General features: G+C 69.7%; 53 protein-coding genes, 2 pseudogenes and 1 riboswitch (1 of these 56 running past the window's edge). Of the genes and pseudogenes, 16 read left to right on the forward strand and 39 right to left on the reverse strand.

Annotation, left to right across the window (positions count from 1 at the left end):
• The 7 genes and pseudogenes from OP79_RS54405 to OP79_RS35685 all read right to left on the reverse strand — a co-directional run.
• A pseudogene (locus tag OP79_RS54405) lies at positions 1-123 on the reverse strand (sulfate adenylyltransferase subunit CysD); the annotation flags it as partial.
• Between the two features lie 14 nt (positions 124-137).
• Positions 138-689: an adenylyl-sulfate kinase gene (gene cysC, locus OP79_RS35660; protein WP_033326200.1), complete on the reverse strand. Its 552-nt coding sequence runs from the start codon at positions 687-689 to the stop codon at positions 138-140.
• Positions 686-1951 carry a glycosyltransferase family 4 protein gene (locus tag OP79_RS35665; RefSeq protein WP_051745163.1) on the reverse strand — a complete coding sequence of 422 codons (1266 nt, stop codon included), beginning with the start codon at positions 1949-1951 and terminating at the stop codon, positions 686-688. Before OP79_RS35665 ends, cysC begins: the two co-directional genes overlap by 4 nt.
• Positions 1948-2394, reverse strand: a complete 447-nt coding sequence (locus OP79_RS35670; RefSeq protein ID WP_033326201.1) for a hypothetical protein — start codon at positions 2392-2394, stop codon at positions 1948-1950. The genes OP79_RS35665 and OP79_RS35670 overlap by 4 nt, the downstream gene beginning before the upstream one ends.
• The gene (locus OP79_RS35675) at positions 2391-3290 is read right to left on the reverse strand and encodes a sulfotransferase family protein (protein WP_033326203.1); all 900 of its coding nucleotides are present in this window, start codon (positions 3288-3290) and stop codon (positions 2391-2393) included. Before OP79_RS35675 ends, OP79_RS35670 begins: the two co-directional genes overlap by 4 nt.
• A gap of 104 nt (positions 3291-3394) precedes the next feature.
• Positions 3395-4249 carry a PaaX family transcriptional regulator gene (locus OP79_RS35680; protein WP_051745164.1) on the reverse strand — a complete coding sequence of 285 codons (855 nt, stop codon included), beginning with the start codon at positions 4247-4249 and terminating at the stop codon, positions 3395-3397.
• Between the two features lie 15 nt (positions 4250-4264).
• Positions 4265-5983: an AMP-binding protein gene (locus OP79_RS35685; RefSeq protein ID WP_051745165.1), complete on the reverse strand. Its 1719-nt coding sequence runs from the start codon at positions 5981-5983 to the stop codon at positions 4265-4267.
• Between the two features lie 118 nt (positions 5984-6101).
• On the opposite strand from OP79_RS35685, the gene OP79_RS35690 reads away from it, so the two are divergent.
• Together OP79_RS35690 and OP79_RS35695 are read left to right on the forward strand one after the other, a co-directional pair.
• Positions 6102-7325, forward strand: a complete 1224-nt coding sequence (locus OP79_RS35690; protein ID WP_078492208.1) for an acyl-CoA dehydrogenase family protein — start codon at positions 6102-6104, stop codon at positions 7323-7325.
• On the forward strand, positions 7322-7720 hold the full coding sequence (locus tag OP79_RS35695; RefSeq protein WP_033326205.1) for a RidA family protein: 399 nt from the start codon (positions 7322-7324) through the stop codon (positions 7718-7720). The genes OP79_RS35690 and OP79_RS35695 overlap by 4 nt, the downstream gene beginning before the upstream one ends.
• A gap of 128 nt (positions 7721-7848) precedes the next feature.
• On the opposite strand, the gene OP79_RS35700 is transcribed toward OP79_RS35695, so the two are convergent.
• Positions 7849-8061, reverse strand: coding sequence for a DUF5999 family protein (locus tag OP79_RS35700; protein WP_033326206.1), 213 nt, complete (start codon positions 8059-8061; stop codon positions 7849-7851).
• Between the two features lie 243 nt (positions 8062-8304).
• On the opposite strand from OP79_RS35700, the gene OP79_RS35705 reads away from it, so the two are divergent.
• From OP79_RS35705 to OP79_RS35725, 5 genes are all read left to right on the forward strand, one after another.
• The gene (locus tag OP79_RS35705) at positions 8305-8784 is read left to right on the forward strand and encodes a DUF6299 family protein (RefSeq protein ID WP_033326208.1); all 480 of its coding nucleotides are present in this window, start codon (positions 8305-8307) and stop codon (positions 8782-8784) included.
• Positions 8785-8879: 95 nt separating this feature from the next.
• A complete protein-coding gene (locus OP79_RS35710) occupies positions 8880-9836 on the forward strand; it encodes a glycosyltransferase family 2 protein (protein ID WP_033326210.1) in 957 nt (318 codons plus the stop codon).
• Positions 9833-10195 carry a GtrA family protein gene (locus OP79_RS35715; RefSeq protein WP_033326212.1) on the forward strand — a complete coding sequence of 121 codons (363 nt, stop codon included), beginning with the start codon at positions 9833-9835 and terminating at the stop codon, positions 10193-10195. The genes OP79_RS35710 and OP79_RS35715 overlap by 4 nt, the downstream gene beginning before the upstream one ends.
• Positions 10192-12678, forward strand: a complete 2487-nt coding sequence (locus OP79_RS35720; protein WP_033326214.1) for a YfhO family protein — start codon at positions 10192-10194, stop codon at positions 12676-12678. The genes OP79_RS35715 and OP79_RS35720 overlap by 4 nt, the downstream gene beginning before the upstream one ends.
• Positions 12679-12788: 110 nt before the next feature.
• Positions 12789-14279, forward strand: coding sequence for a gamma-aminobutyraldehyde dehydrogenase (locus OP79_RS35725; RefSeq protein WP_051745166.1), 1491 nt, complete (start codon positions 12789-12791; stop codon positions 14277-14279).
• 89 nt (positions 14280-14368) lie between these two features.
• On the opposite strand, the gene OP79_RS35730 is transcribed toward OP79_RS35725, so the two are convergent.
• The 3 genes from OP79_RS35730 to OP79_RS35740 all read right to left on the reverse strand — a co-directional run bounded on the left by OP79_RS35730 (position 14369) and on the right by OP79_RS35740 (position 17024).
• Positions 14369-15316 (reverse strand): nuclear transport factor 2 family protein, encoded by a 948-nt coding sequence (locus tag OP79_RS35730; RefSeq protein ID WP_033326218.1) that lies wholly within the window; start codon positions 15314-15316, stop codon positions 14369-14371.
• 51 nt (positions 15317-15367) lie between these two features.
• Complete coding sequence (locus OP79_RS35735) at positions 15368-16093, reverse strand: YceI family protein (RefSeq protein WP_051745167.1); 726 nt, start codon at positions 16091-16093, stop codon at positions 15368-15370.
• 115 nt (positions 16094-16208) lie between these two features.
• On the reverse strand, positions 16209-17024 hold the full coding sequence (locus tag OP79_RS35740; RefSeq protein ID WP_033326220.1) for an SDR family oxidoreductase: 816 nt from the start codon (positions 17022-17024) through the stop codon (positions 16209-16211).
• Between the two features lie 145 nt (positions 17025-17169).
• Between OP79_RS35740 and OP79_RS35745 the strand changes: the two genes are divergently transcribed.
• A complete protein-coding gene (locus OP79_RS35745) occupies positions 17170-17742 on the forward strand; it encodes a TetR/AcrR family transcriptional regulator (RefSeq protein WP_425428653.1) in 573 nt (190 codons plus the stop codon).
• Between the two features lie 12 nt (positions 17743-17754).
• Positions 17755-18630, forward strand: coding sequence for an LLM class F420-dependent oxidoreductase (locus OP79_RS35750; protein WP_033326222.1), 876 nt, complete (start codon positions 17755-17757; stop codon positions 18628-18630).
• Between the two features lie 7 nt (positions 18631-18637).
• Here OP79_RS35750 and OP79_RS35755 read toward each other — a convergent pair whose 3' ends face one another.
• From OP79_RS35755 to OP79_RS35790, 8 genes are all read right to left on the reverse strand, one after another.
• Positions 18638-19477 carry a class III extradiol dioxygenase subunit beta gene (locus OP79_RS35755; RefSeq protein WP_211270928.1) on the reverse strand — a complete coding sequence of 280 codons (840 nt, stop codon included), beginning with the start codon at positions 19475-19477 and terminating at the stop codon, positions 18638-18640.
• Position 19478: 1 nt separating this feature from the next.
• Positions 19479-19835, reverse strand: a complete 357-nt coding sequence (gene ligA, locus OP79_RS35760; protein ID WP_033326225.1) for a protocatechuate 4,5-dioxygenase subunit alpha — start codon at positions 19833-19835, stop codon at positions 19479-19481.
• Positions 19836-19863: 28 nt separating this feature from the next.
• The gene (locus OP79_RS35765; protein ID WP_033326227.1) at positions 19864-20145 is read right to left on the reverse strand and encodes a muconolactone Delta-isomerase family protein; all 282 of its coding nucleotides are present in this window, start codon (positions 20143-20145) and stop codon (positions 19864-19866) included.
• A 35-nt stretch (positions 20146-20180) separates the two neighbouring features.
• Positions 20181-20888 carry an alpha/beta fold hydrolase gene (locus OP79_RS35770; RefSeq protein WP_033326229.1) on the reverse strand — a complete coding sequence of 236 codons (708 nt, stop codon included), beginning with the start codon at positions 20886-20888 and terminating at the stop codon, positions 20181-20183.
• A gap of 50 nt (positions 20889-20938) precedes the next feature.
• Positions 20939-22015: an aromatic ring-hydroxylating oxygenase subunit alpha gene (locus OP79_RS35775; protein WP_245685561.1), complete on the reverse strand. Its 1077-nt coding sequence runs from the start codon at positions 22013-22015 to the stop codon at positions 20939-20941.
• Between the two features lie 133 nt (positions 22016-22148).
• Complete coding sequence (locus OP79_RS35780) at positions 22149-23213, reverse strand: PDR/VanB family oxidoreductase (protein WP_078492212.1); 1065 nt, start codon at positions 23211-23213, stop codon at positions 22149-22151.
• Between the two features lie 142 nt (positions 23214-23355).
• A complete protein-coding gene (locus OP79_RS35785) occupies positions 23356-23712 on the reverse strand; it encodes a hypothetical protein (protein WP_063742062.1) in 357 nt (118 codons plus the stop codon).
• Positions 23709-25349, reverse strand: coding sequence for an AMP-binding protein (locus OP79_RS35790; RefSeq protein ID WP_033326230.1), 1641 nt, complete (start codon positions 25347-25349; stop codon positions 23709-23711). The genes OP79_RS35785 and OP79_RS35790 overlap by 4 nt, the downstream gene beginning before the upstream one ends.
• Before the next feature lie 371 nt (positions 25350-25720).
• Here OP79_RS35790 and OP79_RS35795 point away from each other — a divergent pair, with 371 nt between their 5' ends.
• Together OP79_RS35795 and OP79_RS35800 are read left to right on the forward strand one after the other, a co-directional pair.
• Positions 25721-27388 carry a sensor histidine kinase gene (locus OP79_RS35795; RefSeq protein WP_033326232.1) on the forward strand — a complete coding sequence of 556 codons (1668 nt, stop codon included), beginning with the start codon at positions 25721-25723 and terminating at the stop codon, positions 27386-27388.
• Entirely contained in the window at positions 27376-28023 is a 648-nt protein-coding gene (locus OP79_RS35800; protein ID WP_033326296.1) for a response regulator, read from the forward strand. The genes OP79_RS35795 and OP79_RS35800 overlap by 13 nt, the downstream gene beginning before the upstream one ends.
• A 14-nt stretch (positions 28024-28037) precedes the next feature.
• Here OP79_RS35800 and OP79_RS35805 read toward each other — a convergent pair whose 3' ends face one another.
• A complete protein-coding gene (locus OP79_RS35805) occupies positions 28038-28748 on the reverse strand; it encodes a FadR/GntR family transcriptional regulator (protein ID WP_033326233.1) in 711 nt (236 codons plus the stop codon).
• A 127-nt stretch (positions 28749-28875) separates the two neighbouring features.
• Here OP79_RS35805 and OP79_RS35810 point away from each other — a divergent pair, with 127 nt between their 5' ends.
• Complete coding sequence (locus tag OP79_RS35810; RefSeq protein ID WP_033326235.1) at positions 28876-31092, forward strand: alpha-L-fucosidase; 2217 nt, start codon at positions 28876-28878, stop codon at positions 31090-31092.
• A 251-nt stretch (positions 31093-31343) separates the two neighbouring features.
• On the opposite strand, the gene OP79_RS57355 is transcribed toward OP79_RS35810, so the two are convergent.
• Positions 31344-31844 (reverse strand): IclR family transcriptional regulator domain-containing protein, encoded by a 501-nt coding sequence (locus OP79_RS57355; RefSeq protein WP_245685562.1) that lies wholly within the window; start codon positions 31842-31844, stop codon positions 31344-31346.
• A gap of 427 nt (positions 31845-32271) precedes the next feature.
• Between OP79_RS57355 and OP79_RS35820 the strand changes: the two genes are divergently transcribed.
• Positions 32272-33756 carry an aldehyde dehydrogenase family protein gene (locus OP79_RS35820; RefSeq protein ID WP_051745168.1) on the forward strand — a complete coding sequence of 495 codons (1485 nt, stop codon included), beginning with the start codon at positions 32272-32274 and terminating at the stop codon, positions 33754-33756.
• 224 nt (positions 33757-33980) lie between these two features.
• Here OP79_RS35820 and OP79_RS35825 read toward each other — a convergent pair whose 3' ends face one another.
• Positions 33981-34673, reverse strand: coding sequence for a PepSY domain-containing protein (locus tag OP79_RS35825; RefSeq protein ID WP_033326237.1), 693 nt, complete (start codon positions 34671-34673; stop codon positions 33981-33983).
• A gap of 172 nt (positions 34674-34845) precedes the next feature.
• Between OP79_RS35825 and OP79_RS35830 the strand changes: the two genes are divergently transcribed.
• Positions 34846-35514, forward strand: coding sequence for a response regulator transcription factor (locus OP79_RS35830; protein ID WP_033326239.1), 669 nt, complete (start codon positions 34846-34848; stop codon positions 35512-35514).
• Positions 35511-36959 carry a sensor histidine kinase gene (locus OP79_RS35835; RefSeq protein ID WP_033326241.1) on the forward strand — a complete coding sequence of 483 codons (1449 nt, stop codon included), beginning with the start codon at positions 35511-35513 and terminating at the stop codon, positions 36957-36959. Before OP79_RS35830 ends, OP79_RS35835 begins: the two co-directional genes overlap by 4 nt.
• A 7-nt stretch (positions 36960-36966) precedes the next feature.
• Here the strand turns inward: OP79_RS35835 and OP79_RS35840 are convergent, their stop codons facing one another.
• The 13 genes and pseudogenes from OP79_RS35840 to OP79_RS35895 form a co-directional block, all read right to left on the reverse strand.
• The gene (locus tag OP79_RS35840; RefSeq protein ID WP_033326243.1) at positions 36967-38496 is read right to left on the reverse strand and encodes a helix-turn-helix domain-containing protein; all 1530 of its coding nucleotides are present in this window, start codon (positions 38494-38496) and stop codon (positions 36967-36969) included.
• A 73-nt stretch (positions 38497-38569) separates the two neighbouring features.
• Complete coding sequence (locus tag OP79_RS35845) at positions 38570-38809, reverse strand: DUF4236 domain-containing protein (protein WP_033326245.1); 240 nt, start codon at positions 38807-38809, stop codon at positions 38570-38572.
• A gap of 240 nt (positions 38810-39049) precedes the next feature.
• Entirely contained in the window at positions 39050-39994 is a 945-nt protein-coding gene (locus tag OP79_RS35850) for an ABC transporter permease (RefSeq protein WP_245685563.1), read from the reverse strand.
• Positions 39991-40911, reverse strand: a complete 921-nt coding sequence (locus OP79_RS35855) for an ABC transporter ATP-binding protein (protein WP_033326247.1) — start codon at positions 40909-40911, stop codon at positions 39991-39993. The genes OP79_RS35850 and OP79_RS35855 overlap by 4 nt, the downstream gene beginning before the upstream one ends.
• Positions 40908-41297: a transcriptional regulator gene (locus OP79_RS35860; protein WP_033326249.1), complete on the reverse strand. Its 390-nt coding sequence runs from the start codon at positions 41295-41297 to the stop codon at positions 40908-40910. Before OP79_RS35860 ends, OP79_RS35855 begins: the two co-directional genes overlap by 4 nt.
• Positions 41294-41806 carry a hypothetical protein gene (locus OP79_RS35865; RefSeq protein ID WP_245685565.1) on the reverse strand — a complete coding sequence of 171 codons (513 nt, stop codon included), beginning with the start codon at positions 41804-41806 and terminating at the stop codon, positions 41294-41296. Before OP79_RS35865 ends, OP79_RS35860 begins: the two co-directional genes overlap by 4 nt.
• 195 nt (positions 41807-42001) lie before the next feature.
• Positions 42002-42184: pseudogene (locus OP79_RS58645) on the reverse strand (hypothetical protein); the annotation flags it as partial.
• A 46-nt stretch (positions 42185-42230) separates the two neighbouring features.
• The gene (locus tag OP79_RS35870; RefSeq protein WP_033326251.1) at positions 42231-42665 is read right to left on the reverse strand and encodes a VOC family protein; all 435 of its coding nucleotides are present in this window, start codon (positions 42663-42665) and stop codon (positions 42231-42233) included.
• 377 nt (positions 42666-43042) lie between these two features.
• Positions 43043-44200, reverse strand: a complete 1158-nt coding sequence (locus OP79_RS35875) for a phosphoribosylaminoimidazolecarboxamide formyltransferase (RefSeq protein ID WP_033326253.1) — start codon at positions 44198-44200, stop codon at positions 43043-43045.
• 30 nt (positions 44201-44230) lie between these two features.
• Positions 44231-44316: riboswitch (ZMP/ZTP riboswitch) on the reverse strand.
• A 162-nt stretch (positions 44317-44478) separates the two neighbouring features.
• On the reverse strand, positions 44479-45495 hold the full coding sequence (locus OP79_RS35880) for an NADP-dependent oxidoreductase (RefSeq protein WP_033326254.1): 1017 nt from the start codon (positions 45493-45495) through the stop codon (positions 44479-44481).
• A gap of 153 nt (positions 45496-45648) precedes the next feature.
• A complete protein-coding gene (locus tag OP79_RS35885; RefSeq protein ID WP_033326256.1) occupies positions 45649-46479 on the reverse strand; it encodes an enoyl-CoA hydratase/isomerase family protein in 831 nt (276 codons plus the stop codon).
• A gap of 209 nt (positions 46480-46688) precedes the next feature.
• Entirely contained in the window at positions 46689-48134 is a 1446-nt protein-coding gene (locus OP79_RS35890; protein ID WP_033326257.1) for a DHA2 family efflux MFS transporter permease subunit, read from the reverse strand.
• 435 nt (positions 48135-48569) lie between these two features.
• Complete coding sequence (locus OP79_RS35895; RefSeq protein ID WP_033326259.1) at positions 48570-49349, reverse strand: MBL fold metallo-hydrolase; 780 nt, start codon at positions 49347-49349, stop codon at positions 48570-48572.
• 569 nt (positions 49350-49918) lie between these two features.
• Here OP79_RS35895 and OP79_RS35900 point away from each other — a divergent pair.
• Positions 49919-52687, forward strand: coding sequence for a helix-turn-helix transcriptional regulator (locus OP79_RS35900; RefSeq protein WP_051745169.1), 2769 nt, complete (start codon positions 49919-49921; stop codon positions 52685-52687).
• A gap of 64 nt (positions 52688-52751) precedes the next feature.
• Here the strand turns inward: OP79_RS35900 and OP79_RS35905 are convergent, their stop codons facing one another.
• The 4 genes from OP79_RS35905 to OP79_RS35930 form a co-directional block, all read right to left on the reverse strand.
• Complete coding sequence (locus OP79_RS35905; protein WP_033326261.1) at positions 52752-53366, reverse strand: TetR/AcrR family transcriptional regulator; 615 nt, start codon at positions 53364-53366, stop codon at positions 52752-52754.
• A 1143-nt stretch (positions 53367-54509) separates the two neighbouring features.
• On the reverse strand, positions 54510-55493 hold the full coding sequence (locus OP79_RS50685) for a TniQ family protein (protein ID WP_051745170.1): 984 nt from the start codon (positions 55491-55493) through the stop codon (positions 54510-54512).
• Entirely contained in the window at positions 55493-56080 is a 588-nt protein-coding gene (locus OP79_RS35925) for a TniQ family protein (protein ID WP_033326263.1), read from the reverse strand. Before OP79_RS35925 ends, OP79_RS50685 begins: the two co-directional genes overlap by 1 nt.
• Positions 56077-56153: the end of a TniB family NTP-binding protein gene (locus OP79_RS35930; RefSeq protein WP_078492210.1), read on the reverse strand. The gene runs 973 nt beyond the window's last position; only the last 77 of its 1050 coding nucleotides appear in the window; the start codon falls outside the window, past its right edge — the gene reads right to left on this strand; its stop codon occupies positions 56077-56079. Before OP79_RS35930 ends, OP79_RS35925 begins: the two co-directional genes overlap by 4 nt.

The raw sequence follows: 56153 nt of genomic DNA on the forward strand, positions 1-56153 counted from the left end.
GATGGAGTCCTTGCCGCCGGAGAACAGGATCACCGGCCGCTCGAACTCGCCCGCCACCTCACGGAAGATGTGCACACCCTCCGACTCCAAAGCGTCCAGATGGGACAGGGTGTACGTACGCTCGGCGCTCACGGAGGTCACACAAGCCCCCTCTCCGCCAGCACCGCGTACACCGCGTTCGCCGACTCCTCGGGCGTCTCCCCCTGGGTCTTCAGCGCGATGGCCGGGTCCAGCGGCGGCTCGTACGGGTCGTCGACGCCGGTGAGGCCGGTCAGCTGACCCGCGGCCTGACGGGCGTACAGGCCCTTGACGTCGCGCTCGGCGCACACCTCGACCGGAGTGGCGACATGCACCTCGATGTACGGCGTCCCGCTCGCCTCGTGGCGTTTGCGCACGGCCTCGCGGCTGTCGGCGTACGGCGCGATGACCGGCACCACCGCCAACACGCCGTTGCGGGCGAGGACTTCGGCGACCAGGCCGATGCGCTGCACGTTGGTGTTGCGGTCCTCGCGGGAGAAGCCGAGGCCCGCGGAGAGGAAGCGGCGGATCTCGTCACCGTCGAGCACCTCCACGCGGTGGTTCTCGGACCGCAGCCGGCCGGCGAGAATGCGGCCGATCGTGGTCTTGCCCGCGCTCGGCAGCCCGGTGAGCCAGATCGTGGCTCCCTGAGCCCTTGCCGTGTGGGTCATACGTGCTGTCCTTTCGCGGCGCCGGCGGTGCCGAGCCGTTGTTCGTGGAGTTCGGTGAACAGGGCTTCCCAGCGCGGGTGTACGGCGTCCGGGCCGTACGAGGCGGCCGTCAGCACGGCCGCGACGCCCATCTCCGAACGCAGCGACTCGTCGGCCATCAGCTTGCCCATGGACTGGGCGAGCGCGTCCGGGTCCTCCGGCGGAACCAGCAGCCCGTCCACTCCGTGCGTGAGCACATCGGAGGGCCCGGTCGGGCAGTCGAAGCTCACCACGGGCAGCGCGTGGCTCATCGCCTCGATCATCACCATGGGCAGGCCCTCGAAGCGTGAACTGAGCACGTAGAACGATGCCTTGGCGAGTTCGTCGTCCAGCCGGTCGGTGTGGCCCATCAGGAACACATGGTTGTAGAGGTGGTGCTCCTCTATGAGGGCCCGCAGCTCGGCCTTCTTCTCGCCGCTGCCGTAGATTCTCAACTGCCATTCGGGGTACGTCTCGACGAGCTTCGACCATGCCTCGATGAGCATGTCGAAGCCCTTCTGCGGGAAGAGCCGCCCGGCCGCCACGGCGATCTTCGCGTGATGGTCGGAGGAGACCTGGTCGAGCGAGTGCACGGCGTTGGGGATGCGTACGACCCTGGTGCCGGGCAGCAGTTGCTCGTACTCCTGGCGGTCCCGTTCGGTCAGGACGGCGACAGCGTCGAAGCGCTGATAGGTCTCCCGGATGCGCTGTTGCACATCACGCTTGTGCGTGCCGTGGTTCATGTGCTCCTGCGCGACACGGACCACGCCGCCCGTCGCGTGCTCGGCGGCCAGGAAGTTGAGCGCGGGCCGCGTGGTCACCAGGACGCCGTCCCGCAGCGTGGACAGATACGCGATGAGCTGCTCCTCGACATACCGGTTGAAGTACCGGTAGCCGAACTCGCCCGCGGGTATGTGCTTCCCCGGCTGCTCGAGCAGCCTGCCCCGGCGCCAGTCGTGCCAGCGGCCCGCGACACCGGACGGCGGGGTGTACTCGCCCTCGCGCAGGTCGACGACCGTGGAGACCGTCACCCGCGGATCGAGCGGGAACTGGACGTCCTCGCGGCGGCGCAGCGCACTCACCAGTTCGACGTCCCAGCCCGCCCGCACAAGGGAGTTGGCCTGGTTCATCACGGTGCGGATCGTGCCGCCGCGCCCGTACGCGTGCAAGAGCAGATAGCGGACCTTGGGACGCTTCGGGGCCTCATGCGCCGTAAGCCGAGGCGCCTGATTCCGGGCTGTCATATCGCCTCTTCCGCACGGCTTTCCGGGCGGCATTCCAGCGACAGGTTGTCCTTGACCGTGTAGTACGGACGGACACTGAGGCCGCCGGTCCGCTGCTCCGGGAACACCATGATCTTCTTCTTGCCGCGGATGTCGTCGAGCTGCCGCCCGACGCGCAACTCCGCCTCGCCGTCGGTGAGATGGATGTCCCACTCCTCAACCCCGGCGGCGCCGCCTGCGTCGCGGCCTGCGTCACGGCCGGCGAGGTCGGCGATGGGCAGCTCGCTCTCGAAGCGGTCGCCCTTCACGCGTGCGTCGTAGCGCAGCCGTCGGTCGGTCCCGCGCAGGACGAGCAGCAGCCGCCAGCCGTCGGCGCTCTCGGCGGCCCGGCCGTGGATGCGGCCCACGAGGCGGATACGTCCGTCGCGCGGCCAGACCTCCTCTACCTCGGCGTGCGGTCTCATGACACATAACCCCAGGCCGTACACATGGGGCGCAGCAGCTCGGGGATCTCGTCGTCCTTCGGCAGCGCACGTCCGGCCTGCACCTGACCGGACTTGATCTTGTCGCGCCAGTCGCCGAGCCCCTTGACCACCTGCGTGTCGTCCTTCTTGCCGTAGTCGAGCATCGACGGCTCGAACTCGATCTCGAGGAACTCGCACAGGCTCCGCATCTCCTTCTCCGGGGCGGCGGTGATGTCCTCGTAGCGCACGGTGTGGCCGCCGTCGATGCCGTTGCGTGCCTTCTCGACAGCCTTCATGTAGCGCAGCGCGTCGGCCGCCGCCTCGTCGTAGGTGCGCTTTTCGGGGTCGCCCTCGTGCCAGGACCGGGCGATGGACACCGGGTGGCGGAGCAGGAAGACGAAGCGGGCGTCGGGCCAGCAGTCCTGGATGCGCTGGTACACGAACGCGTTGCTCGGCGTCTTCTCGACCAGGAAGTCCTTGCCGGATTTGACCAGTTCACGGTGGAGCACCCGGTCCCACAGCAGATGCTCCAGGTCACCGCGCTCCAGGTCGAGGGCGCTCATGGCGCGCTGCGAGAGCTTGCTGCCGTAGTCGACCTCGAGGCGGCGGATGTGCGTCTCGTGCGGGGAGTGCAGCCGAGAGTGCGCGTTCAGGAGCATCCGCAGGAGGGTCGAGCCGGAGCGCACGGGCGACATGATGAAGACGGGCTGCCGCAGCAGTCGATCCGTCGTCAGGTCCTCGGCCGGGGGGCGGCGGTACACCGGCGTGGGCCGCTTGGCGGATTTCGCCGGCGCGGCCTTCGGCTGCTTGGGCACGACGGGGGCGGCGGGAGCCCTGTGCACCTGAAGGCCGGTGGTGGCGGTGAGCGCCCGGTTGAGATTGCGCATCAGACTCATGCGTCGCAAGCCTAGGTAAGGATTATGAGAAGAGGCTAGGAGCGGACTGGGCGTTGCCCAAGCTGAGCAAAATGTGACACAACTCACTCCACTCTAGGTTTCGTTCAGATTTCTGACTCCCTGTCGGAGATTTCGGATACCTCTGCCGGTGCTCCCGCAAAGACGGCTCCCGCGTCCCGCAACCGCTCGTGCAGCGCCCGGAAGACCGCCACCGAGCGGGCCCCCGGCCAGTCCGGCGGCAGCAGCGCGGGCGGCAGTCCGGGGTCGGCGTACGGGAGGTGGCGCCAGGAGTCCAGGGCGAGCAGATAGTCCCGGTACGCCGCCTCCGGCGGGGTGTCCGGCCGCGCCTCCCAGTCGTGCAGCACGCGCGCGTGGCGGTCCAGAAACTCCTCGTGCTGTTTGGCGATCGCGGCCAGGTCCCACCAGCGCGCGACCGCCTCGGCCGTCGCCGTGAAGCCCAGGTGCGCACCGCGGAACAGCTCCACATATCCGTCGAGACGCAGCCGTTCCAACGTGTGGCGGGTCTCTTCGTAGAGGCGGGCCGGCGCGAGCCACACCCCGGGGGCGGCCGTTCCGAAGCCGAGACCCACGAGCCGGGAGCGCAGCACATGCCGCTTCTGCCGCTCGGACTCCGGTACGGAGAACACCGCGAGCACCCAGCCGTCGTCCTCAGGGGGCGCCGCCGCGTAGACCCGCCGATCGCCGTCGTCGAGCAACTGCCGTGCGTCCGGCGACAGTTCGTACCCGGCCGCACCCGTCGCCGTACGCGCCGACAGGAGCAGCCCGCGGCGTTTGAGCCGGGACACGGACGACCGTACGGAGGGCGCGTCCACGCCGACCGCGGCCAGCAGCCGGATCAGCTCGGCGACCGGTACGGGACCGGGGGCGAAGCGGCCGTACGCGCCGTAGAAGGTGACGATGAGGGACCGGGGGGCGTGCTGCTCGGACACGTTGATCATTCTAGGTCGTCGGCGTCATGCGAGATCACCTTGCGTGGACTGGAGATCGCTTTCCGTACCCGCGGAACCGGCTTGCGTATGGCCCGGGTTGACGCCCGTACGCAATCGGTAGCGCTGAAGCTTCCCCGTCGCCGTACGCGGCAGCGCGTCCAGGAAGACGATCTCGCGCGGGCATTTGTACGGCGCCAGCTCGGACTTGACGAAGGCGCGCAGCGCCTCGGGGTACCGGCGCGCGCCGGCCCGCAGCACCGCGTACGCCACCACGACCTGGCCGCGTGTCTCGTCGGGCAGTCCGACGACCGCTGTCTCCACCACGTCCGGGTGACGCAGGAGCGCGTCCTCGACCTCCGGGCCCGCGATGTTGTACCCGGCGGAAATGATCATGTCGTCCGCGCGCGCGACATAGCGGAAGTAGCCGTCGGCCTCCCGGACATACGTGTCGCCGGTGATGTTCCAGCCGTCGCGTACGTACTCCGACTGCCGCGGGTCGGCGAGATAGCGGCAGCCGACCGGTCCGCGCACGGCGAGCAGTCCGGGCTCGCCGTCGGGCACGGGCTCGCCGTTCTCGTCCTGCACGCGCGCGTGCCACCCCGGTACGGGAACTCCCGTCGTCCCCGGGCGTATGCGCTCGTCGGCCGCGGAGATGAAGATGTGCAGCAGCTCGGTGGCGCCTATGCCGTTGATGGTGCGCAGGCCGGTGCGCTCGTGCCAGGCCTGCCAGGTGGCGGCGGGCAGGTTCTCGCCCGCGGACACGCAGCGCCTGAGCGAGGAGATGTCGTACGAGTCCAGCTCCTCCAGCATCGCGCGGTACGCGGTCGGCGCGGTGAACAGCACGGACACGCGGTGTTCGGCGATCGCGGGCAACAGCTGCTTGGGGCTCGCCTGTTCGAGCAGCAGGGCGCTGGCGCCCGCGCGCATCGGGAAGATCACCAGGCCGCCGAGTCCGAAGGTGAAGCCGAGCGGGGGGCTGCCGGCGAAGACGTCGTCGGCGTGCGGTCGCAGGACGTGCTTCGAGAAGGTGTCCGCTATCGCCAGGACGTCGCGGTGGAAGTGCATACAGCCCTTGGGGCGGCCGGTGGTGCCGGACGTGAACGCGATGAGGGCGACGTCGTCGGCGGCGGTGGCCACGGCGGGGTACGGCTCATCCGGGGTTCCGGGGTTCGCCCGGCGGCTTATTCGGTTCAGGAGGTCGTCGGGGGCGTCGCCGCCGTACGTCGTGATCCGCAGCCCGGGGATCTCCGCCTTCGCGAGGTCGTCCACGGACCGGATGTCGCACAGCGCGTGCCCGACCCGCGCGATCTCGCACATGGTGGCCAGCTCGTGGGGGCGCTGCTGGGCGAGCACGGTGACGGCGACCGCGCCCGCCTTCAGGACGGCCAGCCAGCACGCGGCCAGCCAGGGTGTGGTGGGCCCGCGCAGCAGGACGCGGTTGCCGGGCACCACGCCGAGGTCACCGGTCAGCACGTGCGCGATCCGGTCGACACGGGTGCGGAGATCGCCGTACGTCCATGGGGCGCCGGACGGCGTACGGAAGACGGGGCGGTCCGGGTCGGCGCGGTCGAGGAGCTCGGCGGCGCAGTTCAGCCGTTCGGGGTAGTGGAGCTCGGGGAGGTCGAAGCGGAGCTCGGGCCACTGGCCGGGGGGTGGCAGGTGATCGCGGGTGAAGGTGTCCACGTGGGCCGAGGTCGTCGGCCGCCCGGTGTCGATGGCTTCCCTGGAGTGCGTGGGTTCCATGGCGGTTCGCCCCCTGTGTCGTGGTGGGCTCGCGCATCGAGCGTATCGTGTTGATGACGACAGTCAACGGCCCGCGATAGCCTTGTGGTATGGCCCGACAGGGGAGAGGGGACCGGTAGTGACCGCATTCTCGCTCGATCCGGAACAGACCGCCTGGTGCACGAAGCTACGAGCCGTTGCCGCCGACGTCCTGCGCCCCCTGGCCGAGAAGGGTGAACCGGGCCATGTCAACCGCCCGCTCCTCGCGGAACTGGCCCAACTCGGCCTTCTGAAGCGCCTGTTCACCTCCGGCGCCCTCGACCTGTGCCTGATGCGTGAGTCCCTCGCGTACACCTGCACGGAAGCGGAAACGGCCCTGGCGCTCCAGGGCCTGGGCGCACACCCGGTCCACGCGTACGGAACCCCGGCCCAGCGCGACCGCTGGCTGCCACGCGTCAGCGAGGGCACGGCCGTGGCGGCCTTCGCCCTGAGCGAGCCGGGCGCGGGCTCGGACGCGGCGGCGCTGAGCCTCCGGGCGGAACGGGACACCTCGCCGCAGGCCGAGGCCGACGGCCCGGCCCGCTGGCGCCTCACCGGTGAGAAGTGCTGGATCTCCAACGCGCCCGAAGCCGACTTCTACACCGTCTTCGCCCGCACCACGCCCGATGCCGGCGCCCGCGGGGTGACCGCCTTCCTCGTCCCCGCCGACCGCCCCGGACTCACCGGCACCCCCCTCGACATGCTCTCCCCGCACCCCATCGGCACCCTCACCTTCGACGCCGTACCGGTGAACGCGGGCGACATCCTCGGCGAACCCGACCGCGGCTTCCGCGTCGCGATGAACACCCTCAACCTGTTCCGCCCGAGCGTCGGCGCCTTCGCGGTCGGCATGGCACAGGCCGCGCTGGACGCCACCCTCAAGCACACCGCGGGACGCGACGCGTTCGGCGGCAAACTGAGCGACCTGCAGACCGTGGCCCACCAGGTCGCCGAGATGGCCCAGCGGACGGAGGCGGCTCGCCTGATGGTCTACGCGGCGGCAGCGGCGTACGACGAAGGCGCCCCCGACGTCCCGAAACGCGCCGCGATGGCGAAGCTGCTCGCCACCGAGACCGCGCAGTACGTGGTCGACGCCGCCGTCCAACTGCACGGCGCCCGCGCCCTGCGCCGCGGCCACCTCCTCGAACACCTCTACCGCGAGGTACGCGCCCCACGGATCTACGAGGGCGCGAGCGAGGTCCAACGGGCGGTCATCGCAAAGGAGTTGTACCGGGAGTTGGGCGGCAGGGAGCCTGTCGGCGGGGAGTTGGGCGGCAAGGGGCTGCACGGCAGAGGGCCGTACGCGGAGGGGGACCGCTCATGACCACCGAGCGCGTCAACCCACCCGAACTCTCCCCGCCCACCGGCTTCTCCCACGCCGTCACCACCACCGGCTCCCGCGTCGTCTACCTCGCCGGCCAGACCGCCCTCGACGCCGAGGGCAAGGTCGTCGGAGCCACGCTCCCCGACCAGTTCGAACGCGCCCTCACGAACCTCCTCACCGCCCTGCATGCCGCCGGAGGCACCCCCACCGACCTCGCCCGCGTCACCGTCTACACCACGGACGTGGCCGACTACCGCACCCACGCCCCCGAACTCGGCCGCATCTGGCGCAAGCTGGCAGGCCCCGAATACCCGGCCATGGCCGTCCTCGGAGTCGTACGCCTCTGGGACACCCAGGCCCTGGTGGAACTGGACGGGGTCGCGGTGCTCCCGTAAGCCACGGTGCGGTACCGCGCTCCTAAGGAGGCCGCAGGCCTCTTAGGGGCGCGGGGAACTGCGCGACCAGCCACGACGGACCCGCGGTGTGGAGCCGAACCGCACAGATTCCGCACCCAGCGGAGCGCTCACGCCGCGATGCTCAGCTGCTCGGCCGGTGCACGGTGGGGAGCGATGACCCGGCCGTCAGGAAGGAGGGCGCCGGTGTCGTCGAAGGTGATGGCACCGTCGCAGAGGAGGTACCAGCCCTGCTCGGGGTGGGCGGCGACGATGTGTGCTGTGTCGCTGTCGGAGCGGCCGGAGCGGTCGGACGACGGGCAGGAATTCCGGTGAGTACACATGGCGTACCTCCACGTGCGACGGGTTCGGGCGACGTGGTCGCCGCCTCGTACCTAGACCATGCCCCCGGCTGTGAACTCAGCGGAACCGCTGCCCATGAAGCGTGACAACACGCGGACAAGACACGGACACGCCTCGGACGTCCCCAGGACGGACGGTACGGACTCGCCACCAAAGAGTGACGTTCACGGCCATGGCGATGAGCGCCGGGTACTTCTGGGAATCCCAACCAAGGAGGTAATCCGATGTTCCTACGAAAGGCCGTCGGCGTGGCCGCCGGAGCGGCGCTGCTGATGCTCGCCGCCTCGTCCGCCACCGCTCTCGACGAACCGGCCGATCCCGATCCCGCCGACTCCGCCACCGTCGCCGCCGACATGGTGACCATCGACGAGACCGGCCAGATCGCGTCGGACGGCACCGTCACCCTCTCCGGCACCTACCGCTGTCGGCACAGCTCGGGCCCGGTGTACGTGAGCTCGTCGCTGGTCGTCGAGGACAGAACCTACGAGCTGTACGGCATCGGCGGCACCCGCGCGATCTGCGACGGAACCGAGCGCACCTGGTCGAACACCGGACGGACGCAGGGCCGCTTCCAGCCCGGCCCGGCCCATGTCGAAGCCACACTGCTGGAACTCTACAGCGACGACGGACCTTTCGGCCTCCCCATCCCCCGGCCGAACGTACGCGCGACCGACGAACAGGGAATCGAGCTCAGTGAAAGCTGACGCCCCGCACAGGACCTGACGTCCACCGGACGTCGTCCACCGAACGTCCGGCCCGGAGGCACCCCCTGCCTCCGGGCCCCGGGAAGGAGCGCGGGATGTTGTCGGTCGTGGTGCCCTGCTTCAACGAGGAGCAGGTGCTCGAGGCGTTCAACGACGAACTCCACGCGCGGCTCGACGAACTGAGGGAGCCGTACGAGGTGGTGTTCGTCGACGACGGGTCCACCGACGGCACGCTGTCCCTGCTGCGCGCGTTCGCCTTCCGTGACCCTCGCGTCCGCTACCTGGCCCTGTCGCGGAACTTCGGCAAAGAAGCCGGTCTGCTCGCCGGTCTGCGCGAGGCCGCCGGGGACCACATCGCCATCATGGACGCCGACCTCCAGCACCCGCCCGCCCTGCTCGGCAAGATGCTCGACCTGCGGCGCGAAGGCTTCGACCAGGTCGTCGCCCGCCGCTCCCGCGACCACGACGGCCCGCTGCGGACCCTGCTGAGCCGCGGCTACTACCGGTTCCTCAACCACTGGGCGGACGTCGAACTGGTCGACGGCGCCGGGGACTTCCGCCTGCTCTCGCGCCGCGCCGTGGACGCCCTGTTGGAGCTGGGCGAGCGCAACCGCTTCTCCAAGGGCCTGTTCTCGTGGATCGGCTTCAGCACCGTCTTCTTCGACTACCAGGACACCCCACGCGCCGGAGGCGACAGCAAGTGGAGCTATCCCAAGCTCCTCAACTACGCGGTGGACGGCCTCGTCTCCTTCAACAGCCGCCCCCTGCGACTGGCCATCCACCTCGGGCTCCTGCTCTCCGCCCTGGCCCTCGGCTACGCCGCCTGGACGGTCGGCGCCGTGCTCCTCGGCGGCGTCACCGCACCCGGGTACGTCACCCTGCTCGTCGCGGTCACCGGCTTCGGCGGTATGCAGATGGTGCTGCTCGGCCTCATCGGCGAGTACATCGGCCGGGTCTACCACGAGTGCAAGCAGCGCCCGCACTACCTGGTGAGCGAGCGCCCGCCCGCGGACGTCACCCGTCCGCCCGCTCTGCGGACCCGCTCCTCGTGAAGGGACAGCTCCTGCGGTTCGCACTGGTCGGGGCCGTCAACACCGGGACGTACTACGCCCTTTACCGGCTGCTGTGCCTGTGGACGCCGTATCTGGTCGGGCATGTCCTGGCGACCCTGCTGAGCATGATCGGCTCCTTCTTCATGAACGTCCGCTTCACCTACCGCACCAACCCGAGCTGGCAGAAGTTCGTGCTGTTCCCGCTGACGAACGCCGCGAACCTCCTGCTCACCACGGCCGGGGTCTACGGGCTGGTCTCCGGCCTCGGCATGGACGCACGGATCGCCCCGCTGATCGCCGCCGTCGGAGCGATCCCCATCACCTTCCTGATCGCTCGCCGCATCCTGGTGCCGGCATGAAGACCCGCCTCGCCGGACCCGGCCTGGCCGCAGCCCTCGCCATGGCCGCCTTCGTCATCTCGGGCACGGTGCGCGGCACGTACCCCTTCGGGAACCGTTCGCGTGCCGTCAACGACCTCGGCAACCAGTTCGTGCCCTTCCACGCCCACCTGTGGGACCTGCTGCACGGCACCTCGTCCGGCGACCTCTTCTTCAACTGGAACAGCGCCTTCGGAGTGCCGTACTGGGCGGACTTCGTCAGCTTCCTCGGCAACCCCTTCTCGCTGCTCGTCGCGGCCTTCCCGCGGCGCCAGGTCGACCTGGGCGTCTACGTGGGGGAGTGCCTGAGCATCGGGCTCGGCGCGGCCGTCATGACGCTGTGGCTGCGACGGCTGCGGCCCGGCTCCTGGTGGCAGGCGGGCCTGCTCGGTGCCGCGTACGCACTGTCGGGCTGGACGCTCAACGACGGCGTGTTCGACCCGATGTGGCTGTGGGGACTGACGGCGTTCCCGCTGATGCTGCTGGCGCTCGACCGCTGTACGCGCGAGCGCGGCTGGCTGTGGGCCGCGCCCATGGTGGGCCTGGCCTGGGCCGGCAACTTCTACACCGCGTTGATGGCCGCCGTCGGGACCATCGTCGTCGGTGCCGTGCTGCTGGCCACCCGCGAGTGGAGCCGGACAGGGCTGCTGCGGTTCCTCGGCCGCATCGCCCTCACCTTCGCGCTCGGTACGGCGCTCGCCGCGCCCGTGATCTGGCCCTCGTACCTGGCCGCCGCGGGTGCCCAGCCGATTCCCGCGCTGCCCTACAGCCGTCCGCCCGCGTTGGAGTATCTGCTTCAACTGCTGCCCGCGCAGCGGGGGTTCGGCAGCCTGCCCCGGTTCTTCGTGGGCATGCTCGCGCTGCTGCTTGTGCTCGCCTTCCCGATCAGCAGGCACATCCCCGTGCGTACGCGGGTGGCGTGGTGTGCGGCGCTGGCCGTCGTCGTCGCCTCCTTCTGCTCGCTGCCCACGGTCAGGCTCTGGTACGGCCTCTCCCTGCCCAACGGCAGTCCGTACCGTGCGTCGTTCGTGCTCGCCGGTCTGCTGGTCTCGGTCGCGTGGCTCTGCCTCGCTCACCGGCCACGGCCCGGGCCGCTGCTCGCCGCCGGTGCGGTCACCTGCGTCCTCGCCGCCGTGTCCGTACGCAACGAGAACGGCGTGAGTCATCTGACCTGGCTCGTGGTCCTCGGCTCGGGAGGGCTCACCCTGGCGCTTCTTCTGCTGCTCGCCGGGAAGCGCGGCGCCCGGCTGATCGGCGCCGCACTCGCCGTGCTCGTGCTCGCCGAGTCCGCGGCCAGCGGTGTCGCCGTCGACCAACAGCGCCACAAGCTGGCCTTCTACACCCCCAAGCCCACCTGGGGCGCTCGGCACGACGCGGTACGCGAAGCCGTCACCCGGGTCGCCGACTGGCCCGCTCACCGCACCGACACCGGCCCGCCCGAGATCGTCAACAACGACCCGCAGCTCCTGGGCAGCGAGGGCCCGGCCTACTACAGCAGCTACGTGCCGAAGCAGACCGCCCGACTGCTGCGGCGCCTCGGCTACTCCTGGACGATGTACGGCCGCCATCTGATCCCCCAGGACAGCCCGGTCGCCGACGCGGTCTTCTCCGTCGGCGCCCGCATCCGGCACACCGACGCCCCGGGACGCGTACGCGTCGAACGCTTCCCCGCGCCGCCGCTGGTGACCGTCCACCCACGCGCCGCACCTCAACTGCCGCCCGGTTCCTCGTCGTTCGCCCACCAACAGGCGGCACTGGGGCACCAGGTGTACGAGCTGCCGCGGATCTCCTTCACCGGTGCGCACGGTCCGGAGCCGCGGCGTGCGTCAGGCCCGTACCGGCTGACCGTCGCGGGCGCCCCGTACCGGATCACCGCCCGATGCCGCCCCGGCAGCCGCCTGTACGTCGACGGCTCCTGGACCGACGCGATGCTCGCGGGCTCCGGCGGGAGATCCGTACGCCTGTGGGGCGAGCGCCCCGAGAAGGCGGTGGCCACCAAGCCGCTCGGCACCGTCCCGGCGGACGGCCGCGTCACGGTCACCATCGCCACGGTCTTCCAGGACACCGAACTGCCGCGCTCACCCCTGGCCTGCCTGGACCCCGCCGAACTCAGGCGGGCGATCACGGACCTACGAGCCCGGGGCGCCACCCACGTCACGGCGGGCGGCCACAGCGTACGCGCCACACTCCCGCCCGGTTCCAAGGGCACGGCCGTCATCGCCACCGCCCGCACACTGGGCTGGCGCTGCGCGGTCGACGGCGGCCCGATGCGCGCCCCGCAGAGCCGCCTGGGCCTGATCGCGGTCCCGTTGCCGGACGCCTCCGAGCACCAACTCCACTGCTCCTTCCGCCCACCCGGCCTGCGCGCGGCATCGGCGGTGAGCGCGGGGGCGGTCGTGCTGCTGCTGTGCGTGGCCGCGTTTCTTCGAAGGGCGCGGCGGCTCGGCGCAGTCCTCCGGCGGTGACAAGCTCAGGTGTCGATCAGAGGTTCGTGGACGTGCCCGCACGGCTATACGCTCGGCGACCTGGGGGGCGCGCAGAGCTCCAGCCCCGAGACCAATCGGAGAAGTGACTGATGGAGACCAGCGGACAGCAGTTCATCGCGGGCAAGCGCCGCTCCGGCACGTCCGGCGAGCAGCACTCGGTGACCAACCCGGCCACCGGCGAGGTCCTGGCCACCGACACCCTGGCAGGCCCTGAGGACGTCAACGAGGCGGTCGCCGCCGCCCGCGCCGCCTTCGCCGAGTGGTCGCGCACCACCCCCGCCGAACGCTCCGAGGCCATGCTGCGCTGGGCGGACCAGCTCCAGGCCCGCAGCGAGGAATTCGCCGACACCGAGAGCCGTATCGGCGGCAAACCGATCCGGCTGACCCGCGGCTTCGACATCCCCGGCAGCATCGACAACGTACGGTTCTTCGCCGGCGCCGCCCGCAACCTGGAAGGCCGCGCCTCGGCGGAGTACTCCGGCGACCACACCTCCACCATCCGCCGCGAACCCATCGGCGTCATCGGCTCCATCGCCCCCTGGAACTACCCGCTGCAGATGGCCGCCTGGAAGGTGCTGCCCGCCGTCGCCGCCGGCAACACAGTCGTGCTGAAGCCGTCCGAACTCACCCCGCTCACCTCGGTGATGTTCGCCGAGGCGGCGCAGGAGGCCGGGATCCCCGACGGCGTCATCAACATCGTCACCGGCAGCGGCCCCGTCGCCGGGCAGGCCCTGATCACCCACCCCGACATCGCCATGGTCTCCTTCACCGGCTCCACCACGGTCGGCCGCCAAGTCGCCGCGCAGGCAGCCGGGTTGGCCAAGCGCGTCCATCTCGAACTCGGCGGCAAGGCCCCCTTCGTCGTCTTCGACGACGCCGACCTGGAGGCCGCCGCCCGCGGCGCCGTGGCCGGCGCCCTCATCAACGCCGGCCAGGACTGCACGGCCGCCACCCGCGCCTACGTCCAACGCCCCCTGTACGAGGCGTTCGTGGCCCGCGTCGCCGAGCTGATGGACGGCGTACGCCTGGGCCCGGTCGACGACCCCGCCACCGACATGGGCTCCCTGATCTCCCTCCGGCAGCGCGACAAGGTCGCCGCCATGGTGGAGAACGCGCGTGAGGCCGGAGCCACGATCGTGCGCGGCGGGAGGATCCCCGACGGACCGCTGGGCCGGGCCGCCTACTACGAGCCCACCCTCATCACCGACGCCGCGCAGGACTCCGCCATCGTCCAGCAGGAGATCTTCGGCCCGGTCCTCGTCTGCCTGCCCTTCGACAGCGACGACGACGCCATCCGCCTGGCCAACGACACGCCGTACGGCCTTGCCGCCTCCGCCTGGACCGGCAACGTCTTCCGCGCCGGACGCGCGAGCCGCGAGATCCAGGCGGGCTGCGTCTGGATCAACGACCACATCCCGATCATCAGCGAGATGCCGCACGGCGGCTACAAGGCCTCCGGCTTCGGCAAGGACATGTCGGCGTACTCCTTCGACGAGTACACCAACATCAAGCACGTCATGTCGGAGAACACCGGCGAGCAGCACAAGTCCTGGCACGACGTGGTCTTCACCAGCCGCTGACCCACCACAGACGGCCATCGACCACGACGTCGGTGTCGAGGAATTCGGAACCCTGTCGGAACAGGTGGGTGATCGGCCCAGGGATCGGCTCAGAACATCGTGTTGTCGTTGGCGGAGGTCGCCGGCACGTCCTGGAGTACGTCCCAGTGCTCGACGATCTTGCCGTTCCTGCCGACGCGGAAGATGTCCACGACGGACTGGCCGCGGTCCTCGGGGGTGAGGCGGTAGTGGGCGTGGATGGCCACCATGTCGCCTTCGGCGATGACGCGCTTGCGTTCCACGATCAGGTTCGGGAACTGCTGGAAGAAGCTGGTGAACTGCTCGCGCAGGCCGGCCGAGCCGTTGGGGATGGTGGGATTGTGCTGGTAGTACTCCGGAGCCAGGTACCGGACCGCGTCGGGGTTCTTGTCGACGAGGAGCGTGTCGAAGTACTTGGTCGCCACCTTCTGGCTGAAGGGCGTCAGCCAGCGGGGGCCCGGCTGGCTCGTGCGCGGGTGGCTGACCGTGCCGAACATGTCGTTGCCGTTGACGGTGCTCGCCGGCACGTCCTGCAGGATGTCCCAGTGCTCGGCGATCATGCCGCTCTTCGGGTCGAAGCGGAACATGTCGACCAGGGCTACGCCGCGGGTGCCGGGTTCGTTGATCACGTTGCCGTGGACGATGACCATGTTGCCCTGGGCGAGGACCCGCTTGACGTTGTACGTCAGGTCCGGGTACCGCGCGGTCTCGAAGCGGACGAAGTCCTTGAGCGCCTCGGTGCCGTCGGCCGCGTTGGGGTTGTGCTGGATGTAGTCGGGGCGGATGTGGCGGTCGGCGGCCGACAGGTCACCGTGCTCGAAGAGTCGCTTGAGCACGTGGACGGCGACGCGCTTGTTGCGCTCCTGCGTGACAGGGCTGGTGTGCCAGGCGTCGGCGGTGGCCCCGCCGTGTGAGGGCGCGGAGGCGGTGGCGGCGGGCGTGAAGCCGGCCACGGCTCCGACGGTCGCGGCGGCGACCAGGGTGGCGACGGCCTTGCGGGACAGGTGGGTGCTGCGCATGACGGTGTTCTCCAATGCTGTGCGGGTGAAACGAAGACGAAGGGATGGGGATCAGGCGGACGTGAAGGCGAGGAGGAACTCGACGGTTCCCTCGTCCTCGACCGTGATCCCGCCGAAGTTCGGTGCGTCGACGCCGTAGTCGGCGAAGGTGAGGGGGATGGAACCGTTGGTGCGGAAGCCGTCGGCGGTGCGCTGGGCGGTGAGCTCGAAGGTGACGGGGTTGGTCTCGCCGTGGACGGTCAGCTCACCCGTGGCCTCGGCGGTGACCTGTTCGCCGACGTCCGGGGCCGAGCCGAAGTCAGCGGGTTCGGTGAGCTCGAAGGTGGCCTCCGGGAACTGCTCGGTGTTCATGATCCGGCCGCGGAACTGGGCGTCACGCTCGTCGGAGTCGCTCGCCACCGAGGCCAGGTCGACGGTGATGGTGCCGCTGGTGGCGCGGGTGCCCTCGATCTCCAGGTCTCCGGTGACCTCTTCGGTGCGGCCCACGGCGGTGACGTTCTGGCCGAAGAGGACCTCGTCGACGCGGTAACCGGCCTGCGATCCGCTGCTCACCCGCCATGAGCCCTCGACGCCGTCCCTTGCCTGCTCTCCGGACCCGGAGGATCCGTCGGGGGACGCCTCCGACCCCGGTGGGGGACTGTCGAGCGAGAGCGCGGCCGGTGGCTCGTCCGCGATGTAGTTGATGTAGACGTACGGGCCTCCGATGCCCAGTACGGCGACGACAGCCACGCCCGCGATCAGCCAGCGCTTCCAGTGCCTGCGGATGCTGCCTGCCATGGTGTTCTCCTAGCCTTTGTTTGAGGATTTCAACTGAACTTTCAAGTATTTGTTTGTGGGTAGCCCTGGCTGTCCGGCGTGCGAGGGGGAGGGAGCGGGGTCTTGAGGGTGCGGCTCAGCCGTGGGCGGCGAGCGAGATGTGCTCCCACTCGGCCCAGGTGGCCAGCTTCTGCGCGTAGTGGTCCTTGGTCATCTGGATCGGCGGCCGGCCGAAGAACACCCGCAGCGGCGGGTTCTCGGCGTCCACGATCTTCAGCAGTGCCGGGCCGACGGCCTTGGGGTCGCCCAGGTCGGACAGGTCCAGGCCCTCGGTCAGGGCCTGGCGGACCCCGTCGTAGACCGGGTTGGGCTCGGACCGGGCCGCGGAGGCGCCGGGCCAGTCGGTGGGGTACGGACCCGGCTCGACCAAGGTGACCTTGATGTTCTGCCCGGCGACCTCTCCGGCCAGCGCCTCGGACAGCCCCTCGACGGCCCACTTGGAGGCGGCGTAGGCACCGAGGCTGGGGATGGCGAGGACGCCACCGACCGAGCTGACCTGCACGATGTGGCCACCGCCCTGGGCGCGCAGCAGGGGCAGGGCGGCCTGGGTGACCCAGAGCACGCCGAAGAAGTTGGCCTCCATCTGATCGCGCGCCTCGGCCTCGGTCAGTTCCTCGACCATGCCGAAGTGGCCGTAACCGGCGTTGTTGACGATGACGTCCAGGCCCCCGAAGTGCGCGTGGGCCTGCTTGACCGCGTCGAACGCGGCGGCCTTGTCTGTGACGTCCAGCGCCAGCGCGAGCAGCTGGTCGCCGTAGGTGATCGCGAGGTCCGTCAGGGACCCGGTGTTCCGTGCGGTCGCCGCGACCTTGTCGCCGCGCTCCAGTGCCGCCTCGACGAACGAGCGGCCCAGGCCGCGGGACGAACCGGTGACGAACCAGGTCTTGGACATGGAAATCCTTCGTGGAAACAGGGGTGGATCAGAAGCGGGGTCAGACAAGTGCTCCTGGTTTGCTACGCTCAAAACGGAGGAGCCTCCGGATTTGATTGAAACCTTAAATGGAGGAGCCTCCGCTTGTCCAGGAGGAAGGATTGCTGTGACCGGCAACACACGCGGAATGCGTGCCGACGCGCGGCGCAACCGGGAGCGTCTGCTCGACGCGGCTGTGCGGGCCTTCTCCGAACGGGGCCTCGACGCCTCGCTCGAGGCCATCGCCAGGGACGCCGGTGTGGGTATCGGGACCCTTTACCGGCACTTCCCCACCCGTGAGGCGCTGGTGGAGGCCGCCTACCGCAACGAGCTCGCCCGGGTCTGCGACAGCGCCACGGAGTTGCTCGACCAGTTCCCGCCCGACCAGGCGATGCGGCTGTGGATGGACCGGTTCATCGACTACCTGACCACCAAGGAGGGCATGGCGGAGGCGTTGAAGGCCGTCATCGCCTCCGGCGCCGATCCGTTCGCCGAGAGTCTCGACCGGCTCAGCACGGCCATCAGCACGCTGCTGGACGCCGGGGCCAAGGCGGGCGCCCTGCGCTCGGACGTCGATCCTCTGGACGTCGGATTCGCCCTCGGCGGCATCCTCCTGATCACCAGTGACAAAGGACAACGCGACCGCGCGGGCCGCATGCTCGATCTGCTCCTCGACGGGCTTCGATACCGCGCCGGATGAATGGGAGACCCCATGCGACTGGGCGTACACATCACCCGCTTCAACCACCCCGCCGGCCCGGCCGCCCTCGGCCCCGAGCTGGCCGCGGTGGGCGCTGCGGCGGAGGCGGCAGGCGTCAGCCGGCTCTCCGTCATGGACCACTACTTCCAGATGGAGGCGTACGGGCTCACCGCGACGGAGCCCATGCTGGAGGGCTACACCACCCTCGGCTACCTCGCGGCGCACACCTCCACCACGCAACTGGGCCTGCTCGTCACGGGAGTGACGTACCGTCACCCCGGTCTGCTGGCCAAGATCGTCACCTCTCTCGACGTACTCTCCGGCGGCCGGGCCTTCCTCGGTGCCGGCGCCGCCTGGTACGAGCGCGAACACACGGCCCTGGGCGTCCCGTTCCCTCCGGTCGCCGAGCGCTTCGAGCGGCTGGAGGAGACCCTGCGCATCTGCCGGCAGATGTGGGACCCGCAGAACAACGGCCCCTTCGAGGGCAAGCACTATCAGCTGGCCGAAACGCTCAACGTACCGGCGCCGGTGAGCACCCCGCACCCGGAGATCATGATCGGCGGCGGTGGGGAGAAGAAGACCCTGCGGCTCGTCGCCCAGTACGCGGACGCCTGCAACCTCTTCGGCTCCAGCCCGGCGGAGGTCGGGCACAAGCTGAACGTGCTGCGCGATCACTGCGAGGACGTCGGTCGTGACTACGCGGCCATCCGCAAAACCGTCCTCTACATCGACCCCAGCGGCATGCTCGACGGCTTCCCCGAGGCCATGGCCGACTACGCCGCTCTGGGCATCGACGAGGCCATTGTCGCGCCGCCGGAGGACGCCCCGGCCCAGTGGATCGAGCGGCATACCGCCCCGGCGGCACGGGCGGTGGCCGAGCTGGGCTGACGGCATGTCACCGGCTCAGGTTCTCGAACAGGACCATTCCGGCCGCGGTGTTCGACGCGGGCACGTGGTACGTCTCGTGCACGCGTCGGATCCGGGGCCCGAGCGCGCCGCGCATGATCAGCCACATGATCAGCTCGATGCCCTCGGAGCCGGCCTCGCGGATGTACTCCTCGCGCGTCAGTGCGGCCAGCTTGTCGGGGTCGTGCTCGATCGCGTCGAGGTACATCCGGTCGAAGTCCTGGTTGATCAACCCCGCGCGGGCGCCCGCGAGTTGGTGGGACATGCCGCCGGTACCGAAGACCGCTACCTTGAGGTCCTCGGGGAAGGACCGGATCGCCTCGCCGAGCGCGCGACCGAGGGCCAGGCAGCGCGCGGCGGTGGGTTGCGGGTACTGGATGACGTTCACCAGGAGGGGCACCACCGCGCATGGCCAGCGTTCGCCGGGGTCCGGGCAGTACACCGACAGCGGAACGGTCAGGCCGTGGTCGACATCGAGTTCCTGATAGACGGTCAGGTCGAAGGAGCTGTCGATCAGGCTCTCGACGAGATGGTCGGAGAACTCGGGCGCGCCGATGACCGCCGGCACGGGGCGGCTGCCCCACCCCTCGTCGGCCACTCGGTACGACTCCGCCGTCCCGAGCGCGAAGGTCGGGGTGACACTCATGTCGAGGGCGTTGGCATGGTCGTTGTAGATGACGATCGCGATATCGGGGGTGTGCTCGGCCATCCACTCCCGCGCCGGCGCGTACCCGTCGAACAGCGGTTTCCAGTACGGGTCTTCGGTCTTCCCGTGGTCCATGGCCGCACCGATCGACGGCACGTGCGAGGTGGCCAGACCCCAGATCACCTCAGCCAAAGTTCCGCCCTCCCGCTTTCAGCGCCTCCGCGAACTCCTCGGTGGTCATGCCGGTGAACACCCCGCCGAGGTACTGCATGGATTTCTGGTCGACCATGGCGAGCTTGAAGACGTAGAAGATGGAGCCGCCCAGCTCCATCATCCGGTTCCAGTCCCGCGTGAGGACGGCGTCCCGCTGCGCGGCCGTGAGCCCGTACGCCTCGCAGTACGCGGCCTCGTCGGCTGCGAACCTCTCTCGGTTCTCGGCCTCCTTGAGGGACCCGCAGAGCCGGTTCAGCGCTCGGCCGCGGCGGCTTTCCGCGGCGTCGAAGACGTAGGTGCCGGGGACCTGGGGTGTGCTGCTGGACATCCCGTTTCCTCTCCCGTGTCGTTGCCGGTCAAGGCGCCTTCTCCTGCGGATGGGTGGCGAGCGCTTCGACGGTGATGTCCATCCACTTCCACATCGGCAGGGAGGCGAGCGCGTCGTGCAGCTGAGCCGGGTCGGCCGCCTCGTACAGGCCGATCGTGGCGTTGCGGCCCGGAACCCGCCACAGCCGCTTGAGGATGCCGGCCTCCCTGAGCTGCATGGCCCGTTCGCGCTCGCCCTTGCGCAGGGCCTCGCGTACGTCGTCGGGGGTGTCCGGGGGCAGGGTGTTCTCGGTGCGTACGAGGAATTCCATGGGGCGTCCCTTCCTGGATCGGGTCACGGATCGGGTCAGGCTGCCGCGATCTCCAGCAGCAGTTCGGCCAGTTCGCCGGGGGCCGTGACCATGGCCTCGTGGCCGGTGGCGATCTCGAGGACCGGCCAGCCGCGGGCGGCGGCCCGCTCGGCGTGCGGGGTGAACACCCGCATCCAGTCGGTGCATTCGACGAAGACGCCGGGGACCTGGTCCGCCTTGCCGGTCAGACGCAGCGGCTCGGTGTAGGTCAGCCATGGGTGCGGGGTCAGCCGGGGGCCGAGCCAGTCGAGGTCCGCCTGTTCCTCGACGCCGAGCACGCTCAGCGAGCGCACCGGGATGAGCCAGCCGAAGCCCGGTCCGGCCACGGACTCCCGGTAGTGCCCGGCGACCTGGGCGGGCAGCAGATCGATCGCCGCCTCGCCGTCGGCGCCGACGAAGGCGTCGAGGTGGACCCGCCGCGCCAGCCGGTCCGGGATCCGGTCCGCGACCCCGGTGACGACCTGGCCGGCGTAACTGTGCCCGACCAGTACGACGTCCTGGGCGTCGTGGGCCTCGATCAGCGCCACGACGTCCTCGATGTGCGTGGTCAGCCCGACCTGCGGGCTGAGCAGATGGGCGCGGTCGCTCACCCCGGTCAGCGTGGGAGTGTGCACCTCGTGCCCGGCCGCGCGCAGCGCCGGAGCCACGCGCTGCCACACCCAGCCGCCGTGCCAGGCTCCGTGGAGCAGGACGAAGACGCTCATGGGAACACCGTTCTGTGGAGGATGGTGCCCTCAGCGGGCGGGACGGATGGTCAGCTCGCCGGTGCGGCGGTCCGGGCGGCAGGGACCCGTCCGGCCTGTCCTGCCTGGTCCGCCTGCTGTTCGCGGGCGAGCATCTTCGTCACCGTCCGGCGTCCGCGGAGTGCGGCGAGGTCGGACTTGATGCTGGACTCGGCGGTACCGCCCGGGTCGGTGGCGTACATGACCTCCTGCGCCTCCAGGGCGTCGACGTCCTCCTGCATCACGGCGAGCTGCTGCTCGTGCTGGAACTTCGTCAACTCCTGGTCGTCGATCAGGTAGTCGCGGCCCAGCGCGTAGAAGTCGTGCGTCTCGTTGCCGCGTCCCGGCGTCATCCCGTACAGCACCTTCATGTGGAAGCCCTCCGGCTCCTCGGTGCCGGTGGCCGCGACGCGGATGTTGAGGACGAAGATGCCCGGCGGGTAGAAGTCGCCGTCCTGCCAGCGGTCCACCGGAGAGGTCAGTCCGCAGGACTTCTCGTAGAACGGAGGGGCCTCGATGCCGACCATGCGGCGGCTGAAGGCGACCCGGTCGCCGTCCACGGTGACGTCGATCGGGGTCGCGGCGACGGCGGCGTTGCCGATGCTCGTGGGGTGCAGGAACGTCTCGTGGGTGAGGTCGAGCAGGTTCTCCAGGAGCAGCATGTACCGGGCCTTCAGCGGGACGACGCCGTGCACATGGGTCCACTCCGGGGCGGTCAGCCATGAGGTGTCGGGCAGGAGGCTCTCGTCGGCGAGCTTCGGGTCACCGGGCCAGATCCAGATCGCGCCGTCCCGCTCGACCAGGGGGAACCGGCGCAGCGCCGCCTTGGGCCGGTCGGCCTGCTCGGCGACCCCGACGCACACGCCCTGCCCGTCGAAGCGGTAGCCGTGGTAGTCGCACTGGAGCGTGCCCTCGTCGTCCAAGTGCCCCAAGGACAAGGGGTACTTGCGGTGGGGGCAGCGGTCCTCGACGGCGGTGACGCTCTGGTCGGGCAGCCGGTAGAAGCAGACCGGGATGTCCGTGATCCAGCGCTGTTTGAGCGTCCGGCCGATCTCGTCGGACCAGGCTCCCAGGTACCAGCCGTTGCGCACGTGCTGTGTCAGTGTCATCACGGGTCCTTCGTCGTCGGACGTCTGGATCGGGCAGAGGCAGAGGCAGGGGGTCGGTGGGGGAGTGCCGAGGATGTACGGGTTCGGTGGCGACCGACAGACAGGGCACGGGCCGTATCGAATTGACGGTGTGTCAGAGGTCCAGGACGAGGCGCCCGCCCCGCGCGCGGGAGACGCAGATCAGCATCGTGTCGTTCGCGGCCCGCTCGTCCTCGGTGAGCAGCGAGTCGCGGTGGTCGACCTCGCCCTCCAGGACGGCGGTCTCGCACGAGCCGCAGATGCCTTCCTCGCAGGAGGACAGGACCGGGATGCCCGCCTGCTCCACGGCCTTGAGGACCGGCAGGCCGGGCGGCACGGTCAGCGTCATCCCGGACGCACGCAACTCCACCTCGATCGGCTGCTCGGCCTCGCCACCGACGGGCTGCTGCCCGGCCGCCGCGGCGAACCGCTCGACGTTCAGGGACCCGGCCGGCCAGGTGGCGCAGTACGCCTCGACCGCGTCGATGAGCCCCGCGGGGCCGCAGCAGTACACCAGGGCTGAGGGGTCGGCATCGCCGAGGAAGCCGGTGAGGTCGAGCAGTCCGTACTGGTCCTGCGGCCGTACGGACACGCGCTCGCCGTAGCCTTCCAGTTCGGGCAGGAACGCCATCGACGCGTGCGTCCGGCCGCCGTAGAGCAGGGACCAGTCGGCCCCCGCGGCCTCGGCCTCGGCGATCATCGGGAGCAGCGGGGTGATGCCGATGCCGCCGCCGATGAACAGGTACTTCGTGGCGGGCCGCAGCGGGAAGTTGTTGCGGGGGCCGCGCACCCGGAGTTCACCGCCCTCCTCGACGTGGTCGTGGATCCACTGCGAACCGCCGCGTCCGTCGGGCTCCCGGAGTACCGCGATGCGCCAGCGGGCCGTGTTCCCCGCCCGGTCCACCGGGCCGCACAGCGAGTACTGACGGGTGACGCCCGTGGGCAGGACGACGTCGATGTGCGCTCCCGGCTGCCAGGGCGGCAGCGGCTCGGCTTCGCCTTCACCTTCGCCGGAGTTCGGTGCGAGCTCCAGCGATACGACGCCTTCCGCCACCGTCTGCCGGGTCACCACGGCGACGGTGCCCTCGAACTCGGCACCGCGTCGCGCCGTGGACGGCGCTGCGGCTTCGGTGGTACCGAAGGTGCGCGTGTCCGGGGCGGCGGCTGAAGGGCTCGTCACGTTCGTCATCTCCTCGGTACGGTCGGCAGGTTCACCTCGGCCGCGCTCGGTGGCGGCAGGATCGACGCTAGCCATGGGAAATGCCCAGGTCATCGCTCGAATGACCGGACCGGGGCGGCGTATGGTCGTGGCCCGGACTACGTCATCCGTCGCGCGGGCCGGGCATCCAGGCGCCCCCGTCGATCCGTGGAGCCTCCTCGAGCCGCGGAGCCTGGTCGAGGTGGATCCGCACCTGGCGGTCGTCCTCGTTCCAGAGGGCTTCCACGACGGCATGCAGCCGCTGGACGTCGATGCGCCACATCGGTGCGCCGTAGCGGTCGTCGCGCGTGAGCGCGTCCTCGGGGACGGCGTGGGCCAGCAGGCTCCGGGGGTCGGACGTACGGGCCGTCTCGCCCGTCTCGTCCGTCTCGTCCGCGAACTCCACGTAGAGGGACGTGTCCCGGAAGGGAACCCAGATGTGCGTGGCCCCACGGCCACCCGTCTCGCACTCGGCCGTCATGATCCGTCGCCCGCGCCGGAGTCCTGGGCCGTCTTCCTGGCCCAGGCGACTTCGAGCTTGCCGGTCGGGGTCCGCGGCAGGGCGTCCGTCACGACGACGGATCGCGGCACCTTGTAGCCGGCGAGGCTCCGCCGTACCCAGTCGCGCAGTGCCTCGCCGGTGACGGTCGTGTCCGGTGGGACCGCCACGACGGCCGCCACCCGTTCCCCCCACGTCTCGTCGGGGACGCCGACCACGACGCAGTCGGTCACCGCGGGATGCGAGAGCAGGACGTTCTCCACTTCCTGCGGGTGCACCTTCTCCCCGCCCGTGTTGATCACGCCCGAGCCGCGTCCCAGGAACCGGATCGCGCCGTCGGCCTCGAGGCGGGCGAGGTCGCCGGGGATCGCGTACCTGACCCCGTCGATGGTGCGGAACGTCGTCGCGCTCTTCTCGGCGTCCTTGTAGTAGCCGAGCGGCATGGGCCCGCAGTAGGCGAGGCGCCCGACCTCGTCACTGCCGGGTTCGACGAACCGGTCACCGGCGCCGATCACCCTCGTCGCGGGCACGGGGAAGAAGCGGGCGGGCAGGTCCCGTACCGACGAAGTGATCGCGAAGGCGAAAGGCCCTCCTTCGCTCGATGCGATGGCGTCGATGACCGTGAGCTCGGCACGCTCGTGCAGCTGCCTCTTGAGCACATCGCTGAGAGCGGTGCCGGAGCTGAGGATCCTGCGTACGGAGCGCAGGTCATGCGGCGGTCCTGTCTGCTCCGCGTGCACGAGTTCGTCGACGAGCGGCCGGCACACGGCGTTGCCCGCGACGATGACCGTCTCGACCCGTTGCTCGGCGACCGTGTGCCAGACGTGCTCCGGGTCGAGCCCACCCTGGCGCGCGGTGACCGCCCGGCCGCCCACCATCAGGGCGCCCATGGTGTTGAACAGCCCGGTGGCGTGCATCAGCGGCACGACGGGCATGGTGGTCGGGGACCAGCCCCCGTGATGTGCCTTGACGGCGATGGTCACGGCTTCGTCGAGGGTCGCCGGGAGTTCGGTGACACCGAGCGGATGGAAGATCGGGACCACCATGGAGTGGAGCAGATCGCTCTGTCGCCAGACGACGCCCTTCGGTTTGCCGGTGGTCCCGCCGGTGTACATGAAGAGCCGGTCCGATCCGGGGCGTGGTTGCGGCTCGCGCGGTGCGTGCGCCGCCAGCAGGTCCTCCAGTTCGGGCACGGAGGGACCGGCCGGGCCGTCGGCGGGTGGATCGCCCGCCCGTACGAGCAGTTTCAGCGTGCGTACGTGTCCGGCGGCGTGCGTCACCCGGTCGGCCAGGGTGCCGCTGAAGACGAGGGCTGCGGCGTCGGCGTCGGTGAGGAGTTCGGAGAGTTCCTCGCCGGTGTAGCGGTAGTTGGCGTTCACCGGCACGGCACCGAGCTTGAAGGCGGCGAAGACCGTCTCCAGGTAGGCGGCGCCGTTGTACAGGTAACAGGCCACGGTGTCGCCCGCCCGTACCCCGGCCACGTCCAGCGCGGCGGCCAGCCGGGACGCGCGCTCGTCGAACTCCCGGTACGTGGTCTCACGACCGGGCTCGGTGATGGCGACGGCATCGGGAAGCGCACGGGAGACCGCCTCCCAGATCGTGCCGATGGACACGTCCATACCTTCAGGACCTCCTCGTCCTCGGTGGCTCGGACGGACCGCGCGGCCGGACACGTCTCGTGTGCGACCCCGTGGATCCGGCGCGGGGGTCCGGGGGGATCCACGGGGCGCCCTCCTCAACGTAGGCAGGTCTCGGCCGCGCGGGAACGCGAGCAATGACGCGACCGGCTCGGCGTTTCGACCGGGCGGTGAACAGGTCGAATGACGTAGACCCGCCCCGAATCCACCGGGCTACGATGCTGTGACCGACCCCGAGTCGCCCCCGGTCCGTTCACCAGCCCGCCCGCTTCGTCGATGTGTCGACATGGCGCAGTGGCCTTCGGGGCGGGGTTCGTCGCTCGTCGATGATGACGATGGTGAGGAGACCGGTCATGCCAGATACGCCGCTCGTGGGGTGGGACGACATCGCGGCCGTCGCGCCGGACGGCCTCGCGGTACTGGACTGTGTGGGCCGGTTCGTCCGGCTGAACCCGGCGGCGGTCGCGTTGTGCGGCGCGGGCACGGAGGCCGAACTGCTCGGCGCGCCGGCCCCGTTCGCCCTCGGGGAGGAAGCCGGCGTCTGCTGGGCGGGGCTGCTGGACGAGCACTCGGACGAACGGTCGGACGAGCAGGTGGCCCACTGGGTGCCCGCCTCCGGAGCCCGGCGCGAGTTCGCCTACCGGGCCCGCACGCTGGCGTCCGACCCGAAGTTCACCGTCGTGTCGTTCCGCGACGTGACCGACGAATCGCACCGGCAGCGCAGGCTCGTGGCGATCGCCCGGACGTCGATCGCGCTGGCCTCGGAGGGCTCGCTCGGCTCGACCCTGGACGCCGTGGCCCAGCAGATCGTGCAGGCCGACGGACTGGCCGGCGCGCAGATCCTCACCCTGGACGACACGGGCCGGGAACTGCGGCTGATGGGCTCCGCGGGGCTACGGCACTGGGACTCGTTCCTCGACCGTCTGCTGGAGTGCCGCGACCGCGGCGCCAGGCTGGTCATGCTCGACACCCTGAAGGAACGCGAACCCGTCGTCGTCCCCCACCGGTGGGCCCAGATCCGCGAGGACCCCGCCTGGGAGCCGCTGCGCAGTTACCTCGGCGAGCTGAACTGGGACTCCTTCGTCAGCGTCCCGCTGATGGCGCGCGGCCGTCCCGAGGGCGTACTGAACGCGTACTTCGCACCCGGGCAGGAGATCGGCAGCCGCACGCTGGAGTTCCTCGCCGCCATGGCGGAACAGGCCGCCCTCGCCGTCGACTACGCCACGCTGCTGCAGAGCGAACGCGAAGGGGCCCGCCGTAACGAGCGCCAGCGCCTCGCCCGCGATCTGCACGACTCGATCGTCCAGCAGGTGTTCTCCATCGGCATGCAGGCCAACGCGGCCGGAGTGCTGGGCAGCCGCGGCGGGCCGGTTCCCGCGCCGGTCGTCCAGAAGTTCGCGGACGAGGTCGGAACCCTCTCCCGGACCGTACTCGCCGACCTGCGGGCGATGGTGCACGAGCTGCGGCCGCCCTCCTCCGCCCGGCTCGGCCTTGAGGACGCGGTGAGCGCGCTCGTCAAGAGCACCGAGAACCGGACGGGTCTCAGCATCCGGCTCCAGTGCGATCAGGAGCTGGACGTGATCGAACCGGAACCGGCCGAGGACGTGTACCGGATCGTCGCGGAGGCCATCCACAACGTGGTCAAGCACGCGGAGGCCACCACCGTCACCATCCGCCTCGGCGTCCACGACCACACTCTGACCGCGAGCGTCCGCGACGACGGGCGCGGACTCACGGAATCCGGCGGGCGAGAGGCCGCCCCGGAAGCGAAGGCCGGCCGGACGGCCGGGACGACCCGCTACCACGGCTACGGACTGACGACCATGCGCGAAAGGGCGGAACGATGGGGCGGCACCATGAGGATCAGATCCGGCGCGAAGAGCGGTACGACCGTGCGCGTCGTCATACCCCTCCCCGTACGGGTGCCGGAGTCGCCCCCCACGGACCCGGAGAGCTCGCGGAGCACTCCGCGGGCGGTCCCGCTCCGAGAGGCGGCGAATCCCGCCCGATCCGGGTCCTGATCGTCGACGACCACGCCGTCGTACGCCGCGGAATCCGCGCCTATCTCGAGGTCCTGGACGACATGGAGGTGGCCGCCGAGGCCGCCGACGGGCAGGAGGCGCTCACCCGCCTTGACTCGATGGCCGCGTACCGGGAACTGCCGGACGTGGTGCTGATCGACCTGCTCATGCCGAGGATGGACGGGGCGACGGCGATCGGAGTGATCAAGCAGCGCCACCCCGGCCTCCGGGTCGTGGTGCTCACCAGCTTCGGCGAGATGGAACGCGTCCACGCGGCGCTCGCGCAGGGAGCCGCCGGCTATCTCCTCAAGGACGCCGAAGCGGGTGAGGTGGTCGCCGCGATCCGCGCCGCCGCCCGGGGCGAGGTCTTCCTCGACCCCGAGGTGGCCAGGGGACTCACCCAGGAGATCGTTTCACCACCGACCGGGCTCGCCGCGCTCACCAGCCGGGAACGCGACGTCCTCGTCCTGGTCGCCGAGGGGCGCTCGAACCAGCAGATCGCCGACGAGCTGGTCATCAGCGAGCGCACCGCCCGCACCCACGTGAGCAACGTACTGCGCAAACTCCGGTTCAACTCGCGGACCCAGGCCGCGCTGTTCGCGGTACGGCAGGGGCTGGTGCCGCCGCGGGCGTGAGCCCCGAACGACGTTCATGCCCGGGAGGAATCGCCTCCTGGGTCGTCGACGTGCTCTCGTAGCCACTGCTCGGTGTTGCTGACGTGCAGTAGTGCCGCGGCCTGGCTGAGCGGCGCGTCGCGACGGGCCAGGGCCGTGAAGATCGCCTCGTGTTCCGCGAGGGTCCGCCCCGCTGCCCGGTCGTCGACCAGGCCGCGCCAGATGCGGGCCCGGAGGGTACGGCCCGAGACGCCCTCCAGGAGGGTGACCAGTGGTTCGTTGCCCGTGGCGGCGACGACGGCGCGGTGGAACGCCGCGTCGTGCGCGTTGAGCCGCTCGACGTCGTCGCGGGCCTCCCGCATGGCGTCCAGGTGCCGCTTCACCTCGGCCAGGCCGTCCTCGGAGATCCGGGTGGCGGCCAGCGCGGTGGCGACGGGTTCGAGCAGCCGCCTGACCTCCATCAGGTCCAGCAGGGCGCCCGAGTCGCTCTGGAGCAGATCCACCGCACCGCCAAGACCCTCCAGCAGCAGGCTCGGCTGCAGGCTGGTCACGTAAGTGCCGTCGCCCCGTCTGATCTCCAGCACTCGGGCGACGGCCAGCGCCTTGACCGCCTCCCGCGCCAGGTTGCGGGACAGCCCCAACTGGGCGGCCAGGTCCGGTTCCGGAGGCAGCTTGGAACCTGGGGGCAGCGCGCCCGAGCGGATCAGCTCACGGAGCTGATCGATGGCCTTGTCTGTCAGAGACATGTGATGTCTCTCCTTGGGCAAACAGTGAATTTAAGCATCAAAACGGTCAACTCACCTGCTCCAGCAGGCGCATTCATCCCTTCATACCCGTTGACAGTAGCGGGTGGCATGCCTGACGTTCGTGCGTATGTCGCAATCGATCAGCAGGCGCAGGCTATTGTCCGGAACCACGGCCGTCGTGGCGGCCGCAGTGGCCACCGACGTGTTAGCAGCCGGGGGTGCCCTGGCCGCTCCGAGGGCCTACAAACCCACCTGGGATTCCGTGAACCGACACCCCGCTGCCCCCGAGTGGTTCCGGGACGCCAAGTTCGGCATCTACTTCCACTGGGGCGTCTTCAGCGTGCCCGCGTACGACAACGAGTGGTACCCGCGCAACATGTACCAGAGCGGCCAGAAGGCGAAACAGCACCACATCGCCACGTACGGCAGCCCGTCCGCGTGGCCGTACCACAACTTCGTCAACGGGGCGGACGACCTGGCGGGCAACCACAAGGAGTTCGCGCCCAAACTCAAGTCGGAAGGCGGCGACTTCGATCCCGATGAGTGGGCCCAGCTGTTCGTCGACGCCGGCGCGAAGTACGCCGGGCCGGTCGCCGAGCACCACGACGGCTACTCGATGTGGGACAGCCAGGTCAACGAGTGGAACTCCGTGGACAAGGGTCCACGCCTTGACCTGCTGAAGCTGTTCACCGACGCCATCCGCGCCAGGAAGTTGAAGCTGCTGGTGGCGATGCACCACGCGTACAACTTCACCGGCTTCTTCGAGCACGCGCCGGTCCAGTCGGACCCGAGCCTGAAGAAGTTCTACGGGCAGCTGGGTGCGGAGCAGGAGAACCAGCTCTGGTACGACAAGCTCAAGGAGGTCGTCGACCGGGCCAGGCCGGACATCCTGTGGCAGGACTTCAACCTGACCGAGGTCGACGAGCAGCAGCGGCTGAACTTCCTGGCGTACTACTACAACCAGGCCGACAAGTGGGGCAAGGAAGTCGTAGCCACCTACAAGGACGGCTTCAACAGCCACGGCCAGGTCTTCGACTACGAGCGGGGCGGCCCGGCCGACCTCACCGCGCCGTACTGGCTGACCGACGACAGCATCTCCAGCTCCAGCTGGTGCTACACCGAGGGCATCGGCTACTACACGCTCCCGCAGATGCTGCACTCGTTCATCGACCGGGTCAGCAAGAACGGCAACATGCTGCTCAACATCGCGCCGAAGGCCGACGGCACCATCCTGCAGGGCCAGCGCGACCTCCTGCTCGGCATCGGCGACTACCTCAAGCGCTTCGGCGAGTCCATCTACAGCACCCGGGCCTGGACCGCGTACGGCGAGGGCCCGACGAAGATGGGCGGTGGCTCCTTCACCAGGCCCACGGCCGGCACCCCGCAGGACATACGGTTCACCCGCGACAAGGCGGGCACCGTCCTGTACGCCACGGTCCTGGGCTGGCCCGGGAGTTCGCTGACGGTCACCACGCTCAGCTCCGACCGGATCGATCTGGACGCGTTGTCCTCGGTGAAGCTGCTCGGCTCGACGGTCGGCGAGTACATCGACCTCGCCACCCCGGTCCAGGACGCGACCGGGCTGAAGGTGACGCTGCCGTCGACGGCGCCGTTCGACGCTCCTGCGTACGTCCTGAAGTTCCGCTTCTCCGGCCGGATCCCCGTACTCCAGCCCCTCACCGGCGCCCTGCTCTTCAAGGACGCCCACTACCGCGGCGACAGCGCCGTACTCGCCCTCGGCAGCTACACGGCCGAACAGCTGACCCTCGCCGGAATGCCGCCGCGCACCCTCTCCTCACTCAAGCCGGCTCCGGGGTACCGGATCGTCGGGTATTCCGGCGACGACTTCACCGGTACGTCGTGGACCTTCACCGCCGACAGCACCGACATCCGGAAGAAGATCACCTCACTGAAGGTCATCCTCAGCTCGTCGGCCTGGTTCAGGATCACCAACGTCACCAACGGCCTGGCCCTGGACAGCGGCGGCGACGTCTCCAGCGGCTCCGACCTCAAGCAGCGGACCTGGGACGGTGAGGCCGACCTGCAGTGGCACGCGGTCGACCTCGGCAACGGCTACTGCAAGCTGGAGAACCGCACCAACGGCATGGTCGCCGACGGATGGGGTGCCACCGGCAACGGCGCCACCGTCAGACAACAGGACTGGAACGGCCACACCGACCAGCAGTGGCTGCTCACCCACCGCGGCGACGGCAGGTACTCCATCGCCAACCGCACCACGGGACTCGTCCTGGACAGCGGCGGCAACGTCTCCTCCGGCTCCGCCGCCAAGCAGTGGACGTGGGGCACCAGCACCAACCTGCTGTGGACGTTCACCGCCATCTGAACTATGGACCCGTCCTCACGAGGCTGACTGCGCCGACTGCCCTGACGGCCGCGACCTTTGTCCCGGACCGACCGGGACAAAGGTCGCCTCCAGGTGCCGTCATCGGAAGGATCCTTCGAGCCCGGGAGCGTTCCTACGCTCAGGGAGTCGGCGTACCGGCTCCCAGCTCAGGAGGTCATCATGACGCACACCGGCCGAGTGTCCGTTCAGGCGTCGGCTTCTCAGACGTGAGCTTCCCGGACGTGAGCTTCTCAGACGTGCGGTACCGCGGCTACGCGGGCGAAATCCGCGCTGATGTCTCCGGCGGTCTGCAACAGCAGCGGCATGTGCTCCTCGACGAGCCGCTCGACCGACGTCTCGGCTGCGTGGGCGTTGACGTCGAGCGCCGCGATGACCTGGCCGGAGCCGTCCCGCAGCGGGGCCGCGACCGAGCGGATGCCGGGCGCCGGCTGCTCGCCGGTCAGCGCCCAGCTGCGGGCCCGCACCTCCCGCAGGACCGCCTCGTGTTCCTCCGGGTCGGGCTGTCGGCACGGCGTCAGCCCCGAGCGCGACGGCTCCGCGAGCACCTTCTCCAGCTCGTCGGCAGGCAAGGACGAGAGGATCACTTTGCCCAGGGAGGTGGGCAGCGCCGGGAAACGCGTGCCGATCTGCACCGACAGGGTCACGAGCTTCGGGACGGCGACCCGGGCGACGTACACGATGTCCGATCCGCCGAGCTGGGCCACGGAGCACGACTCGTTGGTCCGCTCCACCAGCCGCTCCATGTGGGGCCGCGCGATGTCCCAGGCCCATGGAGCGCACGTACGCGACCCCGAGTTCGAGCACTCTCGGGGTCAGCGCGAACCCCGCCTCGTCCGAGCGCACGTAACCGAGTTCCTCGAGGGTCAGGAGGATGCGGCGGGCGGTCGGCCTGGCGAGTCCGGTGGCGCCCACGACCTGGGACAGCGACATGGCCGGCTGCCCGGGCCGGAACGCGGCGATGACCTCCAGTCCCCGGGCCGGCGCCTCGATGAAATCCGGTCCTGCTCCCTGACGTGGCACGGGGCTCCTCGGCTGCGATCCGCTTGCGCTTCCCACTCGGACCAGCGGTCGTCCGCGATGCGGACAGCTGGCCACTGCGTGGGCAGCGCACCACACCCGATCCCTTGATCCCCCTTCCCTGATCCCTTGGAGAGCCGCATGCCCGAGAAGCTCGAAACAAAGTCGGAGGAGACCGAGGTCGCGGAAGCCGTCCGCACCGGACTGCTCATCGACGGCAAGACCTACGAGACCGACGAGTGGACAGCCGTCCACGACCCCGCCGCCCCCGACCGGATCGTCGGCCATGCCGCCGCGGCGACGCCCGACCGGTCCCGCGCGGCGGTGGCGGCCGCGGACGCGGCGTTCCCCGGCTGGGCCGCGATGCCCGCCCGTCGGCGAGCGGAGATCATCGGCGAGGCGCTCACCCCGCTCGACGACAGCGCGGCCGACCGGGCAGCGCTGATGACCCGCGAGAACGGCAAGATCTCCCTCGAGAGCCAGATCGAGATGAGCGTCTTCGCCGCCCGCACCCGGGCGGCCATCGACCTGGTCGACTCCCTCGACCAGGTAAGGCACCTCGACGGCCCGCCGCTGACCTCGCACATCCACCGGCTCCCCATGGGTGTGGTCACCGTCATCGTGCCGTTCAACTGGCCGATCGCGATCCTCGGAGCGAGCCTGCCGTACGCGCTGCTGGCCGGGAACACGGCCGTGGTCAAGCCTCCGCCCACCGTGCCGCTGGCCATGGTGCGAACCCTGGAACTGTTCGCCGCGGGACTCCCCGCCGGTGTCCTGAACGTCGTGACCGGCAGCAACGAAGCGGTCGCCCCGCTGCTCACCGATCCCCGCGTCCGCAAGATCGTGTTCACCGGAAGCACGGCCGCCGGCAAGAACATCATGGCCGCCGCCGCGCAGAACCTCGCCTCGGTGACCCTCGAACTCGGCGGCAACGACCCCGCGATCGTCCTCGACGACGCCGTACTCGACCAGGAGCACATCGGACGGCTCGTCCAGGGCGCGTTCCTGACGAGCGGTCAGGTCTGCATGGCCGTCAAACGGCTGTACGTCCACCGCTCCCGCTACGACGAACTCGTCGACGCGCTCGCCACTGCCCTCGACACCCAGCGCGTGGGCCCGGGAACCGACCCCGCCTCGACCATGGGCCCGCTCAACAGCGCCGCCCAGCGCGACAAGGTGACCGCCATGCTGACCGAGGCGGCCGACGCCGGAGTCGAGATCCGCGAACTGGGCACCCTGGCCCCCAACGCCGTCTCCTCAGGAGGACACTTCCTGCGCCCCGCCCTCGTCCTCGATCCCGACCCGGGCCTGAGAATCGTCACCGAGGAACAGTTCGGCCCCGCCCTGCCGATCCTGCCCTTCGACGACGTCGACTCCGTACTGGACCAGGTCAACAACGACTGGTCGGGACTGTGCTCCTCGGTCTGGAGCGGCGATCCCGCCCGCGCGGCGGCCCTCGCGGAACGGCTGCGCACCGGCACCACCTGGATCAACCACGCCAACGCGGTCGCATGCGACGACCGAGCCCCCTTCGGAGGCTTCCGCCAGAGCGGCATCGGACGCGAGATGGGCCCGGACGGCCTGCTCTCGTTCACGGAGCCGCACACCATCACGACGCAGGGCTGAGAAGCCCGTACGCGGCGGTAGGGGCACCCGGTGTCGGGTGCCCCTACCTGTGGGGGTGGGAAAGGCGTCCTTCCTCAAGGGGGGTGGAGGTTTCGGCCTTCCCGGGAGGGAGGAGGAGTCGGTCTCCCGGTGTGAGGGGGAGGGAGACGCGGTCCTCCTGGGGGAGTGACCGTCGGCCGACGGGGGCGGCGGGGTCACTCCTCCCGGTGGTTCGTGTGCCTTGGTCAGTCGTTCGAGCGGTCGGCGGTGACCTTGCCGGAGTCGGGGTTCACGCGCCAGTCGCTGCCGGTGCCGTCGGCGGCGGTGGTGTCGACCTCCCAGGCCTGGTCCGTGCTCTCCTCGTCGAGGTCGACGGAGGTCACCGTGCCCTTGGCGGCGGCGGCCTCGGCGGCCTCCGCGGCGGTCACGGAGCTGCCCTTCAGGGCGGCACGGATCTGCGCGGTCTCGGCGGCGTCGTCACCGTCGTTGTCCTTCTCGGTGTGCGAGCCGAGGACCTTGCCGTTGGCCGGGTTGATCTGGATGCTGTGCCAGGCACCGCCGTTGGTCAGCACGTCGACCTCCCACACGTGGGTCGTGCCCTCGTCGTCCAGGTCGGCCGAGACCGCCGTGCCAGTCGTGTGCTGCAGTGCCGCCCTGATCACGTCGGCGGCCGTGATCTGCCCGGCCTTCGCGTCGGCGGCGTTCTCGGCCTTGTCCTCGGCGTCCTCGTCCTTGTCGCGGGCGGCCTGGTCCTCGGCGCTGTCCTGGGGCGTGTCGTCGGTGTTGTCGGTGCCGTCGCGGTTGTTGTCGTCGTTCGACACCGCCACGGTCTTCTTTGCCACCGTCTCGTCGTCACCCGTGACCGCGATGGCGGTCGCGGTGCCGCCGCCGATCAGGGCGGCGGCCGCGATGGTGGCGATGACGACGTTGCGCTGCATGGGATTCCTCCGGAATACGACTGGTTGCAACCAGTGACGGATGTTGTTGACGGTTGCAGTTGGCTTGTCTGCCTCGTCTGCTTTCGACGGGAACCAATCTGGCCGATCGACGCTGAAGCGAACCTGAAGCCACCTGAAGACCGCTTCAGGTTCGGTTTGCCAAGCTGAAGGCATGCGCCTGTTGATCGTGGAAGACGAAAAGCGGTTGGCCCTGTCGCTTGCCAAGGGACTGACGGCCGAGGGCTTCGCCGTGGACGTCGTCCACGACGGAGTCGATGGCCTGCACCGGGCGAGCGAGGGGGTCTACGACCTGGTGATCCTCGACATCATGCTGCCCGGCATGAACGGCTACCGCGTGTGCGCCGCCCTGCGCGCCGCCGGCCAGGACGTGCCGATCCTGATGCTCACCGCCAAGGACGGCGAGTACGACGAGGCCGAGGGCCTCGACACGGGCGCCGACGACTACCTCACCAAGCCGTTCTCCTACGTCGTCCTGGTGGCCCGCGTGAAAGCGCTGCTCCGGCGGCGCGGGCCGGCGGGCGGAGCCTCGCCCGTGCACACGGTCGGCGACCTGAAGGTCGACACCGCCGCCCGGCGGGTGTTCCTCGCGGAGGACGAGATCACCCTGACCGCAAAGGAGTTCTCCGTCCTCGAACAGCTCGTGATGAGAGCCGGTGAGGTCGTGTCGAAGTCCGACATCCTGGAGCACGCCTGGGACTTCGCGTACGACGGCGACCCGAACATCGTCGAGGTCTACATCAGCACGCTCCGCCGCAAGGTCGGCTCCGCGCTCATCAAGACCGTACGCGGGGCCGGATACAGACTGGAGGCCCGCCCGTGAAGCGTCTTCTCGGCTCCGTCCGGGCCCGCGCCACCCTCGCCGCGACCGTAGTCGTCGCCATAGCCGTGGTCGCCGCGGGCGCCGCCGTACTGCTCTCGCTGCGGTTCACCCTCACCGACAAGTCGGATGCCGAGGCCGACGCCGTGGCCCGCAACGCCGCCTCGGCGCTGGCGAACGGGTTCGCGTACGACGAGCTGAACCTGCCGGACGGCGACGAGAACCCCGTCGAGGTCCTGGACCGGAACGAGAAGCCCGTCGCGGCCGGCGAGGACGTCGAGGCCATGAACGTGACCGCCGTCGCCTCGGACCGGCTGAACTCCGAGACCAACGACGACGCCGACGACAAGGCGGAGGGCGATCGCGCGGCGGAGGACGGGGGCACCCTCTCCGCCGGGGAGATCGCCGACGAGACCTGGTACGGCGAGGGCACCGCGACCGTCGAAGGGGCGACGGCGAAGTACCGGTTCGCCGCGGTCGACGTGATCACGCCGGGAGATGTCCTGCTCACCGTCTACGCGGGCGCCCCGCTCGCCACCGAAGAGGAGGCCGTCAGCACCGCGTTGACGACGATGCTCATCGGGCTGCCCCTGCTGCTGTTGACGGTCAGCGGGGTGACGTACGCCGTCACCAGGCGGGCGCTGCGCCCCGTCGAGGGCATCCGCGCCGAGATGGCGGCCATCACCGCCTCCGAGGACCTCTCCCGCCGTGTCCCCGAGCCGGACACGCACGACGAGATCGCCCGCCTGGCCCGCACGACGAACGAGACCCTCGCCGCCCTGGAGACCTCGGTCGAGCGGCAGCGCGCCTTCGTCGCCGACGCCTCGCACGAACTGCGCAGCCCCATCGCGTCCCTGCGCACCCAGCTCGAAGTGGGCGCCGCGCACCCGGAGTTGCTGGACCTGGACGGGGCCGTCGAGGACACCGTACGACTGCAGAGCCTCGCCGCCGACCTGCTGCTGCTCGCCCGCCTGGACGCGGGGGAGCGGCCCCCGCCACACGCGCGCTTCGACCTGGCGAAGGTCGTGGCGGAGGAGGTGTCCTCCCGGGACGGAGTGACCCTCGACAGCGTCAGGTCCGTGGAGGTGCGCGGCTCCCGCAACCAGATCTGCCGTGTCCTGGGCAACCTCCTGGACAACGCCCGCCGCCACGCCCGCGACCGCGTCGCCGTCACCCTGCACACGGACGCCGGCCAGACGGTCCTCCAGGTCGCCGACGACGGCTCGGGCGTCCCCCTCGCCGACCGCGACCGTATCTTCGAACGCTTCGTCCGCCTCGACGAATCCCGAGCCCGGGACGACGGCGGCGCCGGCCTGGGCCTCGCCATCGCCAGGGACATCGCCGTACGCCACGGAGGCACATTGACAGTCACCGACGCCCCCGGCGGAGGCGCCTTGTTCGAACTGAGGCTGCCGCTCACCGGCCGGATGGCCGCGCAGGACGACTGAGCCGTACTCAGATGTCCCGGAAGATCTCGATCTGCGCCCCCACCGTGTTGAGCCGCTCCGCCAGATCCTCGTACCCCCGGTTGATGACGTACACGTTCCGCAGTACCGACGTGCCCTCGGCCGCCATCATCGCCAGCAGGACGACCACGGCGGGGCGCAGCGCGGGTGGGCACATCATCTCGGCGGCGCGCCAGCGCGTCGGGCCCTCGACCAACACCCGGTGGGGGTCGAGGAGTTGGAGGCGTCCGCCGAGGCGGTTGAGGTCGGTGAGGTAGATCGCGCGGTTGTCGTAGACCCAGTCGTGGATCAGGGTCTTGCCCTGCGCGGAGGCCGCGATGGCCGCGAAGAAGGGGACGTTGTCGATGTTCAGGCCCGGGAACGGCATCGGGTGGATCTTGTCGATCGGCGCCTCCAGCTTGGAGGGCCGGACGGTGAGGTCCACCAGACGCGTACGGCCGTTGTCCGCGAAGTACTCCGGCGTACGGTCGTGATCGAGGCCCATCTCCTCCAGGACCGCCAGCTCGATCTCCAGGAACTCGATCGGCACCCGACGCACCGTCAGCTCCGACTCGGTGACGACGGCGGCGGCCAGCAGGCTCATCGCCTCGACCGGGTCCTCCGAGGGCGAGTAGTCCACGTCCACGTCGATGTTCGGCATGCCGTGCACGGTCAGCGTCGTCGTGCCGATGCCTTCCACACGTACGCCCAGTGCCTCCAGGAAGAAGCACAGGTCCTGGACCATGTAGTTGGACGAGGCGTTGCGGATGACGGTCGTGCCGTCGTGGCGCGCGGCGGCGAGCAGCGCGTTCTCGGTCACCGTGTCCCCGCGCTCGGTCAGCACGATCGGCCGGCGGGGGGTGACGGACCGGTCCACCCGGGCGTGGTAGAGCCCCTCGGTGGCGGTGATGTCCAGACCGAACCGGCGCAGCGCGATCATGTGCGGCTCGATCGTCCGCGTACCGAGGTCGCAACCGCCCGCGTACGGCAGCTTGAACTGGTCCATACGGTGCAGCAGCGGGCCGAGGAACATGATGATCGAGCGCGTACGGCGGGCCGCCTGCGCGTCGATGGTGCCGAGGTCGAGGTCTGCCGGGGGCACGATCTCCAGGTCCACCCCGTCGTTGATCCACCGGGTGCGTACGCCGATGGAGCCGAGCACCTCCAGCAGGCGGTACACCTCCTCGATGCGGGCCACTCGGCGCAGCACCGTGCGCCCCTTGTTCAGGAGGGTCGCGCACAGCAGCGCCACGCACGCGTTCTTGCTGGTCTTCACGTCGATGGAGCCGGAGAGCCGACGGCCGCCGACCACGCGTAGATGCATCGGACCCGCGTACCCCAGCGAGACGATCTCACTGTCCAGGGCTTCACCGATTCGGGCGATCATCTCAAGGCTGATGTTCTGGTTCCCGCGCTCAATGCGGTTCACGGCGCTCTGACTGGTGCCGAGCGCCGCGGCCAGCTGCGTCTGTGTCCAGCCCCGGTGCTGACGGGCGTCACGGATGAGCTTGCCGATGCGTACGAGGTAGTCGTCGTCCATGGCGGCAGGCTATCTCGGATATGAGATGTCGAAATCTCAGGGGGTCCATTGGAGTGAGGGGAGTGACACCTCCTCAGGAGCGGCCCCAGTGACGCCTGGTGAGGCCGGCTCCACGGCGACGCCGGGTGGCGGTCCGTGTCCTGCGCCACCCGAAGGGGCCGGGCAGATCGAACGATGTGGTCCGGCGCCCGGTGCTGCTGCGCGTGTGCCGCGGCCCGTGCCGGCCACCCGTGGTGATGGACCAGGAGCGCCGGTTGATGTTCAACCGCACCCCCGGCAGAATCCGGAAACTCTTGCGGAACGTGAGGGGCATGTCCGCCTCCTTTCGCTCACCGATGGGTACCCCGGATACCGGCCGGCACGCCGCCCCGGCACGGCTACCGCTGTTCGGGTCTGCCTACGCGGCTTGGTGAAGTCCGGTGCGGACCGCGCCCGCTTGAGGGCCGCAGGCCCCGATAGGGGCGCGGGGCTGTATTGATATGCGGCTCCGCCGCGTGGGCGCGACCAGCCACAACGAACCCGCAGCTTGAAACTGCGCAACCCAGCGGAGCGCCTACGCAGGCAGCGCCCCGCTCTGTGCCGCCTTGCGGTGGCGCGCGCTCAGGCGGGAGCCCGACTCACGGCGGGCGGCGCGGCGCAGGAGGGGTATCGCGAGGAGGAACCCGAGGACTGCCCAGGCGGTCAGCACCAGAGCGACCATGGGCAGCTCCCAGGAGCCGGCCGGCTCGGCGGCCCGTGCGGCGTCCGGCAGCAGCGCCGAGCGCAGGCCCTGCGCCATCCACTTGAGCGGGAAGACCGAGGCCACCTGCTGGACCGGCCCGGGCATCACGGTGAGCGGGAACACCGCTCCGGAGGCGAACAGCAGCCCCATCACGGGCAGCATGATCAACGCCAGCGCCTCGCGCGGGTTGGGCAGCACGGCGCCCAGGGCCGCGCCCAGCGGTACGACGGCGAGCAGCCCGAGCGTGGTGACCCACAGCAGCGTCAGCCAGCCGCCCGGACCGCGCGGCAGTGGCCCGTCCGCCAGCAGCGCCGTGGTTACCAGGAGCAGGGCCAGGGTGCCGACCGCCGTGACGACCACCAGCAGACACTTGGCGACGAGATAGGCCGGTATCCCGCCGGGCGTGGCGCGCAGCCGCAGCAGGGCGCCCTCCTCCCGCTCGGTCACGAGCATCTGCGGGAGGGTGATCAGCCCGATCTGGAACAGCCCATAGGCGGCGAAGCCCGCGAGCGCCAGGTGGGCCATCGGGGTATCGGTGCCGGGCACATCATCACTGATGTAGGCGGCGATCAGCAGCGCGACGACCACATTGGTCAGATGGCCGGACATCTCCTTGGGATTGCGGAGGAGGTGCCGCAGCTCGATGCCGCCGCGAAGGAAGCCGGCACGCCAGTAGCGGCGGGTGGGGCGGCGCGGTTGCTTCGTCCCGCCCGGTGCGTCACTCACGTCCGCCACGTCGGCCCTGTCCATCTTGTTCGCCACATGTGTCTCCCTCATACGGCCTGTGCCTCCCCGTCCATGGCCCCGTCCACGACCGCGTCCCTGCCGTCGTCCTCCCGATGCACCATGTGCAGATACGTGTCCTCCAGCGTCGGGCGGCGGACCTCCAGACCGGCGATCGGGCCGTCCGCGTCCCGGTGGAGTTCCCAGACCAGCCGAGAGGGGTCATCGGTACGTTCGCGGTGGGACGTCCCGTCGTCGGCCGTCCAGCGGACCTCGGCCTGTGCGGCGGCCCGCCGGGCCAGTTCCGCCGGGGTGCCACAGACCCGGATCCGTCCGCCGACCAGCATGGCGATCCGGTCGGCGAGCCGCTCGGCCTCCACCAGGTCATGTGTGGTGAGCAGGACGGTGACGCCCTCGTCGCGGGCCAGCCGTTCGACCAGGACGTGGAACTCGTGCCGCGCCTCCGGATCGAAGCCGGTGGTCGGCTCGTCCAGGAAGAGGAGCTCGGGGCGGCCGACGATGCCGAGCGCGACATCCAGCCGCCGGCGCTGGCCGCCGGACAGCCGGTCCACCTGCCGACCGGCCTGGTCGGTGAGGCCGACCAGGGCCAGCAGTTCGGTGGGGTCGCGCGGGTCGGGGTAGTACGTCGCGAAGTGCGCCAGCAGCTCGGCGACCCGCCAGCGGCGGTGGTCGCGCCAGGACTGCAGGACCAGTCCGATCCGGCCGCGCCAGGCGTCGTCGCCCCGCTCCGGATCCGCACCGAGGACCCGGACCTCCCCGGCGGAGCGCTGCCGGAAGCCCTCCAGGATCTCGACGGTGGTGGTCTTCCCGGCGCCGTTGGGCCCGAGCAGTGCGAAGACCTCGCCGCGGTGGATGTCCAGATCGATGCCGCGGAGGACGTCGACGTCGCCGTACGCCATGGTCAACTCGCGTACCTGGATGATGGGTTGGGCGGGCGTGAGCGTCGTCATCGTCCTGTCTCCGCGGGGTGCTGCGGTTGTGCCGCCCCGGTCGCGGCCTTCGTGGGAGCGTCGTCCGCCGGCGGGCCGGGCGCCGCCGTGGGCCCGGCGCCCTCGACGATCGCCCGGAGCGCCGCCACGTGCCCCTCGAAGGCGGTGCGGCCGCGGTCCGTCAGCCGTACCTTCGTACGCCGCTTGCGGCCGCCGCCCTCCTTGTGGATCTCCAGGTATCCGGCCTCTTCCAGGGTGTGCAGCTGCTTGGAGAGCGCGGAGTCGCTGAGCGAGAGGCTGTCGCGGATGAACGCGAAGTCCGCCCATTCGGTGGTGGCGAGCAGCGCGACCACCGACAGCCGGGTGGAGGGATGGATCAGCTCGTCGAAGCCGGCGGGGGTACTCATCGGCCCGCCTCCTCGTCGGCCGCCGGTTCGCCGCCGCTCCGCACCGAGTCGGCCGCCCAGCGGTTGGCGGGACCGAGGGAGAGCAGGTACACGGCCACCGCGGCCGTGGCCTGGATGAGGCCGGCGTAGATCGGCTCCAGTGGCTCGGTCAGGTGGTCCGACAGCACGATCGTCCCGCTGACCAGCACCGCCTCCGCACCGAACGCGGCCCACATACGCCCGGGGCAACGAGTGTGGTGCAGTTGCATCCGGCTCCTGCGGCTGCTCATCACGATCAGCACGCTCAACAGGCCGACGTAGGCGGCCACGAGCAGTCCGACGCCCCACTGGGGCAGGTCCATGCCCACGACGGCAAGGAACACCCACATGAGCGCGGCCGTGCCGTAGGTCATGCCGCGCCCGCCGGACACGGAGCGCTCGAACTCGTCGTACACCCGCTCCTGCGGCACCCGGATGCGCTGCAGATCCTTCCAGGCCTGTTCGGCATCCATCGGTGTGCTCACGGCCATCGCCTCCCCGTGACGAGCCCCATTCGACTTTCCCATCGGGAAAGTTACTCCTGACTTTCCCGGAAGGCAAGTCAGGAGTGTGCGGGGTCGGTGTGACGGAGCAGCCGTCCTGTCCTGCCTCTGGGAGCGTGGCCTGCTGTCGGGTGCCGGCCTGGGGTTGGACGGACGAAGTGAGACGTCGGCCTTCGTGATGTCTCACTGCTGCCGGCCACTGCGGGCGAGGACGGAAAATCTCAGCCGCGTGGCCAGTTGGCGCTGGTGCCGGACCAGGGTGCAGCGCCAGAACAGTCGACGGCGTAGCCGCGCGCCGGGCAGTACTCGGGGCGACCTGCGCCACGGCGCCCTGACAGGTCGGGGGCGCTCCTTCGTCTTGGCCCAGGGGCAGAACGCCCAGAGGGCGGAACGAGGGCACGTTCGCGACCCCTCAGTCGAGACAGAACTCGTTGCCCTCGATGTCCTGCATCAGTTGGCACGACTCGTTGTAGTCATCGGCAAGCAGCAGTCGCCCACGTACCGCGCCGAGCGCGACCAGTCGTGCGCACTCGGCCTCGAGTGCGGCGAGGCGCTCTTCGCCCACGAGTCCGGTGCCGACCCGCACGTCAAGATGCACCCGATTCTTGACGACCTTGCCTTCGGGAACGCGCTGGAAGTACATCCGCGGGCCCACACCCGAGGGATCCATGCAGGCAAACCCTGAACCCTGACGCTCGGGCGGCAGCGAGCGATCGTAATCGCCCCAAGTGGCGAACCCCTCCGGTGGCGGCGGTACGACGTACCCCAACACCTCGCACCAGAAACGAGCGACGCGCTCAGGTTCCGCACAGTCGAAGGTGACCTGGAACTGCTTGATCGGTGACATCGGTCCACGGTAGTGGCGCGTGCTGTTGATCGAACCCCCGGGGTGTCACCGCCGCGCGGGTCGAGGTCTCGCGGGACATGGGTGGCGCCGACGGACCGGATTGCCTGAGGCGAGGGCCAATTCGTATGAGACGGGACACCAGTGCCCCACGTCACTCGAATTTCAGCGAGACGAAACTACTGGTCGTCAACCCTCGGTGACGACGATCAGCCTTCGAGGAAGCAGCGCAACCGATGTCCTGTCTCAGTCGATCATGGACAGGGTCGGCCTGTGACCTGGAGTGCTCACGATCGATTGAGAAGCGATCTATGACTTGTCTCGTTTGATCGTGGGCATCGGGGCTGTTCGACAGTGTCCGACCCCGGATGCCTGGGCTATCAGTGGTGGAACAGTCGCATCCCGGTCCGGGCGAGCGTGATGTGGTGCTCGCGGCAGGCGGTCTCGATCTCGTCGGACCTGATGGAGCCGCCCGGCTCCGCGATGTAGCGGACGCCGTGGCGGTGGGCATGGTCGACGTTGTCGCGGAACGGCAGAGCGCCGTCGGAGGCGAAGGCGACACCGTCAAGGCGTCGCAGCCATTGGGCGCGCTCCTCGGGGGTTAGCTCTTCGACGGGTGTGGTCAGAGCCCGCTCCAGGTGCTTGGCCTCGTTCAGGGTGAGGTCGCCCTCGACGAAGCGGATCTGCCAATTGATCCGGTCCTGGCGCCGGACGTCGGGGCGGAAGGCAAGGGCGCGGACGGCTGGGTGGCGCCGCAGCCACCAGGTATCGGTCTTGGCTCCGGCCAGACGTGTGCAGTCGACGCGGGACTGCTGGCCGGCTCCGACGCCCAGCGTCATCCCACCCCGCAGGTAGCACACGGAGTTGGATTGGGTGAAGCGCAGGACGGCCAACCCCAGCAGCAGGTCTTCCAGGGCCGTTGCGGGGAGCTCATCCCCGACGGTTCGGTCGAGCAGGGCGGAAGAAAGCTGCACCTCGTCACGTTGCTGCGTCAGGCGCAGGCCGAAGACTTCCCGTGATTCGTGACGCGGGGGCACGAATGCTTCGTTGGCCTCCATGATCAGGAAGCGGCCGTTCTTCTTCCTGCTGAGCTGTGCGACAGTGCCTGGCGCGTAGCCGGGAGCAATGATGCCGTCACAGACCATGCCGGTCAGCAGTTGAGCGAGTTCGGCGTCGACCGGGTGCGAGACGGCGGCGAAGTCGCCGTAGGAAGACTTCGGGTCCGCATCCCGGGCGCGCAAGTAGGCACTGCTGACAGCCCCCACCTCGTCTCCGGCGATGCCGAAGAGCTCCGCGGTGACGTCATCGACCGGCCCGGAGACGGCCGCGCCGGCTGGCGAGACGTGTTTGAAGGATGCGGCTGCCGGCCTGCCCAATGCCCGGCTGGCCTGGTGCACGAGCTGCCATCCGTTGAGGGCGTCCAACACGTTGATGAAGGACGGTTCTCCGTGCAGGAGTCGAACCGGCCACCCGGCAGGTGACAACGGTGCGGCGCTTGCCGCTGCTTGGTGGGGGTTGATGCCGTAGCGCAGTTCCACGTCCTGGCCTCCTCAGCGGGACATCGCTGACGGAGGCGCCCAGGCGGTCGACGCTCACAATCGGGACACGGCCGCTCCCCGGTGGTACTCCACCCGCGCCAGTTGCGGCCAAGCACGACTTTACCGACCGACAGAGCGATTGACCGCCCGAATGCGTCGAAGCTGAGTAGGTGTTTTTGAACCCGAAACTCGCTCAGGGGCTGGATGTTGGCCGGCCTCCTTCAGTGCGGAGGGCCCGCCGCGCGGCGGGCCCCTCGCTCGGCTTGCTGGTGGCAGGTTCAGAGCTTGACGATCATCTTTCCGATGTTCTCGCCGCGCATCATCGCGAAGAAGGCGTCCAGGGTGTTGTCGAGGCCCTCCCGCACCGTTTCGCGGTAGCGGAGCTTGCCCTCGGCGAGCCAGCCGCCGACCTCGTGGACGAAGTCGGGCTGGAGGTCCAGTTCCTCGCTGAACATGAACGACAGGATGTCCGAACGCGTCACCAACAGGTTCCACAGGTTGCGCGGCCCCACGACCTTCTCGCCGTTGTACTGGGAGACCATCCCGCACAGGACGACGCGGGCGTGCAGTTTGAGCGCGCCGATCGCCGCCTCCAGATGCTCGCCCCCGACGTTGTCGAAGAAGACGTCGATGCCCTCGGGCGCCGCCTTGGCCAGCTGCTCGGCGACCGGGCCGTTCTTGTAGTTGAACGCCGCGTCGTAGCCGTACTCCTCGACCAGCAGCTTGACCTTCTCGTCCGAGCCCGCGCTTCCTATCACGCGTCCGGCGCCCTTCAGCTTGGCGATCTGACCGACCTGGCTGCCGACCGCGCCCGCCGCACCGGAGACGAACACTGTGTCGCCTTCCTTGATCTTCGCGAACCGCTCCAGCCCGATGTAGGCGGTGAGGCCGGTGACGCCGAGCACGCCCAGGTAAGCGGTGAGAGGCGCAAGATTCGGGTCCACCTTCTGGGCGGTCGCCGCGTCGAGGACCGCGTGGTCGCGCCAGCCGAGAACGTGCACCACGTAATCGCCGGGCGCGAAACCCTCGGCGTTGGACACCAGGACGCGGCCGACCGCCGGACCGTCCATCGGTGCGTTCACGTCGTACGGCTCGATGTAGGACTTCTTGTCGCTCATCCGGCCACGCATGTAGGGGTCGACCGAGAGGTACTCGTTGGTGACCAGGAGCTGACCCGGGCCGGGCGTGCTGAGGTCCACCTCGCGCAGCGAGAAGTCGGACGCCGTCGGCCGGCCCTCCGGGCGGGTGTCCAGGTGCCAGGCGCGGGCGGTGGTGGGCAGGGTCTGCTCGGACATGTGGATCAAGTCCCTTCGGAGAGAAAGTGGTACTCGGGGAGGTAGTGGTCAGAAAGGTCTGTCTTGGGCCGGCAGGCCGACCGGGTCGCCCGCGGATCCTGCTGTCGAGCCTCTGTCGGGCGCTGTGGTCGGTCGTGCCGCGGCGGGAGGTGATCAGAGGTTCTGGTTGACCAGGCCGATGTACTCGCCCAGCTGGTACTCGACGTCGAGGCCCTTTTCAGCGGCCAGTGCGCCGAGCCCGACCGCACGCGCGGCGAATCCCGGCTGCGTCAGTGTGTCCGCGAACTCGCCGAAGGCGGCGACCAGGTCGGCGTCCGGCGGCAGTGTCGCCCGGTTGACCATGGACTTCGCGGTCGCCAGTGCCTGCCGGTCGAAGGAGGCGAGGCGGGCGACCGTCGCGTCGACGAAGGCGTCGAGTTCCGCGTCGGGCAGGGTGCGGGTGACCCATCCCCAGCGCTCGGCCAGGTTGGCGTCGTAGTCGGCACTGGTCAGGATCGCCTCCAGTGCGCGGTCGCGGCCGATGGAGCGCGGGAGCCGTTCGGCGCCGCCTCCGCCGGGGACGATGCCGATGCCGACCTCGGGCTGGCCGAAGAACGCCTTCTCGCGGCTGGCGTAGCGCAGGTCGCAGGCGAGGGCCAGCTCGTTGCCGGCGCCGCGGGTGCGGCCCCGGATGGCCGCGATGCTGACGAACGGAGCCTTGGTCAGCCGCAGGACCATGTCGGTCCAGACCGGGTTGTCGTCCTCGTGCTCGGGCTGGGGGAGGTCGGCGCCTGCGGCGCCGTCGTAGTGGTTGATGAAGAAGTCGGGGAGTTCGCTGCTGAAGACGACGACCTGGATGTCCGGGTCGTTCTCGAGCTCCTTGACGATTCTGTGCAGCGTCACGACGGACTCGGGAATCACCAGGTTCACGGGAGGATTCGCGAACGTGATCCTGGCGGTCCGCGGGGTGGTCCGCTCCAGGCGGATCGTGCTGGGCTGGCTCATGGCGTGGTCCCTTTCTTAGGGGGTTGCGTGGCCGTGATCGCGTCGACACGGCCACGGACCTGTTGCGCCTGGTGGGGATGCGGGTGCCGCCGCTTTGTCCGTCGGAGCGGCATCGCTACGGCAGGCCCGCCTGCACCTGTGTGGCATGGTGTGCGCGCCGTTCGAGCTGATGACGAGCACGGTTTTCTCACGTCAGGGGTGTGCGGGGTTCAGATGGTGGCCGGGGCGCCGGCCGGAGTGCCTTTCGAGAGGTCGGCAGCCTGGCTGTCGGCCTTGGGCCGGCCGAGCATCAGGAGCGAGACGGCTGCGGCCAGGGCGACCGCAGCGGCGCCGACCCAGAGCGCCGGGATCAGTCCGTCCACGAACGTGGAAGCGGACTCGTAGCCACCCTGGGAGGAGAAGACGGCGGCCAGCGATGCGACGCCGATGGCGCCGCCGACCTCACGGATGGCGTTGTTGGCACCGGAGGCGATGCCTTCCTCCTCGGTGCGGACGGTGCTCATGACGAGGTTCGCGCTGGGGGCGAAGAACATGCCCATACCGACTCCGCAAACGATCAGGGCCGGCAACAGGGAGGTGTACGACACCTGTGGTTCGACGACCGTCGCCCAGAGTCCCAGGCCCACGGCGTTGAGGGCCATGCCCACCGCGACGACGGGGGCGCCGCCGATGCGGTCGGAGACCGCGCCTGCGATGGGTCCGGCGATCATCGGCATGGCGGTCCAGGGCAGCATGCGCACGCCGGCTTCCATGGGCGAGTAGCCGCCGACGGTCTGCAGGTACTGGCTGAGGAGGAAGATCGACCCGAACATGCCGAGGAGCATCAGCAGGCTGGCCGCGTTGATGGCGCTGAAGGCGCGGTGGCGGAAGAGGCGCATCGGCAGCATCGGGTTCTCGACGCGCTGTTCCCACAGGACGAAGGCGATGAGCAGGGCAGGGCCCGCGATGAAACCGCCCAGCACCAGGGTGCTGGTCCAGCCGTCGGCGTTGCCGCGGATCAGGGCGTAGACGATGCCGAACAGACCGCCGCTGGCCAGGGCCGTGCCGACGAGGTCGAGGCTCGGGTTCGGGCCGTGGCTCTCCTTGAGCCGCAGCAGGGCGAGCGGTATCAGGATCAGCCCGAGCGGGACGTTCACCCAGAAGATCCACTGCCAGGAGAGGTGCTCGGTGAGCGTGCCGCCGATCAGGGGTCCGGTGGCGACGGCGACGCCGCTGGCCGCGCCCCAGATACCGAATGCCGCGCCGCGCCGCTCGGGCGGGACGGCGGCCGACAGCAGGGTGAGTGTCAGGGGCGTCACGATGGCGGCCCCGACGCCCTGCGCCGCTCGGGCGGCGATGAGTTCGTTCATCCCCGGGGCGAGCGCGGCCGCGGCGGACGCGGCGGTGAAGATGCCGAGCCCGAGGACGAACAGCCGTCGCCGTCCGAACCGGTCACCCAGCGAGGCGCCGAACATCAGCAGGACCGCGAAGGTGAGGGTGTAGGCGCTCACCGTCCATTCGAGGTCCTCAAGTGCGCCGCCGAGGTCCTCACGGATCGAGGGCAGGGCGGTGGTGACGATCAGATTGTCGAGCGCGGTGATGAATCCCGCCGCGCTGGTGATGACCACGGCCCATGCGGCGGTGCCGCGCCGGGCTGGTTGCTGCTGCTGGGACATGACTTCCTCATCGCAGACGGGACGAGTGCTGATGAACAAAGGTGGCTGCCGCGGGGGCGAGCGGCATGGTTCGCCGACGCGCCCGACCACCCCGGAAGTCGTCGACGGCCACCGTTGGCCGACTGATGCTCAGGTGGGGTGGGGTGGGGGTCGGCGTGACAAATTCGTGGGGTGACGCGGAAGAAGGCGTGGATGTCGCCGACAAGGCGTGTTGCGGTTGTTCCATGGCCCCGAGGCGATCGCATGAGCCGTACTGATGGAACGTCACTGCGCGGGTGAATCGACGGGTCGCACCTGTGAGGTTCCTTCAGCCGAGGACGTGATCACCACGGGTGCGAGCTGATCGAGCGGCGCCCTGTCAGCACGTAGCTCTGGCCGGGGCGTTCGCTTGAGCGGCCTCGACCGGAATTCGGGCGGTCGTCTCAACGGTGTCGGTCAGGCGGGCCGGGTGCCGAAGAGGTAGAAGTTGCCGATGTCGATCACGAAGGGAGCCGCGTAGTCGGGGTAGCGCTCGATGATGGCCTGCTTGTAGGCCTCGCCGTCGTCACCGAGCAGGTCACTGGCGGCCTCCAGGTACGCGGCCATCTCGGCGAAGACGGCCTGTCCTGCGGGCAGCCCGTGTCCGGGCAGGACCGTGTCGTAGGACGGGTCGGCGAGCTCCTGCAGGATGACCTGCCAGCGGGCGATGTCGTTGTTTCCGACGAACGCGTGGGTGTGGTGGTAGACGAGGTCCTGTGCCACCAGTACGCCCTGCTCGGGCAGCCGGATCAGCAGCTGGTCGCTGGTCTCACCGCCGGAGACGGTTTCGAAGACGAAGGTGACACCGTCGATGACCTCGGTGCCCGGGGTGATCAGGTCGGTGGGTGCCACTTCCGCTGCCGGGACCGGGACGCCGTTCAAGTCCTGGAGGTCGCCGCGGGCCGCCATCTGATCCCGTACGACCGCCAGTGCGTGAATGGGTGCGTTGAAGCTGGCTGCGCCATGGTAGTGGTCCGGGTGGTCATGGGTGACGATGAGCCGGTCCAGCGGCTTGCCGAGTCCCTTGGCGTATTCGACGACCTCGTCGGCGTCTGCGACGTTGACCTGACCGTCCACCGCGATGAGCAGGTTCGGGGTTTCGATCAGCTGGGTGGTGACGTTCAGACCCGTGTCGGGAGCCATGTAGCTGTGGACCCGCACGATGCCCTTGTCGATGACGGTGACTGTGCCCCTCATTGCTCTACTCCTTCTAAGTCTCTCGCCCGAGAAGATCGCCCTGTGACTGGGGGCGGGGATCTCTTCGGCCGTCTTGCTTCATATGACGGGAGCTGGGTTCTCGCCCCAGGTGGACATCACGTGTCGGATCTGCGCCTGGCACCGGGGCAGTCGCCCCGTCCAAGGGAAGCGCGAGCCATCCACGACCACCTCCGAGTCGTAAAGACGAAAGCCGCTTGTCGAGGGCTCACCACCTCAGAGAGCACGAGCGGCACGGCGCGCCGACGCCTCAGGCGGCCGGGTCGACGGCGTAGCGCAGGTATCTGCCCGGAGGCCGCCCTGACGGTCACGGCATTCGTCACCAAGAGCGCTGTCGTAGTCCTGCTGATGCTTCTGACTTCGGTGATCGACGTCGCCTTGTGGTCCTCCTGCGGTGCAGCGCGAGTGCACTGAGCACCCAGGCATGACGCTACGGAGGAAGGGAGGGAAGCGGATCTGTCACCTCATCTGTCACAGGGCTGCCAAGCGCAGGTCAACTGGCGGTGTCGCGAATGGTCCCGGCTGCAGTGAGCCATTAAGATTTCAAGCAAATGAACCTGTTGTATGGACGGCACCAGGAGCAGGCAGCCCTCGACCGGATCCTTGACGCCGCTGGTCAAGGCGCCGGGGCGGCTCTGATGGTGTGGGGCGAACCCGGTATCGGCAAGACCGCCCTGCTCGACTACGTGGCCGAAGCAGCTGGTGGAGACTTCACCGTCGTGAGATGCCGGGGTACCCGTCTGGAGTCGGGGGTGGCGTTCGCCGGCCTGCATGAACTGCTGTGGCCGGTGAAGGACCGGATCAGCACACTCCCCAAGCCGCAGGCCAACGCCTTGAACGGAGCACTCGGCATCAGCGGTGACGTGGCGGACCCGTTCCTGATCAGCGTGGCCGTACTGACGCTCATCGGCGATTTGGCCGGGGAGCGGCCTGTGCTGATCGCCGTCGACGATGCCCACTGGCTGGACGAGCCCTCCGCACGGTGCCTGGCCTTCGTGGCGCGCCGCCTGCGCGCCGAGCCCGTGGCCATGCTCCTGACCGGACACGACGATCCCGTGGAGGGACCGTGGGAGGAACTGGCGGCGATGGAGGTCCGTGGGCTGGGCGACGAGGACGCCCGGCTGCTGGCCGGTGCCGTCGCTCCGCACGCCGACGAGGGGGTGATCCGCCGCACGGTCCGGGCGGCGGCCGGCAATCCGCTCGCGCTCCAGGAACTGCCCACGTCCATGGCGGCGGGCGATATCTCGACGCACCCTCTCGCCGGTGAGCAGATCGCCGTCGGGCCCCGCCTGCGCCGTACCTTCCGTGCCCGCATCGTGAGGTTGTCCGCGCCCGCCCGCACCGCGCTGCTTCTCATCGCCGCCGATGACCGCAGCGACCGGAACACCATGTGCCGGGCGGCTCTTGTGCTCGGCCTCGACTCGGCCGCGTGGGACGAGGGGATGCACTCGGGTCTGCTCACCACGCGTTCGGACGGTCGGATCTGCCTGCGCCACCAGTTGATGGGGGCGGTGGTCTACGAGGAGGCGCCGGCCGCGGACCGGCAGGCGGTTCATCGCGCGCTCGCCTCCGTGCTGACCGGTGAGAACGCCGACGAGTTGCGCCCCTGGCACCTTGCCGCGGCTGTGGAAGCCGCGGGCGGACCTGACGGGGAGGTGGCCCGGCTGCTGGAGGAGTCGGCCGATCGCTCCTGGGCACGCGGCGGCTGTGCCACGGCCGGCCGTGCCCTGCGGCGCGCGGCGGCGCTGTCCCCCTCCACGGACGACGCGGCCAGGCGGCTGGCTCACGGAGCGAAGGCGGCCTGGCAGGCCGGCCAGGCCGATATGGCGCGGGACATGCTGGCGCGGGCCGAACGGATCTCCTCCGAAGCCAAGGTCGCGGACCTCAGTGAGGGGTTGCGTGGGCTGATCGAGTTCACGCACGGCCATCTCGAGATCGCCTGCCGTCGGCTTGCCCGGGACATGGAACGGGTGGCCGATCCCGGGCAGGCGTTCACGCTCGGCAACATGGCGCTGTGGGCGGCCTGGGCGGCCGGGCACGGCGAACTGCAGCGCGAGACGCTCCACCGGCTCGAGCGGCGGCTTTCACAGGGGGACTTCCCGGACACCGGTCTGTTGCTGCGCGCATGGTGGACGGAGGACCGGAGCGGCGGCGCCGATGACCGCGAACAGGTGGCGGCCCTCGGCGGTCAGGGCCTCGACCGGCTCAGCGGCACTTCCTGGCCTCTGATGCCACCGGCCCCGCTGGGGGTGGCCTGGGGCATCGAGCACGTCCTTGGGGAGGGCCTCCACCGGGAAATCGACCAGCTGCGGCAGACCGACCAGGTGACCGCCCTGACCCAGGCGCTGGCCCAGACCGTGACGGTCGACATCGCGCAAGGATCCTGGGCCTTCGCCGAGGCGAACACCATCGAGGGACTCCGCGTGGCACAGGAGATCGGCGACGAACACTCGGCGTCGCAGTACCGCAACTGTCTCGGATGGCTGGCAGCCGCGCGAGGCGATGAGCGGACCGTCGCGGACCATGCCGCCCGGACCGCCGAGGTCTGGGTGCCGCGCGGAGGGCGCGTCTTCAGCGCGGCCGCGCAGTGGACCCTCGGTATGTCGGCGCTCTTCGCCGGCCGCGCCGAGGACGCTGTGGGCCGCCTGGTCCGGCTGACCGAGGACGGGCACCACGCGGCGCACCCCACCATCGCGCTGCTGGCCGCGCCTGACACCGCTGAAGCCGCGGTCCAGGCCGGGCAGCGGGCGACTGCCGAGGAACAGGCGTGGTTGCTGCGGCGGTGGGCGGAGCGGTCCCATGCGCCCTGGGCGGTCTCCGCAACGCACCTGGTCCATGCCCTGCTGGAGTCCGGAGCTGATGCGGACAAGCACTTCCGGCTAGCGCTGGACGTCCCCGGAGCCCAGTCGCGGCCCTTCGCCTACGCCCGCACCCGCCTGCTGTACGGCGAGTGGCTTCGCCGGGCCCGCCGCCGTAGCGACGCACGGATCCAGCTGGCGGAAGCCGCGGAAACCTTCCGGCGACTCGACGCGGCTCCCCTGCTCGCCCGCACCCGGGCCGAACAGGAGCTGAGCGGGCAGCAGGTGCGCCGCGACTCGGCACCGGACCGGGACGCCCCAACGGTCCTGACCGCGCAGGAGGCGAGAGTCGCACGGCTGGCCGCGGAGGGACTCACCAACCGGGAGATCGGGGCACAGCTATTGATCAGCCCCCGCACGGTGGGCTATCACCTGGCCAACGTGTTCCCCAAGCTCGGCATCGTCTCGCGCGCCGACCTCGCGCGCGTCGACTTCGAGGAAGGGCTGCGCTTGAAGGGGTGACCGGCGGTATCCCAATGCTGCTCGGTGGCTCGCCGATGCCCGGGTTCTTACCGTAGAGATGATCTCACGGTCCCTTGGGTTGGGTCAGCCGTCGCACCAGGTCTACCCAGGTGGCCTGCAGGCGTGCGGTGGCCACACCGCGTTCCTTGCGCAGGTAGTCCGCCGCTTCGAAGCTCGTGAAGGCGAGCAGGGCGTGGGCGAGCATGTCATGGTCTGCGTCAACCCCTGTCTCGCGCAGGAGAGTTGAGACATGACCGTGGAAGGCCTGGCCGGTGTTCGAGGCGTTGCGGCGTGTGTAGGGCACCTGGCGTCCCAGCGCGGCGCCCAGGTCCGCGTCGGCGGCGATGCGCTCGAGCAGGGCGCAGCCGAACGCTGCCAGACGATCTCCCGCGGAAGCTCCTGGCCCCAGGGGAGGAGGACCTGAGGTGTACAACTTCTGAAACTCCGTCTCGGCTTCGTTGAGGAGAGCGAGCAGGAGGCCGTCGCGGTCGCCGAACCGGCGAAAGAGCGTGCCCTTCCCTACACCGGCCGCTTCGGCGACCTCCCGCATCGTCACATTCTCGGCTCCTTGTTCGGCGATCAGTTGTGCGGCCGCTTCCAGTAGCCGGGAGCGATTACGCGCCGCATCGGACCGCTCGGCGGTGACGCCGACCGATGTGTTGTTCGGTGTCTGTGTCACCGTTCACTCCGTGATGTTGCGTGCGCGGACATACACGCTTCCGTCCTGGATTTGCACCGGGCGGGCTTGGACTGGATGGTCGGCTGAGGGCCGAGGGGGGCGGTCGGCGCGCGGGTCGTGCCAGGAGCCACGTAGTGGGCCGGCGGCCACTGAGATTCACGCCGCCTGCACTGGCCATGAGGCGCCCCGGGGTCAGCATCGGCTCCCCGCCCCGGGACGCCAGGTGGTGACGATCGCCACTCGGATCAGGCGTCACCTCGCACGGTCATGAGGCGCCGCCTGATCCGGTGTGAGGGTTTGCCGCTCGACTCAGGTAGGTGTCCCGGAGGCCATGAATCAATATGGCAGGCACGAGGTTTCTCCGATCGGTGATTTGTTTGGGGTTGTGGACATCACAAGCGCGGTTGGGTGCGACGCCCGGCGGGAATGGCGCCAGCTCAAGCATCGCCAACCGCCCAGAGCATCGGGGGGACCAGTCGTCTGCGAACGGTGAGCGGACCTCGAAGTCGACCTGGGCGGAGCAGACGGCCTGGTGGGGTGCGCGTGCACTGAGCACGCCCGACGCTACGGACGTAGGGCTGGGAGTGGATCCGTCACTCTACGGTCAACGTATCGGTCATCGAATTACCAACTGCCAGAGCCAGGAACCACACCCAACTGCAATCCCTGCTGAGGGAAAGGTTTCGCGACGTCACCGAGGCCTACGCACCCGATCCCAAAGCCTCCTGACCGACCGACGGGGTGCCGCCGCCGGGCGCGTCGGCCTGCCCTCCGAGAAGCCGGGTGTTCTCCGCCATAAGTCGCTGAACGACACGGCGTAAGGCCACCAGGTCTGCCTCCGCGCACCGCCCGACGGCCGGCCGAATACGACTTGCTTGCCTCGCTGCCGGCCGCGGTGTTGACCAAGACGCGGTTCAGTGTGCCTCCCTTGGGCGTTGACGTCTTCGACGGTCCTCTGCAGGGCTTGGTCCTGGCGGAGGCCGAGTTCACCTGCGATGAAGAGGCCCTGGCTTTCGTGCCTCCTGCGGAGTGCGTGGCCGAGGTCACGGACAACGCTCGCTTCACCGGCGGGAGACTGGTCGGGACTTCTCGGCAGGAGTTGCTGACGTGGCTGGCCGAATACGGAATCCGTCCAGAGGCCCCTCAGTAGTAGGGAAGGGGCATGGGGCAGGTGCGGAGGTCGGTTGCGGGCCGTTTGGTGAGGCGGCGGGTGGTCTCCTCGCGGAAGAGGATGGTCAGGATCTCCCACCTGTTGAAGTGAAGAGCCATGTTGTAGTTGCCGGCGCGATCTCGGATCCACTGGAGGAGAGGGTCCGAGCGGTCTTCGAGTTCGTAACCACCCAGGATGTTCCGGTGGCTGACCTCGTCGAGGAATCGAGCGAGCCCACCCTTGCGCAGGGCGACGCGTTCCCAGTGATCAGAGGCGAGGAGCCCGGAAAGTCGCACGATCTCGCGGTGAAATCCGGCTGCCAGGGCGAGGTCGTCGGCGACCGGTTTTCCTGCGGGGTAGGAAAGTGCGGTGAGGCGTCGCGTGATGGCTTCCTCCGGATGGAATCCGTAGCGTTCCTTCCAGTCGAGGAAGATCTCTTTGGCGCTGTGGAACGCGAGGCCGACCCAGCGGCGTCCGTGGCGGGTGATGAGGTTGCGGTGGTGGCGCTGGGCGAGCACCGTGCCCGGAAGCGAGGTGACGTTGACCTGGTCCTCCGGCTGTTGGCAGCCGTCGCCGATCCAGAGCAGATGACGCAGGCAGACATTGCGGTCGTGGGTCATCCAGCAGATCACCGGGCTGGTGATGCCCGCCCGGTGGGCGCAGAGTCGGCAGGCCGGCCGCTGTGCATTGTGGCTGTCGGGCAGGGGACGGTCGATGAGGCCAGGGGTGTCGGTCTTTCGGGTTGCGATGAACTCGGGCAGGGCCAGGGTCAGTTGATGCTCGGTGTAGCCGGAGATGGTGGCCAGTGGCGGTCGCAGCTCTGTGATCGGGGTCTTCTTCAGCATGCGGACGTCGAGCAGCGCGCGGAGTTCCTCGACGTCCAGATGGTTGGCCGTGGCGAGCCGGGCCAGGAACGAGTCGACCGTCTCGTCCCGGAAGAGCGGGACGGTTCTGGGCAGTTGGCGGCTGGGAGCCATCAGAGGTTCCGTGTCCGGAGGTAGAGGATGATCGTGGACAGGCTGACGGAGGTGTCGTAGTCGTTCATCAGCCGGGCCCAGATCTCGCGAGGTCGGCAGCCACGGTCCGCCATCGGATCGATCACCGGCTGGAGCGGGGTCAGGACGGTGCAGGGCGGGCGTGCCCTGGAACGGGTTCGTGGAAGATCCCGAGTGAGGGCGAGTCGCACCATGCGCTGGTCCAGGCCGTGCCGCGCCGCCAGCACGGGCAGCGGCAGGCCATGCATGCTGGCATCGTCGCGGACGGTCCGGAGTCGGTCGATGACTTCGTCAGGCCAGTCGGCATGGACGGGGGCGGGCTTGCGGCGCCGTCGCGGAGAGCTGGCGTCCGCGAGCGAGTGCTGCAGGGCAGCCGCCGGGCGACCGGTCACGGCGGCGAGCCGGGTAAGGAGGGGCTTGCCGAACCAGGTCGGCGGCCCGCAGAGGAAGCCGTGGAGGTAGCTGGGGGTGAGGTGGTTGGCGCGGGCCAGACGCCGGATGTACGAATCCGTGCTCTCCCCCAGCCGCGGCCGGAGCGTCATCGGCAGCCGGGAGGGTGCCGCCGTCATGGCTGCTTCGCCTTCGCCCGCTTCAGGCGGCGGTCGGACTCGGCCGCGAAGTCCAGTGGGATGGCTTCGATCC

The sequence above is a fragment of the Streptomyces yerevanensis genome, from assembly GCF_000716805.1.
Lineage (GTDB): Bacteria > Actinomycetota > Actinomycetes > Streptomycetales > Streptomycetaceae > Streptomyces > Streptomyces flaveus.

What these genes read in the sequence shown, in the direction of transcription:
- cysC (WP_033326200.1), bottom strand. Translation starts at nt 689, where the DNA reads ATGACCCACACGGCAAGGGCTCAGGGAGCCACGATCTGGCTCACCGGG.
- OP79_RS35665 (WP_051745163.1), bottom strand. Translation starts at nt 1,951, where the DNA reads ATGACAGCCCGGAATCAGGCGCCTCGGCTTACGGCGCATGAGGCCCCG.
- OP79_RS35670 (WP_033326201.1), bottom strand. Translation starts at nt 2,394, where the DNA reads ATGAGACCGCACGCCGAGGTAGAGGAGGTCTGGCCGCGCGACGGACGT.
- OP79_RS35675 (WP_033326203.1), bottom strand. Translation starts at nt 3,290, where the DNA reads ATGAGTCTGATGCGCAATCTCAACCGGGCGCTCACCGCCACCACCGGC.
- OP79_RS35680 (WP_051745164.1), bottom strand. Translation starts at nt 4,249, where the DNA reads ATGATCAACGTGTCCGAGCAGCACGCCCCCCGGTCCCTCATCGTCACC.
- OP79_RS35685 (WP_051745165.1), bottom strand. Translation starts at nt 5,983, where the DNA reads ATGGAACCCACGCACTCCAGGGAAGCCATCGACACCGGGCGGCCGACG.
- OP79_RS35695 (WP_033326205.1), top strand. Translation starts at nt 7,322, where the DNA reads ATGACCACCGAGCGCGTCAACCCACCCGAACTCTCCCCGCCCACCGGC.
- OP79_RS35700 (WP_033326206.1), bottom strand. Translation starts at nt 8,061, where the DNA reads ATGTGTACTCACCGGAATTCCTGCCCGTCGTCCGACCGCTCCGGCCGC.
- OP79_RS35705 (WP_033326208.1), top strand. Translation starts at nt 8,305, where the DNA reads ATGTTCCTACGAAAGGCCGTCGGCGTGGCCGCCGGAGCGGCGCTGCTG.
- OP79_RS35710 (WP_033326210.1), top strand. Translation starts at nt 8,880, where the DNA reads ATGTTGTCGGTCGTGGTGCCCTGCTTCAACGAGGAGCAGGTGCTCGAG.
- OP79_RS35720 (WP_033326214.1), top strand. Translation starts at nt 10,192, where the DNA reads ATGAAGACCCGCCTCGCCGGACCCGGCCTGGCCGCAGCCCTCGCCATG.
- OP79_RS35725 (WP_051745166.1), top strand. Translation starts at nt 12,789, where the DNA reads ATGGAGACCAGCGGACAGCAGTTCATCGCGGGCAAGCGCCGCTCCGGC.
- OP79_RS35730 (WP_033326218.1), bottom strand. Translation starts at nt 15,316, where the DNA reads ATGCGCAGCACCCACCTGTCCCGCAAGGCCGTCGCCACCCTGGTCGCC.
- OP79_RS35735 (WP_051745167.1), bottom strand. Translation starts at nt 16,093, where the DNA reads ATGGCAGGCAGCATCCGCAGGCACTGGAAGCGCTGGCTGATCGCGGGC.
- OP79_RS35740 (WP_033326220.1), bottom strand. Translation starts at nt 17,024, where the DNA reads ATGTCCAAGACCTGGTTCGTCACCGGTTCGTCCCGCGGCCTGGGCCGC.
- OP79_RS35750 (WP_033326222.1), top strand. Translation starts at nt 17,755, where the DNA reads ATGCGACTGGGCGTACACATCACCCGCTTCAACCACCCCGCCGGCCCG.
- ligA (WP_033326225.1), bottom strand. Translation starts at nt 19,835, where the DNA reads ATGTCCAGCAGCACACCCCAGGTCCCCGGCACCTACGTCTTCGACGCC.
- OP79_RS35765 (WP_033326227.1), bottom strand. Translation starts at nt 20,145, where the DNA reads ATGGAATTCCTCGTACGCACCGAGAACACCCTGCCCCCGGACACCCCC.
- OP79_RS35770 (WP_033326229.1), bottom strand. Translation starts at nt 20,888, where the DNA reads ATGAGCGTCTTCGTCCTGCTCCACGGAGCCTGGCACGGCGGCTGGGTG.
- OP79_RS35775 (WP_245685561.1), bottom strand. Translation starts at nt 22,015, where the DNA reads ATGACACTGACACAGCACGTGCGCAACGGCTGGTACCTGGGAGCCTGG.
- OP79_RS35785 (WP_063742062.1), bottom strand. Translation starts at nt 23,712, where the DNA reads ATGACGGCCGAGTGCGAGACGGGTGGCCGTGGGGCCACGCACATCTGG.
- OP79_RS35790 (WP_033326230.1), bottom strand. Translation starts at nt 25,349, where the DNA reads ATGGACGTGTCCATCGGCACGATCTGGGAGGCGGTCTCCCGTGCGCTT.
- OP79_RS35795 (WP_033326232.1), top strand. Translation starts at nt 25,721, where the DNA reads ATGCCAGATACGCCGCTCGTGGGGTGGGACGACATCGCGGCCGTCGCG.
- OP79_RS35805 (WP_033326233.1), bottom strand. Translation starts at nt 28,748, where the DNA reads ATGTCTCTGACAGACAAGGCCATCGATCAGCTCCGTGAGCTGATCCGC.
- OP79_RS35810 (WP_033326235.1), top strand. Translation starts at nt 28,876, where the DNA reads ATGTCGCAATCGATCAGCAGGCGCAGGCTATTGTCCGGAACCACGGCC.
- OP79_RS35820 (WP_051745168.1), top strand. Translation starts at nt 32,272, where the DNA reads ATGCCCGAGAAGCTCGAAACAAAGTCGGAGGAGACCGAGGTCGCGGAA.
- OP79_RS35825 (WP_033326237.1), bottom strand. Translation starts at nt 34,673, where the DNA reads ATGCAGCGCAACGTCGTCATCGCCACCATCGCGGCCGCCGCCCTGATC.
- OP79_RS35830 (WP_033326239.1), top strand. Translation starts at nt 34,846, where the DNA reads ATGCGCCTGTTGATCGTGGAAGACGAAAAGCGGTTGGCCCTGTCGCTT.
- OP79_RS35840 (WP_033326243.1), bottom strand. Translation starts at nt 38,496, where the DNA reads ATGGACGACGACTACCTCGTACGCATCGGCAAGCTCATCCGTGACGCC.
- OP79_RS35845 (WP_033326245.1), bottom strand. Translation starts at nt 38,809, where the DNA reads ATGCCCCTCACGTTCCGCAAGAGTTTCCGGATTCTGCCGGGGGTGCGG.
- OP79_RS35850 (WP_245685563.1), bottom strand. Translation starts at nt 39,994, where the DNA reads ATGAGGGAGACACATGTGGCGAACAAGATGGACAGGGCCGACGTGGCG.
- OP79_RS35855 (WP_033326247.1), bottom strand. Translation starts at nt 40,911, where the DNA reads ATGACGACGCTCACGCCCGCCCAACCCATCATCCAGGTACGCGAGTTG.
- OP79_RS35860 (WP_033326249.1), bottom strand. Translation starts at nt 41,297, where the DNA reads ATGAGTACCCCCGCCGGCTTCGACGAGCTGATCCATCCCTCCACCCGG.
- OP79_RS35865 (WP_245685565.1), bottom strand. Translation starts at nt 41,806, where the DNA reads ATGGCCGTGAGCACACCGATGGATGCCGAACAGGCCTGGAAGGATCTG.
- OP79_RS35870 (WP_033326251.1), bottom strand. Translation starts at nt 42,665, where the DNA reads ATGTCACCGATCAAGCAGTTCCAGGTCACCTTCGACTGTGCGGAACCT.
- OP79_RS35880 (WP_033326254.1), bottom strand. Translation starts at nt 45,495, where the DNA reads ATGTCCGAGCAGACCCTGCCCACCACCGCCCGCGCCTGGCACCTGGAC.
- OP79_RS35885 (WP_033326256.1), bottom strand. Translation starts at nt 46,479, where the DNA reads ATGAGCCAGCCCAGCACGATCCGCCTGGAGCGGACCACCCCGCGGACC.
- OP79_RS35890 (WP_033326257.1), bottom strand. Translation starts at nt 48,134, where the DNA reads ATGTCCCAGCAGCAGCAACCAGCCCGGCGCGGCACCGCCGCATGGGCC.
- OP79_RS35895 (WP_033326259.1), bottom strand. Translation starts at nt 49,349, where the DNA reads ATGAGGGGCACAGTCACCGTCATCGACAAGGGCATCGTGCGGGTCCAC.
- OP79_RS35900 (WP_051745169.1), top strand. Translation starts at nt 49,919, where the DNA reads ATGAACCTGTTGTATGGACGGCACCAGGAGCAGGCAGCCCTCGACCGG.
- OP79_RS50685 (WP_051745170.1), bottom strand. Translation starts at nt 55,493, where the DNA reads ATGGCTCCCAGCCGCCAACTGCCCAGAACCGTCCCGCTCTTCCGGGAC.
- OP79_RS35925 (WP_033326263.1), bottom strand. Translation starts at nt 56,080, where the DNA reads ATGACGGCGGCACCCTCCCGGCTGCCGATGACGCTCCGGCCGCGGCTG.